Annotated in this window: 47 protein-coding genes and 1 pseudogene (1 of these 48 only partly in view); 3 read left to right on the forward strand and 45 right to left on the reverse strand. The window is 51.6% G+C overall.

Translation table 11 applies throughout. The annotated features are described in order from the left end of the window. Nucleotides 1-240: 240 nt before the first annotated feature. The 5 genes from JJQ72_RS12570 to ftsE all read right to left on the reverse strand — a co-directional run bounded on the left by JJQ72_RS12570 (nucleotide 241) and on the right by ftsE (nucleotide 6357). On the reverse strand, nucleotides 241-1617 hold the full coding sequence (locus JJQ72_RS12570; RefSeq protein WP_243896065.1) for a PDZ domain-containing protein: 1377 nt from the start codon (nucleotides 1615-1617) through the stop codon (nucleotides 241-243). A 48-nt stretch (nucleotides 1618-1665) separates the two neighbouring features. Then, nucleotides 1666-3138: a S41 family peptidase gene (locus JJQ72_RS12575; protein WP_138227220.1), complete on the reverse strand. Its 1473-nt coding sequence runs from the start codon at nucleotides 3136-3138 to the stop codon at nucleotides 1666-1668. 129 nt (nucleotides 3139-3267) lie between these two features. Continuing rightward, nucleotides 3268-4605, reverse strand: coding sequence for a murein hydrolase activator EnvC family protein (locus JJQ72_RS12580; RefSeq protein ID WP_138227221.1), 1338 nt, complete (start codon nucleotides 4603-4605; stop codon nucleotides 3268-3270). Between the two features lie 158 nt (nucleotides 4606-4763). Beyond that, a complete protein-coding gene (ftsX, locus tag JJQ72_RS12585) occupies nucleotides 4764-5681 on the reverse strand; it encodes a permease-like cell division protein FtsX (RefSeq protein WP_138227222.1) in 918 nt (305 codons plus the stop codon). Next, nucleotides 5671-6357 carry a cell division ATP-binding protein FtsE gene (ftsE, locus tag JJQ72_RS12590; RefSeq protein ID WP_138227896.1) on the reverse strand — a complete coding sequence of 229 codons (687 nt, stop codon included), beginning with the start codon at nucleotides 6355-6357 and terminating at the stop codon, nucleotides 5671-5673. Before ftsE ends, ftsX begins: the two co-directional genes overlap by 11 nt. A 210-nt stretch (nucleotides 6358-6567) precedes the next feature. On the opposite strand from ftsE, the gene JJQ72_RS12595 reads away from it, so the two are divergent. Beyond that, entirely contained in the window at nucleotides 6568-7989 is a 1422-nt protein-coding gene (locus JJQ72_RS12595; RefSeq protein WP_208203900.1) for a VanW family protein, read from the forward strand. Between the two features lie 360 nt (nucleotides 7990-8349). On the opposite strand, the gene pilO is transcribed toward JJQ72_RS12595, so the two are convergent. From pilO to JJQ72_RS12630, 7 genes are all read right to left on the reverse strand, one after another. Further along, a complete protein-coding gene (pilO, locus tag JJQ72_RS12600; RefSeq protein WP_208203901.1) occupies nucleotides 8350-8961 on the reverse strand; it encodes a type 4a pilus biogenesis protein PilO in 612 nt (203 codons plus the stop codon). Beyond that, nucleotides 8945-10525: a pilus assembly protein PilM gene (gene pilM / locus JJQ72_RS12605; RefSeq protein WP_138227226.1), complete on the reverse strand. Its 1581-nt coding sequence runs from the start codon at nucleotides 10523-10525 to the stop codon at nucleotides 8945-8947. Before pilM ends, pilO begins: the two co-directional genes overlap by 17 nt. 13 nt (nucleotides 10526-10538) lie before the next feature. Continuing rightward, entirely contained in the window at nucleotides 10539-11558 is a 1020-nt protein-coding gene (locus JJQ72_RS12610; RefSeq protein WP_347880748.1) for a prepilin peptidase, read from the reverse strand. A gap of 1222 nt (nucleotides 11559-12780) precedes the next feature. After that, the gene (locus JJQ72_RS12615; RefSeq protein WP_208203902.1) at nucleotides 12781-13248 is read right to left on the reverse strand and encodes a type II secretion system protein; all 468 of its coding nucleotides are present in this window, start codon (nucleotides 13246-13248) and stop codon (nucleotides 12781-12783) included. Nucleotides 13249-13542: 294 nt separating this feature from the next. Continuing rightward, nucleotides 13543-14748, reverse strand: coding sequence for a type II secretion system F family protein (locus JJQ72_RS12620; RefSeq protein WP_138227229.1), 1206 nt, complete (start codon nucleotides 14746-14748; stop codon nucleotides 13543-13545). Beyond that, nucleotides 14748-15806, reverse strand: coding sequence for a type IV pilus twitching motility protein PilT (locus tag JJQ72_RS12625; protein ID WP_208203903.1), 1059 nt, complete (start codon nucleotides 15804-15806; stop codon nucleotides 14748-14750). Before JJQ72_RS12625 ends, JJQ72_RS12620 begins: the two co-directional genes overlap by 1 nt. A 14-nt stretch (nucleotides 15807-15820) precedes the next feature. After that, nucleotides 15821-17485: a GspE/PulE family protein gene (locus tag JJQ72_RS12630; protein ID WP_208203904.1), complete on the reverse strand. Its 1665-nt coding sequence runs from the start codon at nucleotides 17483-17485 to the stop codon at nucleotides 15821-15823. 312 nt (nucleotides 17486-17797) lie between these two features. Between JJQ72_RS12630 and JJQ72_RS12635 the strand changes: the two genes are divergently transcribed. Next, complete coding sequence (locus JJQ72_RS12635) at nucleotides 17798-22273, forward strand: collagen-binding domain-containing protein (RefSeq protein ID WP_208203905.1); 4476 nt, start codon at nucleotides 17798-17800, stop codon at nucleotides 22271-22273. Nucleotides 22274-22524: 251 nt separating this feature from the next. On the opposite strand, the gene JJQ72_RS12640 is transcribed toward JJQ72_RS12635, so the two are convergent. Genes JJQ72_RS12640 through JJQ72_RS12650 form a run of 3 tightly spaced genes read right to left on the reverse strand, consistent with a single transcriptional unit; the run spans nucleotide 22525 to nucleotide 25452 of the window. Beyond that, a complete protein-coding gene (locus JJQ72_RS12640) occupies nucleotides 22525-24336 on the reverse strand; it encodes a hypothetical protein (RefSeq protein WP_208203906.1) in 1812 nt (603 codons plus the stop codon). Nucleotides 24337-24350: 14 nt separating this feature from the next. After that, nucleotides 24351-24896 carry a type II secretion system protein gene (locus tag JJQ72_RS12645; RefSeq protein WP_138227234.1) on the reverse strand — a complete coding sequence of 182 codons (546 nt, stop codon included), beginning with the start codon at nucleotides 24894-24896 and terminating at the stop codon, nucleotides 24351-24353. Further along, the gene (locus tag JJQ72_RS12650) at nucleotides 24880-25452 is read right to left on the reverse strand and encodes a type IV pilus modification PilV family protein (RefSeq protein WP_138227235.1); all 573 of its coding nucleotides are present in this window, start codon (nucleotides 25450-25452) and stop codon (nucleotides 24880-24882) included. Before JJQ72_RS12650 ends, JJQ72_RS12645 begins: the two co-directional genes overlap by 17 nt. 203 nt (nucleotides 25453-25655) lie before the next feature. Between JJQ72_RS12650 and JJQ72_RS12655 the strand changes: the two genes are divergently transcribed. After that, nucleotides 25656-26438, forward strand: coding sequence for an alpha/beta hydrolase (locus JJQ72_RS12655; protein WP_208203907.1), 783 nt, complete (start codon nucleotides 25656-25658; stop codon nucleotides 26436-26438). Between the two features lie 118 nt (nucleotides 26439-26556). Here the strand turns inward: JJQ72_RS12655 and argH are convergent, their stop codons facing one another. From argH to JJQ72_RS12805, 30 genes and pseudogenes are all read right to left on the reverse strand, one after another. Then, nucleotides 26557-27960, reverse strand: a complete 1404-nt coding sequence (argH, locus tag JJQ72_RS12660; protein ID WP_208203908.1) for an argininosuccinate lyase — start codon at nucleotides 27958-27960, stop codon at nucleotides 26557-26559. Nucleotides 27961-28113: 153 nt separating this feature from the next. Continuing rightward, nucleotides 28114-29346, reverse strand: a complete 1233-nt coding sequence (locus JJQ72_RS12665) for an argininosuccinate synthase (protein ID WP_138227238.1) — start codon at nucleotides 29344-29346, stop codon at nucleotides 28114-28116. A 78-nt stretch (nucleotides 29347-29424) separates the two neighbouring features. Beyond that, nucleotides 29425-30384, reverse strand: coding sequence for an ornithine carbamoyltransferase (argF, locus tag JJQ72_RS12670; RefSeq protein WP_138227239.1), 960 nt, complete (start codon nucleotides 30382-30384; stop codon nucleotides 29425-29427). Nucleotides 30385-30456: 72 nt separating this feature from the next. After that, nucleotides 30457-31683, reverse strand: coding sequence for an acetylornithine transaminase (locus JJQ72_RS12675; RefSeq protein WP_208203909.1), 1227 nt, complete (start codon nucleotides 31681-31683; stop codon nucleotides 30457-30459). A gap of 30 nt (nucleotides 31684-31713) precedes the next feature. After that, nucleotides 31714-32541 (reverse strand): acetylglutamate kinase, encoded by an 828-nt coding sequence (gene argB / locus JJQ72_RS12680; RefSeq protein WP_208203910.1) that lies wholly within the window; start codon nucleotides 32539-32541, stop codon nucleotides 31714-31716. A 62-nt stretch (nucleotides 32542-32603) separates the two neighbouring features. Then, on the reverse strand, nucleotides 32604-33830 hold the full coding sequence (gene argJ, locus JJQ72_RS12685; protein WP_208203911.1) for a bifunctional glutamate N-acetyltransferase/amino-acid acetyltransferase ArgJ: 1227 nt from the start codon (nucleotides 33828-33830) through the stop codon (nucleotides 32604-32606). 15 nt (nucleotides 33831-33845) lie between these two features. Then, complete coding sequence (argC, locus tag JJQ72_RS12690) at nucleotides 33846-34898, reverse strand: N-acetyl-gamma-glutamyl-phosphate reductase (protein WP_208203912.1); 1053 nt, start codon at nucleotides 34896-34898, stop codon at nucleotides 33846-33848. Nucleotides 34899-35238: 340 nt separating this feature from the next. Further along, on the reverse strand, nucleotides 35239-36702 hold the full coding sequence (locus tag JJQ72_RS12695; protein WP_208203913.1) for a methyl-accepting chemotaxis protein: 1464 nt from the start codon (nucleotides 36700-36702) through the stop codon (nucleotides 35239-35241). A gap of 278 nt (nucleotides 36703-36980) precedes the next feature. Next, the gene (locus tag JJQ72_RS12700) at nucleotides 36981-37865 is read right to left on the reverse strand and encodes a YitT family protein (protein WP_138227245.1); all 885 of its coding nucleotides are present in this window, start codon (nucleotides 37863-37865) and stop codon (nucleotides 36981-36983) included. 18 nt (nucleotides 37866-37883) lie between these two features. After that, a protein-coding gene (gene prfB, locus JJQ72_RS12705; RefSeq protein WP_243896073.1) for a peptide chain release factor 2 occupies nucleotides 37884-38997 on the reverse strand; the annotation gives its coding sequence in 2 pieces (ribosomal slippage) (nucleotides 37884-38924 and nucleotides 38926-38997; 1113 coding nt in all). A 216-nt stretch (nucleotides 38998-39213) separates the two neighbouring features. Further along, entirely contained in the window at nucleotides 39214-41721 is a 2508-nt protein-coding gene (gene secA / locus JJQ72_RS12710; protein ID WP_208203914.1) for a preprotein translocase subunit SecA, read from the reverse strand. Between the two features lie 449 nt (nucleotides 41722-42170). Continuing rightward, nucleotides 42171-42737, reverse strand: a complete 567-nt coding sequence (hpf, locus tag JJQ72_RS12715; RefSeq protein ID WP_138227248.1) for a ribosome hibernation-promoting factor, HPF/YfiA family — start codon at nucleotides 42735-42737, stop codon at nucleotides 42171-42173. A gap of 187 nt (nucleotides 42738-42924) precedes the next feature. Next, the gene (locus JJQ72_RS12720; protein ID WP_138227249.1) at nucleotides 42925-43122 is read right to left on the reverse strand and encodes a cold shock domain-containing protein; all 198 of its coding nucleotides are present in this window, start codon (nucleotides 43120-43122) and stop codon (nucleotides 42925-42927) included. Between the two features lie 256 nt (nucleotides 43123-43378). Further along, entirely contained in the window at nucleotides 43379-43612 is a 234-nt protein-coding gene (locus tag JJQ72_RS12725; RefSeq protein WP_347880750.1) for a hypothetical protein, read from the reverse strand. An 86-nt stretch (nucleotides 43613-43698) separates the two neighbouring features. Next, nucleotides 43699-45323 (reverse strand): annotated as a pseudogene (locus JJQ72_RS12730) (transposase). 120 nt (nucleotides 45324-45443) lie between these two features. Then, nucleotides 45444-45653, reverse strand: a complete 210-nt coding sequence (locus JJQ72_RS20545) for an NAD(P)-dependent oxidoreductase (protein ID WP_208203915.1) — start codon at nucleotides 45651-45653, stop codon at nucleotides 45444-45446. A 183-nt stretch (nucleotides 45654-45836) separates the two neighbouring features. Further along, on the reverse strand, nucleotides 45837-48743 hold the full coding sequence (locus JJQ72_RS12740) for an IPT/TIG domain-containing protein (protein WP_243896066.1): 2907 nt from the start codon (nucleotides 48741-48743) through the stop codon (nucleotides 45837-45839). Between the two features lie 30 nt (nucleotides 48744-48773). Then, the gene (locus JJQ72_RS12745) at nucleotides 48774-49133 is read right to left on the reverse strand and encodes a hypothetical protein (RefSeq protein ID WP_208203916.1); all 360 of its coding nucleotides are present in this window, start codon (nucleotides 49131-49133) and stop codon (nucleotides 48774-48776) included. After that, entirely contained in the window at nucleotides 49130-49498 is a 369-nt protein-coding gene (gene fliS / locus JJQ72_RS12750) for a flagellar export chaperone FliS (protein WP_208203917.1), read from the reverse strand. The genes JJQ72_RS12745 and fliS overlap by 4 nt, the downstream gene beginning before the upstream one ends. A gap of 7 nt (nucleotides 49499-49505) precedes the next feature. Then, nucleotides 49506-49865 (reverse strand): flagellar protein FlaG, encoded by a 360-nt coding sequence (locus tag JJQ72_RS12755; RefSeq protein WP_208203918.1) that lies wholly within the window; start codon nucleotides 49863-49865, stop codon nucleotides 49506-49508. Nucleotides 49866-49883: 18 nt separating this feature from the next. Continuing rightward, the gene (gene fliD, locus JJQ72_RS12760; RefSeq protein ID WP_208203919.1) at nucleotides 49884-51686 is read right to left on the reverse strand and encodes a flagellar filament capping protein FliD; all 1803 of its coding nucleotides are present in this window, start codon (nucleotides 51684-51686) and stop codon (nucleotides 49884-49886) included. Nucleotides 51687-51808: 122 nt separating this feature from the next. Next, nucleotides 51809-52624, reverse strand: coding sequence for a flagellin N-terminal helical domain-containing protein (locus tag JJQ72_RS12765; RefSeq protein ID WP_208203920.1), 816 nt, complete (start codon nucleotides 52622-52624; stop codon nucleotides 51809-51811). A 128-nt stretch (nucleotides 52625-52752) separates the two neighbouring features. After that, entirely contained in the window at nucleotides 52753-52974 is a 222-nt protein-coding gene (gene csrA / locus JJQ72_RS12770; protein WP_208203921.1) for a carbon storage regulator CsrA, read from the reverse strand. Further along, nucleotides 52975-53397: a flagellar assembly protein FliW gene (gene fliW / locus JJQ72_RS12775; protein ID WP_208203922.1), complete on the reverse strand. Its 423-nt coding sequence runs from the start codon at nucleotides 53395-53397 to the stop codon at nucleotides 52975-52977. A gap of 54 nt (nucleotides 53398-53451) precedes the next feature. Further along, entirely contained in the window at nucleotides 53452-54012 is a 561-nt protein-coding gene (locus JJQ72_RS12780; RefSeq protein ID WP_208203923.1) for a DUF6470 family protein, read from the reverse strand. Nucleotides 54013-54036: 24 nt separating this feature from the next. Continuing rightward, a complete protein-coding gene (gene flgL / locus JJQ72_RS12785; protein WP_208203924.1) occupies nucleotides 54037-54933 on the reverse strand; it encodes a flagellar hook-associated protein FlgL in 897 nt (298 codons plus the stop codon). Nucleotides 54934-54945: 12 nt separating this feature from the next. Then, entirely contained in the window at nucleotides 54946-56508 is a 1563-nt protein-coding gene (gene flgK / locus JJQ72_RS12790; RefSeq protein WP_208203925.1) for a flagellar hook-associated protein FlgK, read from the reverse strand. Between the two features lie 32 nt (nucleotides 56509-56540). Further along, nucleotides 56541-57041, reverse strand: coding sequence for a flagellar protein FlgN (locus JJQ72_RS12795; protein WP_208203926.1), 501 nt, complete (start codon nucleotides 57039-57041; stop codon nucleotides 56541-56543). Next, complete coding sequence (flgM, locus tag JJQ72_RS12800) at nucleotides 57038-57337, reverse strand: flagellar biosynthesis anti-sigma factor FlgM (RefSeq protein WP_208203927.1); 300 nt, start codon at nucleotides 57335-57337, stop codon at nucleotides 57038-57040. Before flgM ends, JJQ72_RS12795 begins: the two co-directional genes overlap by 4 nt. 88 nt (nucleotides 57338-57425) lie before the next feature. Further along, a protein-coding gene (locus JJQ72_RS12805) for a TIGR03826 family flagellar region protein (RefSeq protein WP_208203928.1) crosses the window boundary here: on the reverse strand, nucleotides 57426-57671 show its 3' portion. 162 nt of this gene lie beyond the right edge of the window; the window shows 246 of its 408 coding nt (coding positions 163-408); its start codon lies beyond the right edge, outside the window; it ends in the stop codon at nucleotides 57426-57428.

Below are 57671 nucleotides of genomic sequence, written 5' to 3' on the forward strand. Positions count from 1 at the left end.
CAGCCCCCCTTCAGTTCATCACCTCCCTGATCGGCGGCAGGCTGGAGGTCAGCCGGTAAACGCCCTTTACTGTCGTCACCAGACTGCCGGTGTGCAGCAAATCGGAGATTATGTAGGGAAAAATGATAAAAGTGCTGCAGCACGGAGGCCGCAGCACTTGAGAAGAAATCGTACTCAGATTGCTATTTTTTATCTCAAGAACGCATGAGTCACAAAAAATATAGGTCCTTGCCACCCTCGTTACATCTCCAGACTGTCCTTCTCCAGGCCAGCCGCGGCGGGTGAACCCTTCCCTGCTGGTGTTCGGGTCTCCGCGCCTTCCTCTTCAGCCGTCATCTTATTCTTCAAGCTCCACTTCATGCCCAGCAAACCAGCGATACTGAGCGGCTTCAGCCGTACTGCAAGCCCGGCATCCGGGTCCGGTGACAGAATGACGCCCAGCTGGTGATGCTCTCCGGCATAGATAGCCCGCTGCATGAACTTGCTCTCGCCCTCATAGTTCTGAACCTCCAGCTTGCAAAAGGCCGCATTCTGCCTCAGCGCCGCATGCAGCTGCTCCTTACTGCGAACAAGAGTCCCATTGACCTTAAGAATGGTCTCGCCCGCCAGAATTCCCAGCTCCTCCGCCGGGCTGCCCGGAAGAACCGCCAGCACCTTCAAGCCCTTCGGAGGATGCACGAACAGCGGACTGCGCTGCTGCTCCTCGTAGCGGCTGTACCAGGCGAGCCCTTCGTGCAGCAATGGCGCTGCTAACGCAGCCGCAAGCATAAGCGGCGGCCACCAATCCGCCAGCAGGCTCAGCATCAGCACGATCGAGCTGTAGATGACGAGCCGCTTTCCGCTGATCACTGCCTTCTGCTTCGGCAGCATGCTCTGCGTCATTTCTCCAAAGCCGATCAGCACCGGCAAGGCCGCGATGCCCGCACCGCTCATCCAGGCGTCTCCTCCAAAGAAGGGGGTCCATGGCAGCATCGGACCGCCGGCTGACGGAACGAGCAGAAACAGCGGCAAGGGCCAGAAGCTCTGCATCTGATAGCCCCCCACCAGCTTGCCTCGTTTGCCTTCCAGAAACAGCGGAGAGGCAAACCGTCCACCCTGCAGCATAACAAGTCCCGCTTCGGCCAGATGCAGCACAGCGGCCAGGGCCAGCAGGGATGGCACGTTCAGATTCAGCAGCGCGGTATGTACACTTCCTAGCCAGCCTTCCGGCTGCCAGCCGGGAAACCAGCCTAGTACCGACTGCACAATGCCCAGCAGCCCGGCGGCATAAGCGAAGCACAGAAACCGCACCCGGAACAGCATGAGCAGCAGACTCGCTGCCCATAGGCACAGCACCGCTGACATCGTGAGCGTAATGCCAAGAAAGGCCATCATGACTGAGACGCCAAGCCCCGCCACGAGTCCGCCCAGCATCGTCCGCAGCGTCTGGGACTGCCAGCCGTTCACCCGAACGTGAAACAGCATGCGTTCCAGCAGCACCTGTCTGCGGTACAAGATCCCGATCAGAATGACAGAAATATAATAAAAGGGTTGTGCCAGCATCATCAGACCAGCATCCAGCACCATCCAGACCCACTCCATCGCTATATCCAAAATCCGGTCACTCTCCTTTGTCATTTCTATACCTGCATCTCCAAGAAAAAAAGAAGGCTGAATTCAGCCTTCTTACTTGTTCGACGCCTGGCTTTTTATTTCCTTCACAACCTCGGCAATTCCGCGGTTCAGCTGCGTGTCATTGCCAGGATCCTGAATTTCCTCGATCAAGGCCGCTTCCAGCGCCTTTGCGGTTTGTTCATCTACAATTCCGCTGGCCTTTAGCTTGCTTGCACTCTGGAAGCTCTTGACGGCCTTCTCGGTCGCCCGGTCATAATAACCGTCCTTGCGGCCCGGTTCATATCCCACTGCCTCCAGCATAATCTGAACATTCGTTACATCTTCGCTGTTCATATCGAATTTCAGGGTCTGCTTCTTATCAAGAGGAGCTACTGCGAAATAATCCGGCTGGGATACCTGGAGATCCGGCTCAATGCCCTTCTCATGAATCCAGGAACCGTTCGGCGTCAGCCACTTGGCAATGGTTACCTTCAACAGACTGCCATCGTCAAACTGCTTGTCGAAGCTGGTCTGCACGGTTCCTTTTCCGAATGAATGCTCTCCAATCAAGACCGCTCCTGCAGACTGCTGCAAAGCCCCGGCCAGGATTTCGGATGCGCTGGCGCTGCCTTTGTTCATCAGCAGTGCTACCGGATACGGCTTCGAGCTTCCTTTGGAGAGATACTCTTCGCGCTTGCCAGCCTTGTTCTCGACCTGGACGATTAACTCGCCCTTCGGTACGAACTGTCCCGCAATGTCGATAACGACCGAGAGCACGCCCCCCGGATTGTTGCGCACATCAATGAGCAGGCCCTTCATGCCTTGACTCTCCAGCGACTTCAGCTCTTCCGCGAAACGCTCTCCCGTATTGAGGGAGAATTGGCTGATCTCAATGACGCCGACACCGTTAGCCTCCATACGCGAGGTTACCGTTTCCAGATCCACATCATCCCGGGTAATCTGGAACTCAATGCTGCTCTCGGAGCCGGGACGCTTCACCGTCAGCACCGCTTTGGAGCCTTTAGGACCCCGAATCTTGGCTACCGCTGCATTGAGGTCCAGTCCCTGGAGCGATTCGCCGTTCACCGACAGGATCACATCCTTGGCCCGAAGCCCCGCCTTCTCAGCCGGAGAGCCCTTGATTGGGGAGACCACCTCAACATAGCCGTCCACCGAGGTGACCTCTGCGCCAATGCCGCTAAAGGAGCCTTCAATGCTCTCCGAGAACTGCTCGGCCGTGACCTTCCCCATATAGTTGGAATAAGGGTCACCCAGCGCCTCCATCATGCCATTAATGGCACCGTCCAGAAGCTTGTCCCGGTCTACATCTTTATAATAGTTGCTTTCGATAATCTCTAATGCTGTGCCCAGCTTCTCGGCTTCATCCTGCTCCAGGCCATCGCTTTTCTTGCCGATACTGGCCAGCAGCCCGGTGCCGCCGCCGTCTGGCCCTGCCGCGTCCGGAAGCTGATTGAACACCATCGTCAGCACCATACCGCAGAGCATCGAGACTACGACCAACAATAACACCGATCTTTTTTTCATGTCTGTCTCACCGCCCTTGTACATTTGAGCATACCACTTTGCAGCGTCCCGGTCATCCTAATATATGTTTGACTACTCGGGAATATTTATACAATGGCTAATCTGTAACAACAATGTCAATGTTGCAGCTTAGAGATAAGGGGCTGGATTTACAGGCGAACCGTTCACTCTCACTTCAAAATGAAGATGCGGTCCTGTACTGCGGCCGGTTGAGCCGACCTCGGCAATCTTCTGACCCCGGCTTACCTGCTGGCCCTCAGACACCTTGATGCCGCCCTGGCGAATATGGGCGTAGAGCGTCCAGACACCGCCGCCATGATCGACAATAACACAGTTTCCGTACGTGCTCCACCACTCCGCCAGGATGACGGTCCCACTCTCTACCGCGCGGATGTCCGTGCCCTCTGCAGCGGCAAAATCCTGGCCTGTATGCATGGTGCCCCGCTCCCCGGTTACCGGATGGGTCCGGATACCGTAATCGGACGAAATGTACGCCCCGGATACCGGCATCGCGAACGGTCCACCGTTCCCGCTAGCCGCAGCCCGGCTGCTGCCCAGCGAGGTAGCCGCAGCTGATTTCTTCGCGGCTGCAGCCTTCGCAGCCGCCTGCTCCTTAGCCCGCGCCTCGGCGGCGGCGATCTCCCGTGCCCGTTTCTCAGCTGCAGCCTTGGCGGCTGCGGCACGGCGGGCCGCTTCCTCCGCCGCCAGCTTGTCGCGCTCCTGCTGAAGCTGAGAGCGCTTGGTGGCGAGCTGTACCAGCAGCATATCCTGCTCTTCCGAGATTTCTTCGGAAAGCTCGATTTCTTGGTCATACTTGGCAATCAGGACAAGCTTCTCTTTCTCTTTGACCGCCAGCTCACTCTTGCGGTCCTCCATCTGTGCATACAGATCCTTCGCCTTGGCGTACTGACCTTCCAATTCCTTCTTCTTGTCCAGCACATAGAGCTTGTCCTGCTTGTGCTGAACCAGGAGATCCTGATCCTGATCGACAATCGTCTTCAGGGAATCGGCACGATTCAGAAAATCGGTAAAGCTGGTCGAAGACAGCAGCACGTCCAGATAGGACACCTCGCCGTCCATATAAATCAGACGAATGCGCTGCTCCAGCAGCTTCTCGCGCGCCGCGATCCGGTCCTGGGCAGCCTGAAGCTCCTCCGCCGTGATCCGCAGGCTGGTTTCAGTCTCGTCAATTTGTACGGATATCTTCGTCAGCTGGCTGCTGACCTGCTCAATCTGGTCCATAACATATTGAAGATTCAGGGTGGTCTTGTCTTTATAATGCTGGGCTTCCTCCTTCTCGGCGGCTGCCTTGCTCTTCTGATTCCGGGCGTCCTGAACCTCCTTCTGGAGACTCTTCAGCTCGCGGTCTACATCGGCAGAGGTCTTACTTTCGGCTAATCCGGCAGAGGGCTGGAATACGACAGCAGCAAGCAGTAAAGCGGCTAATCCGGCAGCAATCTTTTTCAACGTGCACTCCCCATCCTTTTCGAAAATTGAGATTTGTATGAGTTCTGCGATTATTGGTGCGTCTACATGTTCAGCAGTTCAGCATTATAGCTTCTGGTGCGTTAGTTATGAGATGTATACATACTGAAGAAGGCGCTGCCTTCCTCCAGGTGACAAGCTTATACCTTCAGTGACTTTCGGATGGACATCGTGCTGCCAAAAATACCAATCAGCATCCCGAGAAGCACGAGCGCACCTCCCAGCAGATACCCGATTTCCTCCAGAGGAATCAGACTCCGCGACAACGTAATGTCACCCATCATCGCGGATCGCAGCTGGCTGTACCCCAGGTACAGCAGGCCGACGGTGATCAGCGAGCCGATCATGCCAATCAGCGCACCTTCCACAAAAAACGGCCAGCGGATGAACGTATTCGTCGCTCCTACGAGCTTCATGATGCCAATCTCCCGGCGCCGGGCGAGAATCGTGACCCGAATCGTGTTCGAAATCAGGAAAATAGACATCAAGGCCAGCCCCGCTACAAAAATAAACCCGATATTGCGAACGTATTTCGTAATTTCAAACAGCTTCTCCACCATGCCCTCGCCGTATTTGACGCGCATGATCGGCTTCTCCGCGTAGGTTTCATTCAAGGCCAGAATCTTGTCCGCCACCAGCGGCACAGTAGTAGGCTCTACAACATCAATGACAAAGGAATCGGGCAGCGGGTTGTTATCCCCATCCGTAAAGCCCTCCAGCAGGTCCATGCCTTCTTCTCCAAAGCCCTCCACGAGCTCCTGCATGCCTTCTTCCTTCGAAACGAAGCGAAGCTCCTTCACCTCGGGCATGATCTGGATTTCCTTCTGCAGCCGCTCCCGCTGCTCTTGACTCACATTCAAATTCAGATAGGCACTGACCTGTACGTTACTGTCAGCTTCGTCGGCCAGCGCGTTGACATTCAGCACCAGCAGGATAAATACACCCAGGATAAACAGGGACACAATGATCGAAACAATGGAAGCTACCGACATCCAGCCGTTCCGGAATACACTCTTGGCCCCTTCCCGCAAATGCCGGAGAAAGGTTCTAAAAGTCATATCCATACTCCCCTCGAAGCTGATCCCTTACAATCTGTCCCCGCTCAATGGCGATCACGCGCTTGCGCATCTTGTTCACGATATCCTTGTTGTGCGTTGCCATCACGATCGTCGTTCCCCGAAAATTAATCTCGTCCAGGAGCTGCATAATGCCCCAGGACGTTTCCGGGTCGAGGTTGCCTGTAGGCTCATCCGCCACAATGACCGCGGGGTTGTTCACGATGGCTCTTGCGATCGCAATGCGCTGCTGCTCGCCCCCGGACAAATGCGCCGGCTGCCGGTTCGCCTTCTCCTTCAAACCGACGAGGTCCAGCACCTCCATCACCCGCTTCTTCATCTGCTTGGTCGGCGTTTCAATAACCTCCATGGCAAAAGCCACATTCTCATAGGCGGTCAGCTGCGGCAGCAGCCTGAAGTCCTGGAACACGACGCCGATGTTGCGGCGCACATAGGGAATCTTGCGCTGCTTCAGCTTGCCGATGTTAAAGCCGTTTACGGAAATTTGCCCTTTCGTGGGCACTTCTTCTCTATAAATCAATTTCATGAATGTCGATTTACCTGCGCCGGACGGTCCGACGATGTACACAAACTCATTGCGGTCAATCTTTACCGAGACACCTTGCAGCGCATGGGCTCCGCTCGGGTAGGTCTTCCACACATCCTGCATTTCAATCAATTCATCACTTCCTAATTCCAATATCAGCCTTTATCATTTCGACACCGTCCTCGGAATTCCTCTAAAATGCATGAAAATTCCTCAATGCCCAAAACCATTGTAACAAATTTGTTACCTTTTGAGTACCCGAAAGTTTGGGGGCTTTGTGACATATACATGAAGACATGCCTAAGCTTTTTTGTTACACGAAGGGAAAGGGAGTTTTTGGGGATGAAAAAAATACACGTCATGATCATCGCGTCTCTCAGCCTCCTGCTGGCCGGCTGTTTGATATACGGAGCTCTCTCCATCTACGTGAACACTCCCCGGCTGCCTGCCGGCACGACGCTTTCCGGCTGGAGCGTTGGCGGCCAGCCGGACGGGGACGTGCTGAATGAGCTGGAGCGGCGCCTTGCGGCGCTGGAGCAGCTGCCGTTGTCCTTGACGGGATGGCCCCGGTCCGGCGAGGAAAAGCTGACGCTTGGAGATGCCGGCGTAACATACCGGGCCGAGGCTTTTAAAGCTGCGGTGTCGCAGCTGCAGGAGGGCACGCTGTGGGAGCGGGCCTTTAGCCGCTATACTTTTGCGCAGGCCTACAGTCTGGAGGTGCATCAGGATCTGGAGCTGCTGAAGCAGCGGCTGAACGAGTCGTGGGAGCAGGAGCAGTTCGGAAAGCCTGTTAATGCTGTCCGAACGATTACCGGCGACGAGGTACGCTACATTCCGGAGCAGTCCGTGCTCCGGATTCAATGGCCGCTGCTGGAGGCCTCTTTTGCTGCGGCGCTGCCCCGTGACTTCGCAATGCTCGATGCTGGTGGGCCGCTCTCGATAGAGCTGCCTCTGCAGCTGCAAAGCCCTGAGGTGACGGTGGCTTCGCTGCGGGCGGAGGGCATCCAACGCAAAATCATCCAGTTCTCCACCTCCCTCGGTGCCAGCGGACCAGGCCGGGTGCATAATATTACAGCAGCGGCGGCGGCCGTGGACGGGATGATCCTGAAGCCGGGTGAAGTGTTTGACTATGCGAAGGTGGTAGCTCAGGCCCGCAAGCAGCACGGCTTTCGGGAAGCACCGGTTATCATCAGCGGCAAGCTGGTGCCGGGCGTCGGCGGCGGGATCTGTCAGGTGTCCAGCACCATCTACAATGCCGTGCTCTTAACGGGCCTCGAAGTGGTGGAACGGCGCAACCACTCGCTGCCGGTCAACTATCTTCCCAAAGGCCTCGACGCGACCTACGCCGAAGGCTATATTAACTTCCGGTTCCGCAATAGCACCGGCAAGCACCTTCTGCTTCAGGCCCAGGTCGTGGACAAGGTGCTGACCGTGAAATTGTTCGGGACATTTCCGGACAATATTGTATACTCGCTGGACACAAAGCTAGTGGAGCAGATTCCGGCCCCGCGCTCCTATGTTCGGGATTCCTCCCTGCCTCCCGGACAGCAAAAGCTTCTCCAGCCGGGAAAGCCTGGCTATGTAGTAGAGACCTATCGCAGCAAGCAGGTCAACGGAAAAATAGTAGAACGCGAGCGTCTCTCCCGGGACGTCTACAAAGGCCAAAGCAGCCTCATCGGCATGAACCCGTCCCACGGCGAAATTCCGGGAACGCAGGGACAGCTTAAGGCTCCCGTGGTGGAGGATGGAGTGAGCAGTCCGTAGTTTGTGGTTTGTGGTTTGTGGTTTGAGCGGCTCGCTGCCAGCCATTTAACCTAAACAAGAGCGTTTCCCGCGGGAAACGCTCTTGTTTTTCGCATTCGTTTGCTCTGGATCCGCCACGGCGGCGCATCGAGTTCGGTTTTTCGCACTCGTTCACTCTGGACACGCCACGGCGGCGCATCGAGTTCAGTTTTTCGCATTCGTTGGCTCTGGATCCGCCACGGCGGCGCATTGAGTTCGGTTTTTCACACTCGTTTGCTCTGGACACGCCATAGCGGCGCATTGAGTTCGGTTTTTCACACTCGTTTGCTCTGGACACGCCATAGCGGCGCATTGAGTTCGGTTTTTCGCATTCGTTCCTGGTTAAGGAGTCACAGTCGCTGCCCGCTGGCTGGATTCATAGTACGCTGTGAAGACAACATTGGCGGTCAGGAGGGCATTCTCCGGCAGCTCGGACGGACCGCTGCGGCGCTGCAGGCTGAAGGAGTCCACTTTGATAATTCTTGGCATCTTCTCCAGCTGGTCCATCCAGGCGATAATCTGAGCACGCGTGCCCTCTACCTCAGCATTCATGCTGACTTCTTTAATGAAGGGATAGGCCCCTTCATTCCCTCCCAGCACGAGCTGGAGCCCGTTGGTGCCGGTAAGATTAAATTCGATGCTTTTGAGGCGGGCGCTGGAACGGATGCCGGCGGTTCTTAGCTGCAATACCAGCTGATCGGCTTCGTCCCCTTCCGGCAAAGCATCATAGGAGCTTAACAGCTCCTGATCCTGGCTGTCGGCAGCGCCCTTCAGCTCGTCTACTTTCCGCTGGAGGAGCGCTTTTTCATCAGATACCCGGGCGATTTCAGCTTCCTGCTCCTCCATCGTGTCAATTGTCGGCTGTAAGCCCAGCAAATAGAAGCCCAGCAGCACGACAAAAAGCAGCAGCACTCCCATCACAACCGGTGAGCGGTATTTATTCAGCAGTTCCACCTGCATCACTCCCTTCTGCCGGGGTTAGCGTGTTAACCGTGCCCGGCGCCAGCTGGACGCGGTATCCGGCTGTATAGTAGGTTTGTCCACCGACTACAACGGAGCTGTCTGCAATGCCTTCAGAAAGCCTTGTAATCATAGCACTCTCTGTAAACGGCAGGCGCCGCAGATTTAACAGATAGGCTGAGGCATCCTCCATTTTGGTCAGGTACACCGTCATATCCATCTCCGAACGGTAGGTATATCCGGTACTTTTGAGAATTGCACCTTCCGGCAGCACCCGAATCAGCTCCGTCAGGATTACGACCGGACTTTCCCGATGCTCCGCAATGCCCTCCAGCACCTCCAGGCGTCCATTCTGGCTCAGGCCGCTTTGCTGCAGGGCAAGCAGCTCCTGCTCTGCTGCCGCTCTCTGGTCTCTCAAGGCTTCCAGCCGGTTCTCTTGATCCCGGATTTCCCCTTGATTCAGCACAAAAAACGTAACCGTAGCCGCCAGCCCCAGCACCCACAATCCCATGAGGGAAATGGCCAGGAACGGAAACAGCATGGCTTCCCGGTCCTCCCGGGGAAGCAGATCCATCTGACCGCCATCTGCACGGCGAAGCGCAGTGCCCACCGCAATCCGGAAAGCATTATGCTCCTTGCTGCCCGTGACAGGCTGCTGGACTGCCGAGAAATCAAGCTCCCGGATCTGCAGCTCCGGCAAAGACCGGGCAAGCTCTGTATTCAGCTGCATTCTGGTTCGGTCAGGGCCTGTAATCAAAATCTCCTGAACTCTTGCTGATCCATCATGAAGGCTGTACTGATAGAAGTTCAGCATTCTGGAGATTTCTGCTGTGATTTCAGAAAGCTGCAGTGGAGACAGCGACGGCTGCCCTGGTGCTTGACCCGCCGAGGCGGCCGCACTTTCGAGCCAAGCCTCGTCCGATGAGAGATCCTGCAGATTCAGGGCTCTCATAAACACCGGATTTCCACGATGGTACATATACACGTCAAGCTGACCTTTTTCCAAATGAACAAGCATCGTTTCCTGAAATTCCTCACCGAAGCCGGCAGTGACGGCTCTTGCCAGGGCGACACCCGACATTTCAAGTCCCGATACACGCAGACCTGCCTCCTCCACCACTTGAACAAAATCGCTCATGGTCTGGCGTGGGGCAGCAAAAACGAGGATATGGGTCTGGTTCTCATCCTTGGCCGTCTCGATGTAATCGTACACCGGGGTTTCAAAAGGCAGATGCAGCCCGGTTTCCACTTCCAGCTTTACCAGCTGCTCGACCTGACGCGGATTCGTGCTGGGGATGGACATTTTGCGGATAATGAGCTGAGAAGGCGGTACGGAAAGCGAAACCTCGCTTCCTTTGAGCCGTTCCTGCTTGACGAGCCCTTTTAGCTGGTTTAGCAGCGCCGAGCGGTCTGTAATCTGATTCTCTGCAATCACACCCGAAGGCAGCGGCAGAAAAAATGTTTTGTCCATTTCCCAGGTCTTCGTCTTCAGCCGGACATAACGAATGCCGGATTGTTCAATGGACAGTCCGGCCGCTTTTTGAGAAATACCGAGCATGCGTTTGTTCCTCCTAACCGATGAGCGAGAGATACCCGCTAATGATCTGTGAGCCGTAGCCCCATGTCAGCAGTGTTCCTGCTGCAAGACAAGGTGCGAAGGGGATGGGCTGCCTGCGCCCGATGCTGCCGGCCAGCCGTAATCCACCTCCGATGAGCGTCCCCAGCAGGCATGCTGCCAAAAAAGCCAATATCACACCGGGAAATCCAATCACTCCGCCAAACAATGCGAACAGCTTGGCGTCGCCCATCCCCATGCCGCCCAGCAGTACCAGCACCAGAAGAATACCGCCGCCGGCCACCGCCCCCAGAACGTGGCTCCACCATGGCTGATCCGTTACGCTGAAGGTCATCGCCGCGAGCAGCGGCAGGAATGCTAATAGCACCTTGTTCGGTACCAGCATGCTGTGCAAATCCGAGATCGTCACGATAACCGCAAGGCTTGCCAGCAGCAGTCCCAGCATCCCTTCACCACTTAAACCAAACCGCAGGTATGTCCACACAAATAACAGTCCTGTCGCAGCTTCTCCCAGTGGGTATAGCCAGGATACCGGTACTCCGCAGTGTCGGCAACGCCCTTTGGCCAGCAGCCAGCTGAACACGGGAATCAGGTCCCGTGTACGCAGCCTTGTTCCGCAGCTCCCGCACCGCGAAGGGGGATGAATGACAGATTGCCCGGCAGGAACCCGCAGGGCAACGACATTGTAGAACGAACCCAGGGCCAGGCCCAGCAGGAACAGGTATGTAATGATCAGGGTGGGCATGGGTTGGGATGCTCCTTGGTTTGGTATGGTGTGGGCGGTTGCTTTGGTTTTGGCGCTGGTGATATTGGCGCTGTTGTTAAGGCGCTGGTGGCCTGCGGCGCAGGGTTGCTTGGCGCTGAGGGCCTTCGGCCGCTGGGGGCCGCTTCGTGTGCCGATCGCCTCCGGCCGCTGGTGGCCGCTTCGTGTGCGGATCGCTCTTCCGACCGCTGTTATCTTTGGATTTCCTGATAGAACTTGTAGATGGTGAAATCCAAAGATAAAGGCGGACACTTCGTTTCTCCAGTGCGATTCCGCCCCCTCCGCTGGGTATGCCCAGCAAGCCGCCCACCCCATTAGGTTGGGGGGTGGGGGTAGGGCCGCCTTCGCTTGGATTAGCTTCGGCAGACAGGGACAAGTCAAGCATCTAGCTAGACACCGTGACTTTGATGCTTGAGGTAGCAGGCTTGTATCTGCCTTTACTTCATCTATCTACCTCTGACGGAATATTTCTGACGGTCTACCTCTGACGGACTTTACCTGCGTTTACTTAGTCTACTTGGTCTTACTTACTTATGCTTACTATTACTTCATATAGATACCACTGCTTGATCTGCATATATCTACTCATTGCTGCCTGATCTGTGTGGATATTTTTACTTACTTTGCTTGAACTGTGTACTTTTACTAACAATGTACACTATTATTTACTCTGTATACTTCTACCTACTTTACACACTTCTACAAACTTTCGTTTACTTCTACTACTCTTGCTTACTTCTACTAAGTTCTACTTACCTCTACTAACTTCCGCTTGCCTCTGCTTACTTTTGCTTGCCTCAACTTACCTTTGTTTACTTCTGCCTAAATTATCGGACTCTAACTACTTCTAACGGTTGCTAAAGTGCCTAATTGTGCCGAATGACAGGTAAGATAATTCTAACGGTTGTGACAACACTTATATTGTGAATTAGCGCCGATTATTGCTGAAATGTCTGAAATAACTCTTGTGGCAACCGTTAGAATAGATGCTAGCTAAATATGAAAGGTTTAGCGCTTGTGGCAACCGTTAGCGCGCAAGCGGCGGCTGATCTGTGCTGAGGATCTGAGGCAATGGCAATCTGACATGCACATGTCTGCTCAGGGCATACCTTGAAAACTTAAGCTAGAGTGCTAGTCGTTGATGATTGCTGTCGCTGGAGCCTGCGGCGCTGGTGATTGCCTCGCGCCGATGGTATTTGACCGCTGGTGCCGCTTCGTGTGCCGATGGCCTCCGCCGCTGGTGGCCGCTCCGTGTGCGGATCGCTCTTACGACCGCTGTTATCTTTGGATTTCCTGATAGAACTTGTAGATGGTGAAATCCAAAGATAAAGGCGGACACTTCGTTTCTCCAGTGCGATTCCGCCCCCTCCGCTGGGTGTGCCCAGCAAGCCGCCCACCCCATTAGGTTGGGGGTGGGGGTAGGGCTACCTTCGCTTGGATTAGCTTCGTCGGACTTGGTTGCTAAATCTTTAATTTATGGAGTAGCTGGTGCTGTAGTTGTAGAATCTACTTGAAGCACTTCATCGGCAGTATATGTTCCAGCAGCGCTTCCTTGTGGTGCAGGAGTAATAGAGACACTTTGAAGTTGTCCATCAGCATCAAATGTAACTTTAGCATCGGTAATAAGCTTTTTAGTACTAGGCAAAGCAATATTGTCATCAACATAATTTTCACTCTTCAAATTAGCAAGAGACACTTCTAGGTTGTTTGCGAAATCCCCCGCCTTCTCACCAATCACATACAACCGTGCTGCGTCATACAGCTGGCGCGCGGTGGCTACGTCGGAGTCTTCCTTGGAGTTGTCGATGATGTTGCCGATGAGCGGAATGGCGATAACGGCGATGATGCCCAGGATGACGATAACGGCGAGGAGCTCGATCAGGGTGAAGCCTTTTTCGCCTTGCAGGCGAGCTTGTCTTGCTTTGAGTGCTTTGGTTAACATGTTACATTCCTCCTAAGAATGGTTCGTTTTATATCATGAAAATAAATCTGATATACGTGGTTAGTGAAACGCTAGTGAACGAAAACAAGGGTAACGCTGGAATCCGTGTTGTGCTTTAATGCTTCACACGGGCGCGAGGCCGAGCAGGCATATCTAGCACAGATAGATGCGCACTGCTGTGTACGAGATGCCTTACATGTGAGTCTAGTAGCTGCTTCTCATAAGAACTCAACACAGCCCGCCTTCACAACCGCTTACCGGTTACACAGCCTCAGAGTAGCCACACCTGTTTCGCTACAAATTACCGTACATGCTGAACATCGGGAGCATGATGGCTGCTACGATGAGGCCGACGATCCCGGCCAGAAAAGCGATGAGCAGCGGCTCCAGTAGGGATTTCAGGCGGTCGACGGTGTTCTCGACGTCCATTTCGTAGAAATCGGCGATTTTAGAGAGCATCTGGTCGAGGGCTCCGGTTTCTTCGCCGATCGCAATCATTTGGGTGACGAGCGGCGGGAATACCCAGGCCTTTTTGAGCGGCTCGGAGAGCGGCTTGCCCTGGCGCAGGGAGTCTCCCGCGCTGCGGATCGCTGCGCCGATGACGCGGTTTCCGGCAACCTCCTCAACGATGGAGAGAGACTGCAGAACCGGCACCGAGCTGGCATAAAGCGACGCAAAGGTCCGGGTAAACTGCGCGATGGAGCCTTTTTGGTTCAGCTTGCCGAAGATCGGCATTTTGAGCTTGGCGTAATCAAGCAGGTACGCCCCGCGCTCAGTCCGCTTAAACACCTGGTACAACACGATGAGCAGCAATAGTCCCAGCATCCAGTAATACCAGCGGTTCTGAATGCTTTCGCTCAGCGCCAGCACGACCTTGGTTACGGCCGGCAGCTCCGCATTCATCGACTCGAACATGGTCACAAACTGCGGCACGATGGCCCACAGGAGATACACCACGGCGGCAATCGCCATGAGACCTACCGTAATGGGATACGTCAGCGCCGACTTGATCTTCTCTGTAGTGGCATGCTGCTTCTCGTAATACAGCGCCAGCCGATCCAGCGTTCCCTCCAGATCACCGGATTCCTCTCCCGCCCGGATCATGCTGATAAACAGCCCCGGAAATACCTTCCGGTGCTCCTGCACCGCCTGGGAGAAGGCCACGCCGCGAAGCAGGCTGGTGCCGACATCCATCAGCGCTTTTCGCAGCGGCTTGCTGTCCGTCTGCTCCGCCAGAATCCGGGTAGCATCCACGATGGATACACCGGCCCGGATCAGGGTAGCAAACTGACGGCAATAAATAATAAAATGAACGGTTTTGACGGGGTTGCCGATGTAAATCTCCATGGAGAGAATGCTTTGCCGGGTCTCCACCAGGGAAAACACCGTCAGCCCCCGTCTTCTCAGCTCCTCCATGGCAGACGGCTTGTCCGCTGCGCTCAGCTTGCCCTTCAGCATCCGTCCGTTACCTGTCTTGACCTGATACTCAAATTGCTGCATCAGCTGGTCACCTCCGTGAGATAAGCTTTTGCAGCGGCAGGATGAATCTGCCCGCTTCTTAAGTAATCTTGAATCGACATGTCCAGGGTGTGCATGCCCAGAGCCCTTCCGGTCTGCATCGTGTTCCGAATCTGGTGACATTTATCACTGCGAATCAGGTTGGCCACCGCCGGCGTATTGATCAGAATCTCTGTTGCACACACTCTTCCCCGGCCCTCGGCTTTCGGAAACAGCCGCTGACTAATGACTCCCGCCAGCACCGAGGCCAGCTGGGAGCGAATCTGGTTCTGCTGCTCCGCCGGAAACACATCAATAATCCGCTCGATCGTACCCGGCGCATCGCTCGTATGCAGCGTTGACAGCACAAGATGTCCGGTTTCAGCCGCCGTGACGGCCGCGGCAATGGTTTCGGGATCGCGCATTTCACCGACCAGAATCACATCGGGATCCTGCCGCAGCGCGGCCCGAAGACCTGTCGCGAAGCTGCGCGTGTCACTTCCGATCTCCCGCTGATCAATCAGGCAGCTGCCATGTCCGTGAAGATATTCAATGGGGTCCTCCAGCGTAACGATATGCTTGCGCTCACTCTGGTTCAGCTGCTGGATCATCGCTGCCAGGGTGGACGACTTCCCGCTCCCCGTTGGACCCGTTACCAGGACCAGACCCTGAGGGCGGCCGGCGAGCGTTGACAGCAAGGACGGCAAGCCCAGCTGTCCGAGCGTCGGAACCTCTACCGGAATTGCGCGGGCAGCAATGCTGACCCTTCCCCGCTGGCGGTAAATATTGACCCGGAAGCGAACCTCTGGATTCAGCGCATACGCGAAATCATAATCGCCTCTGTCATCAAACTCGGCATAGCGGCCGCTTCCTAACAGCTCCTGCGCCATATCCTCGGCTTCCTGAATGCCGACCGGCGGTCCGCCAATCGGCCGCAGCGCGCCGTCCACTCTCAGCATGGGCGGAGACTGCACAGACACATGAAGGTCCGAGGCTCCCGCCTGGAACGTATGCTCCAGCAGCAGGCGTATGTTCCGGAATGTGGATGTTATTTCTTCCATAAGCGCCTCCCCAGCTAGTGTGAAACGGATTCCCGCATGACCTCCTGCATCGTGGTGATTCCATCCGCCACCTTCATGATGCCATCCTTCATTAAGTGAACCAGTCCGTTGGCGCGGGCCGCCTGACGCATCTCCTCAATCGTCGCGGAGCTGGCGATCAGCTCGGCAAGCCGGTCATCGACAGACATAATCTCATGAATCGCAATCCGGCCCCGGTAGCCGGTATTGTTGCAATAGCCGCAGCCGTTTCCTCTATATAATGTATCGACATGAACACCATATCGTTTTAACAGGATCAGCTCCTGCTCCGGCGGGGAGTAGCTGGTCTTGCACTCGGTACAAATTTTGCGGACGAGACGCTGGGCCACAACTCCTAGCAGGGAGGAAGCGATCAGAAAAGGCTCAATTCCCATATCCCGCAGCCGCACAACGGTGCTGATCGCATCATTCGTATGTAGTGTCGATAGCACAAGGTGGCCGGTCAATGAAGCACGTACGGCCATTTCCGCGGTTTCGCTGTCCCGAATCTCCCCTACCATGACAATATTGGGATCCTGCCGGAGAATCGAGCGCAGGCCGGCCGCAAAGGTCAGCCCGATGCCAGGACTCACATGGACCTGATTGATGCCTTCCAGCTGATATTCCACCGGATCCTCTACCGTAATAATATTCACATCTTCGTCATTCAGATGGTGCAAGGCTGAATACAGCGTTGTCGTCTTGCCGCTTCCCGTCGGTCCTGTAATGAGCAAAATACCATATGGCCGTTCGATCATGCTGCGGAACGCCTTCAGATTGTGCTCACTAAAGCCCAGACGCTCCAGCGGCTGTACGCCGGTCGTCAGATCCAGCAGCCGGAGTACGATTTTCTCCCCGTGCATGGTCGGCAGGGTGGACACGCGGATATCAATCATGCGGTAATCGAACTGCATTTTGATCCGTCCATCCTGCGGAAGCCGCCGCTCGGCAATGTTCAGTCGCGCCATAATCTTCAGTCTGGCTGTGATAAAGCCCTGCATCTGCTTCGGAATCATCCGCTCCGTCTTCAGCGTGCCGTCAATACGATAGCGGATGGAAAGATTGTTCTCGCCGGGATCAACATGAATATCGGAAGCGCGAAGCTGCACAGCCTGCTGAATCATCTGATTGACCAGCCGGACGATCGGGGAGGTCTCATCCGTAATCTCGGTCTCCTCGAACTCATCCTCACTTGGCATCTCAACCATCATCTGGCTCATGGAATCTCTCAGGCCGTAATGCCTTGCAATCGCGCGCTGCAGCTCATCCCGGGAAGAAATTGCAGGCTCGATCCGGAAGCCGGTCGTCATCCGCAAATCCTCAATGGCAAAATAATCAAGCGGGTCTGCCATCGCCACCATTAGCTTGCCGCCTTCTTTTGCAAAAGGAAGCACCTGATGGCGCTTGGCCAGACTCTCGGGAATAATTTGCGTAATATGCGAGTCAATATTGAATTTAAAAAGGTTCACGTGGGGAATGCCCAGCTGGAATTCCAGCACCTCAATCAGCTGCTGCTCTGTGATGTATCCTTGAGTGATCAGCAGGTCACCGAGCCGCTTCTTGCTCTGGCGTTGCTCCAGAAGCGCTTCCTGCAGCTGTTCCTCGGAAATGACGCCGTTCTCCACCAGCAGGTCACCGAGCCGTTTTTTTACAATGGCCATCTTATCACTCCATCCCAGGTTTGATCCGGAATTTCTGTCTTTGGAATCTACGTTTGATCGACAAAATGCTCTTGCTTCGCCAGCCCTAAACCAGGTTTCACATTATTTAGAAGATCTAATGAATCTAGTTATTAAGACTGGCAAATATTTCACGTTTTCGTATTGAATACATATGTGTTTTGACCTAAAATGATATATATCACACCTTGGTATATTTTACAATGATATGTTAGTGCATCCATGTAAGATTTTTCATATTTTCATAGTCTGACATACCTATTTATTTTATTCATTTAAGGGGCGATCCAGAGCATGAGACTCACCGTCAAACAAGGATTTTACGCAGCCGGTCTGTTCATTCTCGCATTGCTGGTCATGGTGCTGATTCGGGACTTTACCAGCAAAGCCAATGCCAACAGTGACGGCTACACGATTTCTCTGCTGGAAATCACAGATACTGGGACCTCAGACCTAAAACTGAACAAGAACGGAAGTATCCAGGTCGATACGATGAGCATGAAGCGATTTGTGTCTCTCCGTGAGGATCTCGATGGCAAGTACGATGCTATTTACATCGGTAAAGGCCTCTACAGCACCCTCCCGGTCAACGGTAGGAACCACAACACGACGACGGTGATGAATGACATCACGCCACTGAAGGCGCAGCAGATCGTAGACTTGTACATCCAGAAGGGACTGTATGTCTTCTTCTCTACCGATCCGTTCGACAGACAAAAGGTGAATGAGCGCGGAAACCTGTATCAGTATTTCAATACCTACCGCAGCGAGAGCCCGAAGCCGAATGTCGTGTTTCTGAACAGCACGCAGCTCACCGACTTTGCTGCAGAACTTAAGACCGGCAACTCCCCCTATATTGCGGGGATGAAGCAGCGCCCACAGCTGGCATTAGCCAACAAGGGCAGTCTGATCGATTACGAAGTCAATCCAGCCCATGTGTACAACACCGGCGATGAGCTGGTATTTCAGATCCAGGCCCCGAACATCAGCGATTTCAAAACCAGACCGGTTACGGCCAATCTCTACATGACGGTGGATAAATCGACCAAGATGGACAAGGAGCAGATTGTCGCTACCACGAGCCTAACCCAGGGCACGGGAGGCGAAATCCGGTACAAGCTGCCGAAGACCTACTCCGGACTGCTGTATTGGAAGCTGGAAATCGTCGATCGGCTCAATCCGAATCAGCTGAAGGATTATGAGACCGGCACGATCCGGTATCGCGGCAAAAAGACGGTCGTTAGCATTTTGCAGGTCATGCCGAATACCGACAAGAGCAGCCTCAAGAAATCAGCCGTGATGAAGCAAAGCTACCTGTCCGGCACAGACTATGAGCTGAACGTTGAGGTTAAGAGTATCAACCAGTTCAACGATTATGTGAAGAACAAGCGCAAGGAGAACGGCAGCTATGGCCTGAACGGAACATATGACATGCTGATTTTCGGCTTTGCCGATGTGTATAACACGGTCGCCCCGATCAGCGCGGAAGCGGCACAGGGCGTTGAGGAGTTTATTACGAAGACGAAGCAGAGTGCGATGTTTACGCATGATACGATCTACCGCAGCAAGACGCAAAGTGAGTGGACGAACCGTTTTCAAGCGATCACCGGACAGATCGAGCCCGAAACGAATCTCGGTCTTAGCGCACCCAACACGTCCAAAGTCGTTGTGCCGGTCAACGAAGGACTGCTGACGCAGTATCCTTTTGACCTGAGTGATTCCTCCGGCGGCAAAAAGGTGCTGGAAATTGCTACGACGCACAACCAGTACTTCACTTTGGACCTGAATGATGAGAGCGTCATTCCGTGGTATAACATTTCAGGAAGCCAGCGGGACGTGAACGACAGCTGGAACCATTACTACACCTATTCCAAGGGCAATGTCACTTACTCCGGTACCGGTCACGTGCAGACCTTCCCGGACTGGGAGCAGCGGCTGTTCGTCAATACGATGTACCGGGCCTTTACCGGTTCCAACCATGCCCCTGAGATTACAGTGCTGACGCCGGAGCACCAGAGCACCAAGCCGTCATACTTGCAGGATCTTGTCATTAGCTACACCGTGGATGACTGGGACTGGAAGGACAAGGACCTGACTACAGCCATTACTTTTAAAGGCAATGGCCAGCCGCTGGACTCGCTGAAGGTAGATAATCAGCAAATTCAGTCAGGCAAGACCTTCACTCACAGCATCAAGAATCCACTGCCAGAGGGCGGCAAGCTGGAGATTGAAATCTCCGCATGGGACAAGCAGGGCGCCATGACGACCAAGATCATTGAGGTGCAGATCGAGAAGGTCAGCATCAATCTGGAAACGTCACGCACCCTCTCCTCCAATGTGATCAACAATGAGGTCCGCCGGGGTGAAGAAGTCGGCATCACATATACCATTACGCCTAAGCCGATTCCTTACATGGACATTGAGCTTAACGAGCAGGGCAAGCAGCAGCTCATCATCTCTGACATCCGATACGAAGAGCAGTTCCCGCCAGGTCTGGACATCATTCAGCTTCCGGCAGGTGCAGAGTCCAGCGGAAGCCTGTCTGCCGGATACACGGTGAAGTATGCGCTCGGTGACATTGTATATGAGCTGAAGGAAAGCAATGGAGTGAAATCGTATGAGCCTCTGGAACGGCAGCAGATTGTGTTTGACCTGAGCATGCGCCCGACCGTCAAAGGCATTTATCTGCTCAACAATTCGCGGATTGATTACGAGGACATTCATCTTCCAGATTCTCTGAAGGAGCAGCCGGAAGAGGCTCCTCAGCCCTTTGAGGAGGACCCCGCTCCGCGATCAGCGCTAGGCATTGGTAAGGATTATACCGTGTTCGCGCTGGAGAATGTATGGATTACAAGCTCCGGATTTTCGAATGAAGGCCGGATTGCCGCTGGCGGCGATATGAACCTGAACAATTTCTCCGTAGGGGATCAGCTGGGCAATAATTCTGCCAATCGTTATACCCTCATTGCCGGCGGGAATATGACGCTGAACGGGGGCACGATTCATAATGGTAAAGGAGCTTATGGCGGTACCGCCACGGTTCCGGAGTATTTAAAGCCGAAGCTGGTTCAGGACCAGCCTGTGGATTTTGAAGCAGCTACACAAGCTGTACAGCGTATATCGCAAGCAGCAGCGGCTCTAACACCTACGGCAGCGCCGGTCATTCAATGCTGGAACAACCCGACCTGTAGTATCAACCTTACAGGAACCCGGAGTGATTTGAATGTTTTCACCCTGACGGCACAGGAGCTGGAGCGCTCCCATAACCTGGTGATCGACGCGCCTGCCGGCTCTACGGTCTTAATCAATGTCACGGGCACCTCCGCGAAGATGAGCGGGGGCCTGGAGCTTAAAGGCGTGGGCGAAGGACATGTTCTGTTCCATTTCCCGGACGCCGTATCGCTGAATACTTCTTCAATCAGTGTCAAAGGCTCGATTCTGGCTCCGCTTGCAGATTACAAGCTGCATGGGAATGTATTTGGCACAGTCGTTGTCCGGTCTATGACCGACGGAAGCGGACACCATATTCATCTTCGGCCGTTTGAAGGCGTACTGTCCGACCCTGGCGCCAGCCCGTCGAATCCTCCGAAGGAGGACCCGGCTGCTCCGCGGCCAAGAGTATCCACGGTGTTCCCGGAGCTGATCTTCCGGGCTGTCGTGAAGGTGACCGCGATTCAGATGGAGGGTACAACCATCCTGAGCGGTACAGAGCATAAGCTGACGCCGGTAGTACTGCCGGAGGATGCCGACCAGAAGCAGCTGACCTGGTCCTCCAACCGCACGGACATTGTTACTGTGAACAGCGAGGGTCTGGTGACCGGCCTGAAGGCAGGCACCGCAAGAGTTACAGCGGCAGCCACTGACGGAAGCGGCATCCGGAAGGCGGTAGAGATTCGCGTAATTAACCGCGATCTCAGCATTTCCGGCCCAGACACGGCATTTACCCGGGAGACCTTCCCGCTGGAAGCAACCTATGTTACCGCCAATGAGACGGTAACCGGCTATGTCTGGAGTGTAAAGCCGGTGAACGGGCAGAACCTGTCTGATATGGTCCGGCTGGTCACGAACCCGCAGGATCCAAGCCTGGTTGAGGTAGTCCCTCTCCGAAAGGGCGAGGTCACGATCATGGTTACAGTGCTGACGAACCGGTTCCCGCAGGGAGCGGCGACGGCCGAGCATACGGTTACCATTCAACAGCGCCTGGATGCCATTTATATTAACGGTCCAGCCAGTATTCCGGTAGGTGCTGAGGCTACCCTCGTCCTGCTGACAGAACCATATGACGCCGACGAGACCGGCTTCCAGTGGACATTGGAAGGTGACGGCGGCAGCTACGCCAAACTGACGCCTTCCGCAGATGGCTCAACAGTCACCGTCACAGGCCTCAGACCGAATGAAGCCATTACCATTCGAGCTTCCACCGGCTGGGATCAGGATAATCTGACCGCACTTCATCAGCTGAAGATCGTACCGGTGCTGGAAGGTCTGTATTTGACGGATGCTGTCCTGAATCAAGGCGGGACGCTAAATATGTATGACAGCAACCTACGTACTCGTCCGGCTGACTTCCCGAGAACGCTCCTGCAGGGCTATCTACGCTGGGAAAGTGACAATCCGGATGTGGCCACCGTTGATGCTTCTAACGGTATGGTCTCCGGCAAGAAGAAGGGCGTCGCCAAGATTACAGTAACCTACTCTTTTGAAGGCAGAACGCTCACCGCAACGGGAACCGTAAAGGTTAACGGAACCGTCAGCGGCGATCGTTACTAGGCAGTAACTAGCGCTGATCGCAGCGTGTCATACTGCATAAGCCAAAGGGCCTTGCCCAGGATTCTTAATGAACCCTGGGCAAGGCCCTTTTCATGCTTGGGACAGGCTGCGAGCATTACGCTGCGAATGCCTGAGCTTGTGATGACCATGAGAAGCTGCCGGGAACCTGACAGAAAAAAAAGCGATGCCCCAGCATCCCGGGGCATCGATTTCTGTTATCTCATTCCTGATTGCATAGCCGGACCTATTCTTTACTTCAGTCTCAAGTTACCTGCCTTTACGCTAATCTGGTTGACTCGCGGCAGGCCATCGGCTTGCTTCAGATAAACCTCACTGTCATACTCGGCCTGGAAGCGGATCAGTTCGCTGGATAGATCCACGTCAATATCTCCGCTGCCCGCCGTAGCACGTCCCCGGATCGCGTTTACCGTGAGGTCGCCCTTCGCGAAAAACCCGCCCTTGAGCGAAAAGATCGAGCCCACTCCGTACAGCTCCGCCGAAGCATCTGTATAGAAGAACGCGTTCAACGGACGAACTGTATCCTGAAACGCGTCATGACGGTTCACAAGGATCGGTCCCTCGGACATAATCACACCCAGCCCGCTGATGGACGCGTCTTCCACCAAGGTGGATGTCTCGTTCTGCGCCGCTCCCAGTACAAAAATGGTAGAATCCAGCTCCACATTGCCGCGTATTTCTAACCTGCCTGTAATGAGCATGTTGGCAGCAATCCGCAGCGGCTGATCGCTGAAGTTATCGATCTTAACATTGCCGTCCACGACATACCAGGCATTTGCACCTCCGGCTTCAATGCCCGTGAGCTCGACACCGTCGAAGACCACATCGCCCTCATACACCAGTGAACGCGCTGGTCGGGTAAAGCGCTGGATGCCCTCCCGGTACGTACTCCATTGCTCTATACTCTCTCTCATACGCTGAGCCTCTTCCTCACTCAGTCCTTCGGCGTCCGGGTCTGACCCTTCCGGATACTCCGGCACTTCCGGCTTAAGCGGAAGCTGCTCCGGGGCATCATAAAATGCCGGCTGCTGCTTAAGCAGCTCTGTCAGGCCTCCATTCAGGCGACCACGGACATTTTGCCGGAGAATGTCGCCGCCGGCTGGAGCCCCGATCGACTCCACCACTTTATCAATAAAGGATTCCCGAACATTGATTTGTACGAACTTCCGCTGATTCTTGATCAGGATCTGATCCAGAGGAATGACACCAGTCCAGGTAACCCCTTCCCGGTCCAGCTCCGCCGCTGTCCATGTCCGGCCGTTGCGGGTATATTCCATCCCATCCAGAGATTGAACATGGGCCTCACCCTGCAGCTCAAAGGGAGAAGACGCCATTCTCTTTAACTGCGACGACTGATACAAATACTCTGCCTGATCATTAATGTACAGGCCTTTACCTGCATAAATATTGCCCCGGATCTGCGGTGAGCCATTCAGAATAACATTGCCTTCCGAGCCCAGCGTATATTTCAGGAAATCCGGATAAGTATCGAACGTGATCTCCTGCACCAGCTCCCGCTTGACGCCGTTCACCATCGCCTCTGCCGTCAGATTTACGACATAGCTGGACGGCTGACCCGCCGCAGAGACCCGTTCATAGGAAATATCCAGAATCCGCCCGTCGGCACGAGTCAGCTCCGTGCTGGCCGGAAGCTGCTCTGTGCCCTGCCGCAGGGTTTGAAGATAGGTATCAATATCCTGCTCCAGATCTCCCTTAGCTTCGTTAATACTGTTCTTAACGATGCCCTCCAGCTCTGCCGTCATGTAAGCAATCGTTTCTTCTAAGGTTTTCTCTGCCAGATGGAGGCTCTGAACCTCATTCTTGCGCGTCTCGGTCCGCTGGGCACCCCCAACGGTCGCACTGAGCACCGTGACGCCCAGAAGCGTGAACAGCAGTGCAATGAACATGACCAGCACCAGAGCCGAGCCGCGCTCATCAGCGAGCTTGATCTCCCTGTGCAGGCTGCACAAATCACCCTGCTGCGGTATCTTTGTCCGGCTCATGTCTGCGTTTCGGAGCAGCGGCTTCTTCTTGGGATCCGACATATGTCCAAGGCCTCCTAAAATCCAAATTTACTTTCCAGCTCTAATCCGCCTTCATCACCCTTCACCGTACGGCTCAGATTCAAGCGGATGTTAATCAGCCCGCTGGCACAAGTAGCCTCGGTTCCACAGATCCGCCCGTCAGCAGACGTGGCCTCAATGACCGAGCCGCTTAAGTCCGCCTGGATGTCGTAAGGATTAGCAGCGTCACTTACCGACAGGGGATCAACCTGTCCTATGCTCAAGCTCCCGCCTGCGATCTCAATCCGGCGCTGCTGTAAAGTACTGCCCTCTCCTTTTTGAAGAAGAATACCGCTGCGGTCCTGAATATCTACAATCGTGTCCGGCGCAAAGGTGTACAGCTCCGTCATGACAGCCGACATAATGATGTCGCCTTCTTCGCGCAGCGAGTTCTCAAGGGAGATCCGGTTGTACTGGTTGAAGCCCATGATCGTGACGGTTGAAATGAGCCCCGCTACGAGGGAAAATACAGCAATGGCAGCAATGAGCTCAATGACGGTGAAGCCATGCTGGCGCCGCCACAGGTCAACGAATTTTCTCATCCGATATGTATCCCTCCACAATGGTTTCTACCATACTGCCCTTCGGTCCACCCGGTCCTGTCACCTTCACCTGCAGCGGCAGCAGATACTGAGACATCTGGACCTTCCGTTCCTCTGTACTTTCCTCGGTACCTGGCACCTTGCCCTGCTTCATCTCTTCATGCAGCTCTTCCTGATACATAATTTCCAGCTCATACTGGATATTATTGACGACCGGATTCAGCACCTCTGGCAGCACCTCGGGGTTCAGGAACACACCGGTGTAGGCGCATTGCTGCGTACTGCTGCAGCGGCTTCCCTGGATGGAAGGCGCCAAGCCGCTCTGCTGCTCCTGCAGGAGCAAGTCCTTAATACTTGCAAAATTCTGCTTCTCCATATAAAAAAGCGCGTTCCTCGCCAGATTGACCATCACGGTCCGGTTCTGGTTGGACTTCGAGTAGGATAACGCATTCGTAAAATATGACGTTAGTACCAGAGAGATGATCGACAAGATGACGATCGCAGCCAGTACCTCAAGCAGGCTAAAGCCCTGCTCCTTCTGAAACGCCTTCTTCATCAAGCCTCCGCTCCCTTCACCGCGCTTTCATATTTGCACCGTTCATGATCTATTATTCCTACCTATTATATTCCTTGATTTGGCAGGGGGCAAGAAGAAACCTGTCTGATATCAGGAGGTTTATAGACCAGATGCCTCCTTCGATACGCATATGCTATGATCATAGCAGGATCACTTAACACAGCACATAAAGGAGTGTTTATATGGCACTGATGCAATGTCATTTTTTCTCTGAAACGCTGGGACTAAGCACCTCCATGCATGCCATTATTCCTCAAAATACGACCACCGGACAGATCGGCATGGAGAGCCGGGCTGCTTCCCGGCGCCATCCTGTGCTTTTTCTGCTGCATGGACTATCCGATGACGACTCCATCTGGCTTCGCCGCACCTCCATTGAGCGCTACGCCGCTTCCTTGGGTCTTGCTGTGATCATGCCGCAGGTGCACCGCAGCTTCTATACGGATATGGAGTATGGCGGCAAGTACTGGACGTTTATCAGTGAGGAGCTGCCGGCACTTGCCCGCTCCTTCTTTCCGCTGTCGGAACGCCGTGAGGACACCTTCGTCGCCGGCCTGTCGATGGGCGGCTACGGTGCCTTCAAGCTGGGTCTGCGCAGACCGGATCTGTTCGCGGCCGCCGCCAGCCTCTCTGGCGCGCTCGATATTTCCGGGCACTTTGTGAGTGAGGGCATTGAGGAGGATCGGAGGCTCATCTGGGGTGAGCGCCCCGTAGCCGGCAGTGACGATGATCTGCTGGCGCTGCTTCAATCGTTAGAGTCCACCGAGGGGCCTAAGCCGAAGCTGTATCAATACTGCGGCACCGAGGATTTCCTCTACCAGAATAACCTTACGTTTCTGGCAGCCTGCCGCCAAACCTCGCTGGAGCTGACCTATGAGGAAGGGCCCGGCGGACACGATTGGGGGCTCTGGGATCAGTACATCCAGAACGTGCTGAACTGGCTGCCCCTATCTCAGCCATCCTGAGCATGATTTGCGCGCGCGGCGGGGCAGATCGGGTGTCACGACCTCTTGAACCGCCAAAAGGCCGCTTCCCAGGATCACTAAATCCGAAGGAAACGGCCTTTTATCGTTATCCGAACTATCAGGAATGCTGCTCAATCCACTCGGCAGCTTTTGCAAGAGTCGCCTCGGCGCGGCCGATCGCGGCCTCAACCTGTACCGATGCGGTCCCTCCGTACACGTTCCGCGCATCCACCACCGTCTCCGGCTGAAGCACCTCGTAAATGCTGTCATCAAACAGCGGCGAGAACTGCTGGAACTCTTCCAGCTTCAGGTCCAGCAGGAACTTGTCGTTCTGAATGCAGTACAGCACCGTTTTGCCGATAACCTCATGCGCCTGGCGGAAAGGCAGACCTTTGCCAACCAGGAAGTCAGCAATGTCGGTCGCGTTGGAGAAGTCGGTGTTGACGGCTTCGCGCATGCGGCCCTTGTTCACCTTCATGGTCGCAATCATCGGAGCGAACAGCTGCAGCGCTCCCTCCAGCGTAGCCACGGTATCAAACATGCCTTCCTTGTCCTCCTGCATATCCTTGTTGTACGCAAGAGGCAGGGATTTCAGCACCGTAAGCAGCCCCATCAGGTTGCCGTAAACCCGGCCGGTCTTGCCCCGCACCAATTCAGGCACGTCCGGGTTCTTCTTCTGCGGCATGATGCTGCTGCCGGTACAAAACGCATCATCCAGCTCCACGAAGTTAAACTCCGTGCTGCTCCACAGCACCAGCTCCTCGCTGAGACGGGATAAATGCATCATAATCATGGAGGCGCCGGACAGGAATTCCAGAATGAAATCCCGGTCACTAACGGCATCCAGGCTGTTCTCATACACCCCGTCAAACCCGAGCTGCTCGGCTACAAAGTGGCGGTCAATCGGGAACGTCGTGCCTGCCAGCGCTCCTGCGCCCAGCGGAAGAATATTAATCCGCTTGTAGCTGTCGATCAGGCGGTCGATATCACGCTGAAACATGGATACGTAAGCCATCAGATGATGGGCGAACAGGATGGGCTGCGCCCGCTGAAGATGAGTATAGCCTGGGATGATCGTATCGAGATTGCTCTTGGCCTGTCCAATCAGCGCCGTTTGCAGCTCGTACAGCATCCCTGTCAAAGCAACGACCCGGTTGCGCAAGTACAAATGCATGTCGGTCGCCACCTGGTCATTCCGGCTGCGTCCCGTATGCAGCTTCCCGCCGACGGCTCCTACCTCCTGGATCAGGTTCTTCTCAATATTCATGTGAATGTCCTCATCCGACACCGAGAACTCCACTTCACCCTTGCGGATCTTCTCCAGCACCTTGTTCAGGCCTGCCTTAATACTTTCTACATCCTCTTGCGGCACAATCCCGCATCGGCCGAGCATAGTGACATGAGCCAGACTGCCCTGAATGTCCTCCTCCGCCAGCTGCTGATCAAACCCGATGGATGCGGTATACTGCTCCACCAGGGCATTCGTCTGCTTCGTAAAACGGCCTCCCCATAACTTGCTCACACTGCTGCCCCTCTCTCGTTAAGGCAGAGGGCCGTCTCCAGCGCCCGCCTTCTCCTCTCAGGCCAGCCTGAGAAAAGAAGAGGTTCTTGCTTGAAACGGCCTTCGCCTGGTTTTGGTTATATTGCTGCTGCCGGTCACGCCGGATGGCAGGCTTTAGTTGTTCTGGCTAACGCCGGATGCGACCTTCAAGCGCAGTGCGTTCAAGCGGATAAAGCCAGTCGCATCGCCTTGGTCATAGGCCTGTGTCGGATCGGCTTCCATGGTAGCGATATCCGGGTTGTACAGGCTTACCGGGCTCTTGACGCCCGCAGAAATCACATTGCCTTTATACAGCTTCACGCGCACGGTGCCGCTGACGTTCTTCTGACTCTCCGTCACCAGCGCCTGCAGTGCTTCACGCTCCGGTGCGAACCAGAAGCCATTGTACACCAGGGTGCTGTAGCGGGTAATCAGGCTGTCGCGCAGGTTCATGACCTCACGGTCCATCGTGATAGACTCGATCTTGCGGTGAGCCGTGAACAGAATGCTGCCGCCCGGAGTCTCATAGACGCCGCGGCTCTTCATGCCTACAAAGCGGTTCTCTACCATGTCTACGCGGCCAATGCCATGCTTGCCGCCGAGCTCGTTCAGCTTCTCCATCACCTGCAGCGGGTTCATGGATTCTCCGTTGAGCGCTACGCAGTTACCTTGCTCAAACTCCAGCTCCAGATATTCCGCTTGATCCGGCGCATCCTCCGGCGACACACTGAGCAGGTACATATCCTTGCTCTCGTCCGCGCTGGCGTCGAACCAAGGATCCTCCAGCACGCCACTTTCGTAGCTGATATGCAGCAGATTGCGGTCCATCGAATACGATTTCGCTGCGGATGCCGTTACCGGAATGCCATGCTCCTCCGCATAAGCGATCATCTCGGCGCGGCCCGGGAACTGATTGCGGAACTCCTCCAGACGCCAAGGTGCAATCACCTCGATATCCGGTGCCAGTCCGGCCACACCCAGCTCAAAGCGCACCTGGTCATTGCCTTTGCCGGTAGCGCCATGGGCAATAGCAGTTGCGCCTTCAGCGCGCGCAATATCCACCATCCGCTTCGCGATCAGCGGACGGGCAATGCTTGTGCCCAGCAGGTATTGTCCTTCATAAAGAGCCCCGGACTGAAACATCGGATAGATGAAATCCTGAGCAAATTCCTCGCGCAGATCGTCGATGTACACTTTAGAAGCTCCCGTAGCGAGCGCTTTTTCCTCCAGGCCGTCGAGCTCTTCCTTTTGCCCGATGTCTGCCGTAAAGGCGATAATTTCTGCATCATAGGTTTCTTTCAGCCATTTCAAAATAATGGAGGTATCCAGCCCGCCAGAGTAGGCGAGCACAATTTTAGGTTTTGCCATGAATTTAACGTCCTCTCTTGCCGGGCGCAGATGTTATGCCTGTCATACCCGGATTTCTATAGGTTGGTTTCGCGGGAATTAATCCGCCATCAGCGCGGCCATCAATGCTTTTTGTGCATGCAGACGGTTCTCCGCCTGGTCAAAAATCACCGAGTTGCCGCCGTCAATTACGCCCTCGCTAACCTCTTCGCCGCGGTGCGCCGGCAGGCAGTGCAGGAACAGATAGTCCGGCTTCGCCGCCTTGACCAGCTCCTCATTCACCTGATAGTCGGCAAAAGCCGCCTCACGCTGCTTCTGCTCCTCTTCAAAGCCCATGCTGGCCCAAACATCCGTATAGATGACATCCGCATCCTGCGCCGCTTCCAGGGGATGATGAGTGATCGTAATTTGTCCTCCGGTTTCCTGCGCGATGCTCTTGCTCAGTTCCACAATACGCTCATCCGGCGCATACCCTTCAGGGCTCGCAACAGCGACATGCATGCCCATCTTGGCACCGCCGATCAGCAGCGAGTGGGCCATGTTGTTGCCATCGCCGATATACGTCATTTTGAGACCAGCGAGCTTGCCCTTGTGCTCCAGAATCGTCTGCAGATCTGCCAGCACCTGACAAGGGTGAGCGGCATCGCTCAAGCCGTTGATGACCGGAATGGAGGCGTAGCGCGCCAGATTGACCACATTGTCATGACCGAAGGTCCGGATCATGATGCCGTCCAGATAACGGGACATCACCTGCGCCGTATCGCTGATCGGCTCACCGCGTCCCAGCTGGATGTCATTCTTGCTGAGGAACAAGGCGTGTCCGCCCAGCTGGAACATGCCAGCTTCAAACGAAACCCGTGTCCGTGTGGACGATTTCTCAAAAATCAATCCGATCGTCTTTCCCTTCAGCGGCTCAAACACTTCACCGTTCTTCTGCTTGCGCTTCAGCTCGATGGCGAAATCCAGTAAATACTGAATTTCCTCCGGGGTATAGTCGTCGAGCTCGATCATATCGCGCCCTTTTAACGTCATGGGCTGTACCTGTCCGTTCACGCTCATGCAGCTGCCTCCTTCTCTGCTTCCTTTAGCTTTATAGTCTATTGTAACATGACATGCCCCAGGCTGCCCCTGTTACAAGGATTTTACCGCGGTGTGCTCTTGAATCAGCTCTGCTAAGAGGCTGACCGCCTGATCAATCTCTTCCTTGCTTACAAGCAGATTAGGCAGCAGGCGGATCACATTCGGTCCTGCCGTTACGAACAGCAGGCCCCGGCGCTGACCTTCCAGCACAATCTCTCCTACTGCGTCCGCACATTCAATCCCGATCAGCAGCCCCTTGCCGCGAATATCTGTAACAAAAGAGTGTCCGCCCAGCTCCTCATGAAGCCGCGCTACGAGATATTGTCCGCTTTCAGCTGCGCGCTGCGGCACGTTCTCCTCCACCATCGTCTCGAGGGTAGCCTGCACCACCGCCATGGACATCGGCGTTCCGCCGAAGGTTGAGCCGTGGCTGCCGGCAGCAAAAGCTTCACGCAAATATCCTTTGCCCAGCATGGCACCGACCGGGAAGCCCGAGCCCAGGCCCTTGGCCGAGGTAAAAATATCAGGCTGCAGTCCGTAATGCTCATGCGCGAACAGCTTGCCCGTACGCCCCATGCCCGTCTGCACCTCATCGACGATGAGCAGCAGGCCGTGCTTCTGGCAAAGCTCCTGAATGGCTTTAATGAAAGCCGGATCAACCGGATACACGCCGCCCTCCGCCTGAACCATCTCAATCATGATGGCAGCAGTGGAGGAGGTGATGGCGCTCTCGAGCGCTTTTACATCATGCAAAGGAACCGTCTTGAAGCCGGCTGGCAGCGGAAGGAAGCCTTCCTTCACCTTGTCCTGTCCGGTTGCGGTCAGGGTGGCGAGGGTTCTGCCATGGAAGGACTGGGTAAAGGTGATGATCTCGAAACGCCCGTTGCCCAGCACCTTTTGATGATACCGGCGTGCCAGCTTGATGGCCGCTTCGTTCGCCTCGGCTCCGCTGTTGCAGAAGAACACCGCGTCTGCACAGGTATGCTGCGTCAGCAGCGCTGCCGCCTTCTCCTGTCCCGGAATGTGGAACAGGTTCGACACATGCCACAGCTCATCGAGCTGAGCCTTCAGCTTCTCCTTCACCTGCTTCGGAGCATGGCCGAGGTTTGTGACCGCCAGGCCGCACATAAAGTCGAGATATTTATTCCCTTGATCATCCCACAGCCAGCTTCCTTCACCCTTGACCAGGCTGATCGGGTATCTTGCATACGTCGGAAAAAGCGGGCTTAATCCCACCTCTCCTTGCTGTGCTGCTTGTGGCTGCTGTTCCTTGGCCATGCTTGTCACGCTCCTTATCCCATCTTGGTTTTATTTAGGCTGAACGATACGCGTACCGATCTCTTCGCCGGACAATACCCGGCTCAAAATTCCCGGCACACTGCCGTCCACAATGACGACCTCTTGAACCTGACCGTGAATGCAGCTGACCGCTGCCTTCACCTTCGGAATCATGCCGCCGTATATTTCGCCAGATGCAATCATCTCATCAATCTCCTGAACCGTAACCGCCGGGAGTACGGCCTTGCCGCTGCCGCTGTCCTTCATGATTCCAGGGACATCCGTCACGACAATCATTCGGGCTGCTCCGAGAAAAGAGGCGACGGCCCCTGCGGCTGTGTCGGCGTTAATGTTATACCGCTGTCCGGACTCATCCACCCCGATTGGGGCAATGACCGGCATATAGCCCAGGTCCAGAATACCGGAGATGATGTTGGACCGGACCTCGGTAACCTCACCGACAAATCCGACCTCCGCGCTGTTGTCTACCGGCCTTGCCTGAATGAGGCCGCCGTCCGAGCCTGACAGTCCCAGCGCCCTGCCGCCTGCCGCCTGTATGCGCCGCACAATCTGCTTGTTAATGCTTCCGGCCAGCACCATTTCAACCACGTCCAGAACGTCCTCCGTCGTTCTGCGCAGTCCGTTGACGAACTCTGTCTCAATGCCGAGCCGCTCCAGGTTCCCCGAGATGGCAGGACCCCCGCCATGCACGATGACCGGCTGGTTCCCCTGCTCCTGCAGCAACCTTAAGTCCTCAAAAAAATTGTCCGGAAGCGCAGCCAGCGTACTGCCGCCGCACTTCATGACAAAGCTTGCCGGCTGGCGCTGCGGGGCCCCGCTTCCTGTAATGCTATCCATGTGCTGTCCTCCCTTGCCTGTGATGCAGGTGAATGGTCATAAATTCTGATGTTTATGGTGGATTAGGTGCGGTAAGCCGCGTTAATTCGTACATAATCATAAGTCAAATCGCAGCCCCAAGCGACGGCTGAGCCGCTGCCGGTATGCAGATGGACATCAATGTGAATGGTATCGCCCTGCAAATAAGCAAGGGCGGCCTCTTCGTCAAAAGGAAGCGGCCTGGACTGCTCCAGCACGGCAATCGGGCCGATGGCAATGTCCACCGTCTCCGGATTGACCGGACGTCCGGCCCGGCCGACTGCCGCAATAATGCGTCCCCAGTTGGCATCGGCGCCGAACATGGCGGATTTCACCAGACTGGATCCGATGATCGTCTTCGCAATGGCCTGGGCGTCGCTGTCGCATTCCGCGCCGGCAACACGCACCTCGATCAGGCGGTTTGCTCCTTCACCGTCGCGGGCGATGGCTTTCGCCAGCACCTGACAGACGTAGCCGAAGCCCGCCGCGAAAGCTTCCCAATCCGGGTGCTGCGGCGTCAACGTGTCGTTGTCCGCAAGGCCGCTCGCCATGGCAACCAGCATGTCGTTCGTGCTTGTATCTCCATCGACGGTAATCATATTAAAGGTCAGATCCGTGGTGCTGCGCAGCAGCTGCTGCAGCGCATCGGGCGAAATTGTGGCATCGGTCGTCATGAAGCCCAGCATGGTGGCCATGTTGGGATGAATCATACCCGATCCCTTCGCGGCACCGGCAATCGTTACGGTTTTTCCGCCGACCTGAACAGCGACGCAGGCTTCTTTTTTGACCAGATCCGTTGTCAGAATCGCCTGGCTGAACGCCTCTGCGCCTTCGGCCGCAGGATGGATCTGCTCCGGCAGGGCTGCGATGCCGCTCTCGACACGATCCATTTTGAGCAGCTCTCCGATGACTCCGGTCGAGGCTACAGCGACATCCTCCTCCGCCAGATCAAACCGGGCTGCCGTCAAAGCGCGCATGCGGTATGCATCCTCTTCCCCCTGCTTGCCTGTGCAGGCGTTGGCATTCCCGCTGTTTACAATTACCGCGCGCAGACTTCCATTCACAAGGCTTTCCCGCGTTACCTTCAGCGGTGCCGCCTGAAAGGCATTCGTCGTATACACTGCCGCCGATACGGCCGGCACGTCGCAGAGCACCAGCCCCAGATCGTTGCGCTCGGTTTTTTTCAATCCGCAATGCAGGCCGCCAGCCCGAAACCCCTGTGGCGTAACTATGCTTCCGTCCTCAACTACCGTGTACAGCTTCTCTCCCATATGCGCGCCTCTGCCTTACGGATACACCGGTGTAAACGCAAGACCGAGGCTTTCCTCCCATCCCATCATCAGATTCAGGTTCTGGATCGCCTGGCCTGCCGCGCCCTTCACCACATTATCAATTACCGATATGACTGTGACTCTTCCGGTTCTTTCATCCACTGCAAAGCCGATATCGCAAAAATTGGAGCCGCTCACTTCCTTCGTCGAAGGCCAAATGCCCTGACTGCGAACACGGACGAACGGGCGGTCCTTGTAGTACTCCCGGTACAGCTGTATAAAATCCTCTTCCGAGTAATGACCCCGCAGCGGTGCGTACATCGTGCTCATGATGCCCCTCGTCATCGGGACCAGATGGGTGGTGAACGTCACCGTTACCTCCTGTCCGGATTCCTGGGAGAGTACCTGCTCGATCTCCGGAATATGCTGATGCTTATTCACCTTATACGCCTTGAAGTTCTCGTTGATTTCCGCATAATGGGTCGTCAGGCTCGTGCCGCGGCCCGCACCCGACACTCCCGACTTGGCATCAATAATGATGCCGGAGTGATCAATCCAGCCTGCCTTCAGCGCCGGGATCAGGCCCAGCAGCGTGGCGGTAGGGTAGCAGCCGGGGTTTGAGATGAAATCCACCTCCCGCACCTGCTCGCCATAAATTTCGCAAAGACCGTAGACCGCTGATGCAAGCACGTCAGCATCGGGAGCGTCATGCTTATACCACTTTTCGTATGCTGCGCCGTCTTTGAGCCGGAAGTCGCCGGACAGGTCGACCACCTTAAGGCCCGCCTCCAGCAGCTGAGGCACCAGCTTTGCGCTGACTCCTGACGGCGTAGCTGTAAACACCAGGTCCGCCCTCTCTGCCATCTCTGCCGGGTCTACACCGTCCAGGTTGCGCTTGATTATATTCGTCAAATGCGGAAAGCCGTCCGAGATCGGCACCCCGGAACTGGACGAGGAGATCACCGAGGTGATCTCCACGTTCGGATGGTGCTGAAGAAGCCGGATCAGCTCCACGCCCCCGTATCCGGTTGAACCGACAATTGCGACTCTGATATGCTGCTCTGCCATCTTGAATTCATCCTCTCCCGTTGACACCTGTATCGTACAGCGGCTTGCTGACACGAAGGTGCCTATACTTTATCCGTCTCATAAATATGTATTATTATACGACTGTATTCATATTAATACAACCGGGAAGTTGCTGGCATGATGCTCCACCTGCGTACATCTCTGCCTAGCATTCGTGTATGAATCCCCCAGCCATTATGTTCCATTATAGACCCTATTCGCCCTGAGATTAAAGAGGTTCTCTAAAATTCGCTCTCCCGGCAGCAGAATTTCTGCCTCACCTTGGACTCCATAAAAAAAGCAGCGCAGAGGGCCTCCCTCCACACTGCTGCGGCGATGCTTACTTGATCATTTCTTGAGCCTGCTGTGCGGCCTGGCTCATGCCTTCTGCGATCGTCTCGCTGTCCTGGGTGAGCGTCTCGATCGAGGCACTCATCTGCTCCAGGCTGGCTGAGGTCTCTTCAATAATGGAGGCCAGCTCTCCGGTCGCAGATTCAATCTCGGCCGACTGCCCCATCACTTGCCGGGATAACTCGGTGAAATGAACCAGATTCTCGTCCAGATGAGCCAGCGTCCGTGACGCTTTATCGAGATAGGCAGACACCTCCTGGGAGGCCTCCAGATTCCGGGCAATATTCCGGCCGCTGTCGTTCATTCGCTCCATCGTATTAGCACTGCCTTGATTGAGCCTCATCAGATTGGCGGTAATTTGCTCCGTCGTCCGGGAAGTCAGCTCTGACAGCTTGCGGATTTCTCCCGCCACCACAGCGAAGCCGCTTCCTGCATCACCGGCTCTCGCGGCCTCGATAGAAGCGTTCAAGGCCAGCAGCTGGGTCTGCTGGGTAATGTTACGGATGGAGTCGGTTAATTCATTCGTTTCATCCAGTACATTCGCCACATCCTCAAACGAGGTATTCATCTCTTGGATATTAAGGTTCAAGCGGCTCAGGTCTGAGGCCAGCTGGTCCATTTTGCTTCGGCCTTCCTTCGCTTCTTCATTAATCTCAGCCGACTCGCTTTTCAGCTGAATCGAGGTATCCCATAGACTCTGCATTCCCTGCTTCGTTTCAGCCGCGTGCTGGGCAATATCGGAAATCTGCTGCGACTGACTCTGGCCGCCCCGGGACATTTCATCGACCGCAGACGCCATCTCGCGCTGGGCTGTCTTGTGCTGCTGAATCCGCTCATTCATTCCCTGAATGCTCACCGTAATCTTCGTTACAGCATTCTCCAGCTCACTCTTCTCCCTTGAACGCGCTGCCGCCTCTTCAGACGTACGGGCAAGCAGCTCTGATATTTGCTTGAACTGGCCGTCCGAGATACGAATGATGACGATCATCATCATGCCCATCAGGAGATACAACAAGATCGCGAAGGTGTACAGCTGCACGATGCCTTCCTCTGACGACAAGATGGAATTCATAACCATATTGATCAAGCCCGCTATAAATCCGGTCAGAAACCATTTCAGCCGAAGCTGCATCGCCGAGAATACCAATAAGAAATAAATGATCAGAATGACGGCGATTGAGGAGCCATCCATCCAGTTTCCGATTGCCGTGAAGATGTACGCCAGAATAATAGCGGTGAGCGGAAAGGCGTACGGTTTCTTCAGCGCATAACTGCATATCAAATAAGACAGCACGATGCAAGCTAGTGCAACACCATAGACAACGGCCAAGCGTCTGCCTCCAGACAGCAGGTACAAGGAGGTTACCGCAATCAGTGTGATTCCCATGGCAATCACCATCATTCTGTTCTTACTAGATGTATCCTTTAGCTTCATTTGCTCTATGACATCCATCTTGACTGACTCCCTCTTTCTCTTTTGTAAACTAAAATGTGTATTAACTTTATATATCGACAGTGCTTGCAGAAATGAATAGGGGAATCTACAAAAATATTCCGCCTCTTCCGCACCCTATCTCCTTTTGAAGATGAAGTTATGTAAGCGTTCTACTTATGGGATGCTAAAAAAGCTTTCCCCCTCGCCCAGCGGCAACACGTCCACAGGCAGGGAGAAAGCGGTGAAATGCCGGGCTGGAACTTGGCGCCAGCCTCTGTGCATGCCCGAAAATTATTTTATTTCATTTTGAACCCTTCGCCCAGCACCTCATGCGCGTTGCTGATAATGACAAACGCCTGCGGATCAACCGCTTGAACGACGGTCTTCAGCCTTGGAATTTCATTCTGTCCTACAACGACCATTAGCACCGTGCGATGCTCCCCTGTATATCCGCCCTCGGCGGTCAGCTTGGTCAAGCCGCGGTCCAGATCCTCCAGAATGGCTCGTGTGATGGAGTCGGTGTGGTCGGAGATGATATAAGCCACTTTGGTGAAGTTAAAGCCCATCTCCACCGTGTCGATGACCTTTCCGGTCACATAAAGTCCGATCAGGGCATACAGCGCCTGCTCCAGAGACAGCACCCAGGCCGCGGATAGAATGACAATGCCGTCCAGCAGCACGACACTGAAGGAGAAGCTAAGCCCCGTATACTTCTGCACGAGCTGAGCAAGAATTGTCAGTCCGCCGGTGGAGCCCCGACCCCGATAGACGAGTCCCAGGCCGATTCCGACCCCGATCCCGCCGTAGATCGCTGCCAGCAGCGGATTTCCCGTAGGCGCCGCCCAGTCCTGCGTCAGGTAGACGAACAGAGGCAGAATGATGCTGCCTAGCAGGGAACGCAGGCCATACTCCCGACCCAGCAGCAAAAAGCCGAGCAGGAACAGCGGAATATTCATGCCCCACTGCGTATACGCCGGCTGAATCCCCAGCCATTCCTGAGCCAGGATAGACAGTCCTGCTACCCCACCCGATGCAATGCCGTTCGGCAGAAAAAACAAATTGAACGACAGGGCCATCATCAATGACCCTGCCGTCATAAAAATCAGGTCCGCCGCCCGGCGAACCGGTCCGTTCACCGGAATCCACGGCTCTCGCCGGCGGCGGCGGTGAGAAGATGACATCAGAGATTGTTCGCTCCTTTACTTCACGTCCTGCTTGATCTGACTGCGTAAATACCCGTCAATAAACAGATTCAGATCGCCGTCCATGACGGCGCCTACATTGCCCGTCTCTACCTGGGTGCGATGATCCTTAACCATGCTGTACGGATGGAAGACATAAGAACGGATCTGGCTGCCCCACGCAATATCCGACTGCTCGCCGCGGATCTCAGCCAGATGCTGCTGCTGCTCTTCGATTTTGCGCTCATACAGCTTGGAGCGAAGCATCGTCATCGCCCGCTCGCGGTTCTTGATCTGGGAGCGCTCGTTCTGACAGGTGACGACTACACCCGTCGGAATGTGCGTAATCCTTACGGCCGAGTCTGTGGTGTTAATATGCTGTCCACCAGCGCCGCTCGCCCGGTACGTATCAATCTTGAGATCCTCGGTGCGAATCTCCACTTCCACATCGTCCGTAATCTCCGGAACCACGTCACAGGAGACAAAGGATGTATGGCGACGACCCGAGGAGTCGAACGGCGAGATCCGGACGAGACGGTGCACGCCTTTTTCCGCCTTCAGGTAGCCGTAAGCATTGAAGCCCTTGATCAGCAGCGTCACACTCTTGATGCCCGCTTCATCTCCGGGCAGATAGTCCAGCGTCTCCACCTTGAAGCCGCTCTTCTCCGCCCAGCGGGTGTACATGCGAAGCAGCATCTGGCCCCAGTCCTGTGACTCTGTACCGCCGGCGCCGGGATGCAGCTCCAGAATCGCGTTCATTTTGTCATAAGGCTGGTTCAACAGCAGCTGCAGCTCGAACTCTTCCAGGCGCTTGACAAGCTCCTCTACGGACTGCCCTAGCTCGCCGACAAGCTCATCGTCGCCCTCTTCATCAGCCAGCTCGATCATGACGACCATGTCGTCGTAATCCTGCTGCAGCTTCTCGTATTTATCGACCGAGGATTTCACCGCGTTCATCTCCGCGATAACCCCCTGCGCTTTCTCATTATCGTCCCAGAAATCGGGCGCGGCCATTTTCTCTTCAAAGTTCTCAATCAATTCCTGCTTGAGATCTAAGTCAAAGAGACCCCCTAAGGTTGGTAAGTTTCTTGCTGATTTCGCGAAGGTCTTGCTTGATGCTTGGATCGATCATCATATCTCGTCCTTTCTTGGTTAGCACTTCTCTTTATTATACCCTGACCGCCAGGAAAAACGTTCCTCAAACGCTAAACATCACGGTGCACATAAACTCCCTCAAGCAGCGGGCAGGAACAGCACCGGACCTAACGGTCAGAGTGATGCTCCATAGCTCGTACTCAAGGGAGTTTGGGAAAAGGACTGCACTCACGGCAGCCCGATATTTATACAATTATGCGTTCAGCCCATGGCAGTTCTTATACTTCTTGCCGCTGCCGCATGGACAAGGCTCATTCCGCCCTGCTTCGTCCTTAACTTGTACCGGACGCTTCTGGGCAGGCTCGCCGTTTGTGGACACCTTGCTCTCCTCCACAACCGCTTGACGCTCCTGATTGGACTGGATCTGTGCCTTCATAATGTAGGTAGAAACCTCTTCCTGGATCGTAGCAATCATGGTGTTGAACATTTCAAAGCCTTCGAACTGGTATTCGCGAAGCGGATCTGTACCGCCATAGGCGCGAAGATGAATACCTTGACGCAACTGGTCCATCGCATCAATATGGTCCATCCACTTGCTGTCCACAGCCCGCAGCACGATGACCTTCTCGAACTCACGGACAAGCTCGGTACCGATGGATTCCTCACGCTCGGCATATTTCTTCATCACACGCTCGAAGAGATATTCGGAAATCTCGTTCATTTCCTTGCCCCACAGCTCGTCCCGGGTTACGGCGCCTTCTTCCAGCAGCTTGCTGTTAACGTATTCCGCAACCTCCTCCAGCTCCCAGTTCTCTGGAATGTCATCCGCACAGTGTGCCTCAACGACCCGGTCGATCACCGGCTTGATCATGTCCAGCACGATCTGCTTAATGTCTCCGGACTCCAGAATTTCACGGCGCTGCTTGTAGATAATCTCGCGCTGCTGGTTCATCACATCATCATACTGCAGAACGACCTTCCGCAGGTCAAAGTTATTGCCCTCAACGCGCTTCTGCGCGGACTCGACCGCCCGGGTAATCATGCGGCTCTCAATCGGCTGATCTTCCTCGAAGCCGAGACGCTCCATCATATTCAGCACGTTATCCGTACCGAAGCGCTTCATAAGCTCATCGCCCAGCGACAGGTAGAACTGGGTGGAGCCGGGATCGCCTTGACGTCCGGCACGACCGCGAAGCTGATTATCAATCCGGCGGGATTCATGGCGCTCGGTGCCGATAATGTGCAGACCGCCAATATCCTGTACGCCTTCACCCAGCAGGATGTCCGTACCGCGGCCCGCCATGTTGGTGGCAATCGTCACCGCTCCCGGCTGTCCCGCACGGGAGATAATCTCTGCTTCCTCCGCATGGTATTTCGCGTTCAGCACCTTATGCTTGACGCCCTTGCGCTTCAGCATGTCTGACAGGCGCTCGGAGTTCTCGATGGATACCGTACCGACAAGGATCGGCTGATTGTTCTTGTGGCGCTCCACAATCTCTTCCACAACCGCCTTGAACTTGCCGTCTACACTCTTGTAGACCACATCCGGCTTGTCCACGCGCTGGTTCGGACGATTCGTCGGCACCTGCAGCACTTCCAGGCCATAGATTTTCTTGAATTCCTCTTCCTCTGTCTTCGCCGTACCGGTCATGCCGGCCAGCTTGCGGTACATCCGGAAGTAGTTCTGGAACGTAATCGTAGCGAGCGTCATGCTTTCGTTCTGGACCTCGATGCCTTCCTTCGCCTCGATCGCCTGGTGCAGCCCGTCGCTGTAGCGGCGGCCGGCCATCAGGCGGCCTGTGAACTCATCGACGATCACGACTTCATCTTCTGTCACGACATAATCTACATCGCGGCGCATAATGACGTTAGCTTTCAGCGCTTGTACAATATGATGATTCAACGTCACATGGTTGTGATCGTACAGGTTATCAATGCCGAAGGCGCGCTCCGCCTTGGCGACCCCTTTTTCGGTGAGAGATACAGCCTTGACCTTGATATCGACCGTGAAGTCCTCTTCTGCCTCCAGGCGCTTAACGAAACGGTCTGCGGCATAATAGAGCTCTGTCGATTTCTGGGCCTGGCCAGAAATGATGAGCGGCGTCCGGGCTTCATCGACGAGAATGGAGTCCACCTCATCAATGATGCAGAAATGAAGAGGACGCTGAACCATCTGTTCCTTATACAGGACCATGTTGTCGCGCAGGTAATCGAAGCCGAACTCATTGTTCGTGCCGTACGTAATGTCGCAGGCATACGCCTCCTGCTTCTGGGTATGCTCCATCCCGCTCAAGTTGACTCCAACTGTCATGCCCAGGTAGTTGTAAATCTGCGCCATCTCTTCGCTGTCCCGTGTTGCCAGATAATCGTTGACGGTAACCACGTGAACACCTTTGCCACTCAGCGCGTTCAAATAGACCGGAAGGGTGCCGACCAGCGTCTTGCCCTCACCCGTCTTCATCTCGGCAATGCGGCCTTCGTGAAGAGCCATGCCTCCGAGAAGCTGTACATTATAATGGCGTTTGCCCAGGGTTCGTCTGGACGCTTCGCGCACGGTCGCAAAGGCTTCCGGCAGCAGCTCGTCCAGTGCAGCTCCCTTCTCCAAGCGCTCGCGAAACTCTACCGTCTTGGCTTGTAGCTGCTCGTCCGAGAGTGCCTGAAACTCAGGCTCCATATTATTAATCACATCGACTGTTTTCATCAGACGCTTGACATCACGCTCGTTGGTGTCGCCGAAGATCTTCTTGACAAGTCCTAGCATGGTTTACCCCTTTCGTGCAAAACGAATATAATCAAACCGATTTCATACTCACGATCAAAGGGCTGTCTGGATGAAATCGATCAGTTGAAGCTCAATATCCTCAATAAATAGTGATAATCCTGCCATGCAGGGACCAGCCCTCTTCCGCAGGATAAACGTTATATGAATTGTAACAGTTTGTAAGAGATGCCGCAACACAAAGAGAGACTTCCGGGCTCACATTAAAGAGCCCTGCCGCGATCCAGCGGCAGGGCTCCCCTTACATTTACGTTGCATGTTTCATCATTGTCCTGTACCGAGCAGCGCCCCATCCTGGATGGTTTAACCGGTCGTCACGAAAATGAGCCTTTTCAGGTAAGATCAAGGTCATTCAGCGCAAGATTCGGTCCTGCGTTACACCTGCCAGAGGATCTCAGGATAAGAATCCCGCTTCCTGCAGCCGCTGACTGCTAGTCCCGCTCAATGAGGCCGTACTTACCGTCATCCCGCTTGTACACGACATTCACTTGCTGTGATTCAATATTAGTAAAGACAAAGAAATCATGGCCAATCATGTTCATCTGCAAGATCGCTTCCTCCACGTCCATCGGCTTCATCGTAAACCGCTTGGTACGCACCACTTCCAGATCATCATCATCGGTTTCTTCCGGCTGATCCAGCGCAACCACACCGGCTGCCGAGCCATTCTCCACGAAGAGCGTCTTCAGACTGCCCTCTTGGCGGAACTTGCGGTTCAGCTTGGTCTTGTGCTTACGGATCTGACGTTCCAGCTTGTCCACTACCGCGTCAATGGAAGCATACATATCGTCGCTTCGGTCCTCTGCACGGAGCATTACGCCCGGCAAGGGAATGGTCACCTCCACGGTGTGCAATCCCCGGATCACGTTCAACGTGACATAACCTTCCGAGGTGGGGGGTGCATCGAAATACTTTTCGAGTCTGCTGAGCTTCTTGTCAACATAGTCCTTCAAGGCGTCGGTCACTTCAATTTGTTGTCCTCGAATACTGAATTGCATAGGGCACTCCTCCTTTGCTCCTTCATTATAGCACTTTGTTATGGGGATGTAAAAAGAAGCTTTTTGTCACCACCATAGTCACCATAAGTCCATAAAAAAGACCCCGGATTCTCCAGGGTCTTCTCGCTACGAATCTTTAATTGTTAACCATCGAACCATTATATGTAGGTCGGCCAAGCCGAGATGATTATAATTTGATTACGTTAGCTGCTTGCGGTCCACGCGCGCCTTCAACGATTTCAAACTCCACGTCTTGTCCTTCTTCGAGGGTCTTGAAACCTTCGGTTTGGATTGCGGAGAAATGTACGAATACGTCGCCGCCTTCTTCTGTCTCAATGAAGCCATAACCCTTCTCAGCGTTGAACCATTTAACTTTACCTTGCATGCACTAACATTCCCTTCATCATCAAATAAAGTGTGGCACCCTGTCCACATTTTCGACTATACCACCGGGTCACTTGCGTTGTCAACGCAGCGGCAATTGAAGCAGAAATCGAAAATGAAAAGGCTGTCATGGAGTTTTTACCCGCTTTGGAAGGGGGTGAAACAGGGGACTAGTAGACCGCATCATATTTATTTATTTGCAGCTCACATATCTCTCTGAGATCCTCAGGCTTAGGATAGGAAGCTGTGCACATGCATCATGATTCACTCGTACGGACAGCTCGAATCGCCTCTTCGATCACCCAATGCGCCGGCGTTTGCCCCAGCAATCCCTTTCGTACATTTTCCACAGCCAGCTGCGCCATTCTCTTGCGTTTACGGATTGAGGCACTAATAATGTGGGAAAGAGCCACGACATTACTGAGCGTTAATAACGGGTGATTGAGGGAGACGGTCTCGTGCTCGAACACATCGAGCCCTGCTCCACAGATCGTGCCGTTCGGAAGCGCGTGATATAAGGCTTCTTCATCAGAATGCCACCGAGATCCGTATTAATTAGGGCTTGCTGAACGATTCTTTATCCAGCCTTCAGAGCTAGGCGTCCACGAGACTGCATCGTGAAAATGAGGAAAAAAAGAACGCGGAGCCTACGTTCCAAGTTCATCACCAGAAGCTGTAGCGTAATCACCGATTCACTTGTCTTTGCAAGGCGTGCGCGAATACAGCCAAGCCCATACTTGCGCTTGCCTTCTCCAAACTTGCCTTCAATCGCGTTTCGTTCGCCGGTGTCCTGTTTGAGAACTTGCTTTTCTTCGCTTGTCGGTCCATTTTTCGGCTTGCGCCCCAATGCTGGTCCACGGAGTCGGATTCCATGTTGCTTGCAGAAGCTCCGTTTTTCCCGCGTGCGATAGATTTGATCGGCTTGGACGACAGCCGGATAGAATCCCATACGCTTGCGGTACTTCTCGATCACGTCAATAAGCGTCGTGCTCTCGTTGAAGTTATCCCAAGACAGCCGATCCAGGAACGCATAGCCTTTGGTCATGCTTACTGCGATCTTGGCTCCGAACTCGACGCGTGCCTTGGCTTTCCCTCGTACAATCGGCCGGATATGCGGCTGATGAATGCTGACGATCCGATCTTCCATCTGGTGAGAACGTGCATTGTACATGTGTAACTGCTGACGGTAAAGTTCATGAATGACCAGCAAGTCTCGGTAGGCTTTGCGGCTAAGCAGCGTGAGCTCCTGCAACTCGGCTTGTTCGGCGATGATGGCAAGGTTCTGTCCAACGTAACCGAGCTGAAGTCTGATGGCTCTGCGAATCACTTTCGGTCCCGACCTGCGTTGCTTGGAGACGGCAAGAAATGGTTTGCGCGCCTTTTCCCGGTACGTACGTGGTTTCGCCGTTTGTCCGATGAACGGTTCATGCAACGTATCGATGATCGCTTCGAGCTTCTCCCGCGCTTCATTCAGCAGGTTCAGATCTGTGGGATATGATACATCCGCTGGCGCGCAAGTGGCATCTACCAGTATGGTCCCTTGATTTTGCAAAGCTGTCGCTTCTGATGCTGTCGATACCAGATGCGCTTCAGAAACAGACGTTGTCGCTTCAGGACTCTCTGGCATTGCGGCCGTCTGGGGTGGTCCTGCTTTTGACGATTCATCCGACGCCTCCACAAACATCGTTTGCTGTTCGTCTTGAACGGCAGGGACTTCCTTCTTTGAGCGCTTTACTTTTCCTTGACCACCGCCGCTTGCGTCATTGCTGTCATCATCGTCTTTTGTTTCCTGCGCGCCCGTGGAGGCGACGAGCTCGTTCAGTTCAGCCAGCACTTCCGTCAAGCGCTTTCGGAAATGCGTCATCATGGAATGATGGAACGGCTGCTTCATCGCGAATCCGGGCAGAGCGATGAAGTATTGCATATAGGGATTTTCACGAATCGATTCCATGGTTTCTCTGTCCGTCAACTGCATACGCTCTTGAATGATTAATGCACCAAGCCCCATCCGCAAACGGATCGTTTGTTGACCGCGGAGCGTGTCTTTGAAAAACTGTCCGTACTTTTTCTCGGCTTCCGCCCAAGGCACCAATCGCGCCAACTGAACCCGGCGATTTTTTTCGTTCAGTTTCCCTCCGAAAGGAGAAAGAAATCGCCTGGCATGATCCATTGATTTTCGAGATACGCGGTCGGTTTGAACACTTCCATCACTCCATCTGCAAAGTTTTTGCTGTACTTTCGATGCATTCCTTTGCATATGAATTCGACACAAAGCACCAAAAGCCCTTGTTGTTATGCGGTTTTTAGCGATTTTATGAGCGTTCAGCAAGCCCTAATTACAATCGCTGTAGACTCCATCATTCCAAGCTCCTGTTCGCCGTTCAAATGATGCGTTTCGTGGGTATAAGGATCTAGGATACACACGTAATCCGTTTGCTCCAGCAGTGCATTCAACTCCGCATATTCCACGCCCGCCCCTCGCAGCTGATCCTCTAGTACGGCGCGCGGTACAGGCCTGTCCTGATCGAACACATCTCAATTTCACATACAGCTCGCAGCGGAGCAATAACCGTTTGTCCAGAACGATGGCGGTTTTCTTGTCTCCCTCATTGCAACCGCTCCCAAAGAAAGATTAAAATTCTTATATCCACATCTTCCATCTCAGAAAAAAAATGAAGCAGGGATCCTTTAAAGGGTCCTTGCTTCATCACTCACTCAATTATAAGTGTAACTTAACGTATTGCTTCCTGTACCCTGATTGTTGAACACTTGCACTTGTACCGTTTCACCAGCAACACCTGGGGGGATTTTTACTTGAATGAAGCTCCCATAATTCCCAGTTACGGTCCCTTTCGTAGATCCAAAATAAATTGTTGTATTTGGAGTGAAGTTCCTGCCATAAATATAGTTCGTTCCACCTCCTGCAGCTTTGCCACTAGTATAGGTCATACTTGTAAGAACTGGAGCTGGAGCTAGAACTGGAGCCTCATACATTAGATTTGCCGTAGTAGTTTGGCCGTTAGCCAAGGTCAATACCACAGAAACCTCTCCAACATTCGGTAAAATCGGAGCGATGAAGCTAAAAGTTTTGTCGTTTGTATAAGAGGAGATCGGGACGTTTACCCCGCCAACTGTTACAGTCATTGTTCTTTCGAAGTACTCTCCACTTACATATACTGTTCCCCCTTTATTGTTGACCACTTTATTTGGGGTCAAACCAGTAATCTTAGGTTGAACAGGAACGTATGTATAACCTTGAGGTAAAGTACCCATCCCGCCATCTGTATTAGTAACAACAATGTCAACAGCACCAACAACTGAAGAAGCAGGTACAATAATAGATGCACTACTGGAATTAGTGATTTGGCTTACTCTACCTCTAACTCCACCAAAATCAATTGTCATTCCTGATTTGAAATTGCTTCCTTGAATATAGGCTACTTCTCCACCAATAACATTACCCGTATTAGGAGTAATAGACGTGATCATGATTGGATCAGGAATCGGTGTAAAGTAATTAAATGCCGATGCCAAGGTTGCTGATTGCCCATCAGGTAAAATCACACTTACATCAACAAGTCCGTCAGCACTGCCAGCAGGAGCAGTTACCATTAATGATGTTCCGGCGGTGTTCAATATGACGGTTGCCTCATGGGTCCCAAAAAATACTTTAGTCCCGTTAACTAAATTAGATCCATTAATATATACTGATGTGCCACCTGCCAGCACCCCTTCTTTTGGTGTAATTGAAGCGATGGAAGGCGGGTTTAATTTAGGAGGTTCTTCATAAGTAAATGCTTGCGTTAATACTGCTTCCTGTCCATCCGGATTAACTAACTTTACATCCACAGTTTCTGCGACACTATTTGATGGAGACTTTACTTGAATCTGTTGATGATTGTAATATGTCAGCCCGGTAACCTCATTAGAACCAAAGAAAATCTTCACTTGGGGAGAGATGAGCTTACCGCTAATGTATACGGTGGTCTCACCAGTAGTAGGTCCTTTACTCGGAGTTATTGAAGTGACTTCAAGCTTTGGAACTATCTTTTCCTGATAGATGTATCCGTTCGAGACAACGGTTTGAGTGCCGTCTGGATTGACAAGCTTTACATCCACGGGTCCAGAGTTCTCTGCTAATGGGGCAGTTACTGTTAAGTATGTTGCCGATAAGTTGATATTGACCTTAGCAGCCTTGTCGCCAAAGTAAACCTGAATCCCTTTCATAAAGTAATTGCCGTCAATAACTATAGTATTCCCACCCTCGAATGGTCCTGTATTCGGAGTTATTGAAGTAACAATTGGCTCTGTTTGATATTTATATTCACCTGTTGCCGATTGTTTGTCCGGATTAGCTACACTAATAACAGCTGTTCCCTGGGCCCCTGAAGGAACAGTGACTTGTAATGTTCCAGAATCCACATAATTTACAGCTGCTGCTTTTCCGCCAATAGTAACTGTTGCACCATCAACAAAGTTTTGTCCGATTATAGTTATAGTATTTCCACCATTCGGGTGTCCAAAAGCGGGGTCTACGGACGTGACCACCGGCGCAGGGAGTTTAACTTGTAAATTAGCATTAGGGATACTTTTTGTACGGATTGCTCCGGCGTAATCCTTATATGTTATCTGAGAACCTGAAGCAGCAACATTAAAATTACCTGTTTTTGTTTTGTCTGTAGGACGAATTTTGTAAGTGAAGACTAAGTTTTTATCCTTGAGTTCTTTAAAATTCCATGTTAATACGTTGCCATCGACAACTGGTTTAGGTATGTTATTCTCGTAAGAACCTGGAACAATCTCAAATTGAGACGCAATTTTATCTGTAACCGTCAGATCATATGCACTTGCAATGCCAATTTCCTGAACTATAGCGGCATATATATCCGATAAGCCCTGTGAGCCAAGCACAAAATGGTGGTGGCTTGAGGTTGTTGCCATTTCCTTGAGAAGCAGATTAGGTTTACTTGTGTCTGGATTATCCGTAGAACTTAATAATGCAATTGTGTAAAAAACAATGCCTTGTTCTTTTGCTTCATTTGCTTTTTGAAGGGCATACTCATAGGCATTGCCGGAAGGTTCCGTAGCATCTCCGTCGGTCAATATTACAATGACTGGTTGGGCTTCATCCCTAACATTTTGTAATTCCAACATAGCTTTGTCGATTGCTGCCCCGGTGCCGGTTCCTCCGTTTGAATTAATTCCAGAAATGTAATTTTTCGCAGTCAATGCATCTGTCCCTAACGGAAACAGTCCTACATTACTCTGCGAGCTAAAATCAACAATTCCGACTCGATGAATGTTTAAGTTCATTAAATCAATGAATCCTTTTGCTGCTTCTCTTGCATTTGCCATCTTATTTTCGGATGTCATACTTCCAGACTTATCTATAACTAGAATAACATCATTAGGTTTAACGATATTCACAGGAGGTGTTCCTTGAATGTTAAGTGATACTTCCGCCTCCCCTTCAGTTATAATTGAAGTCGGATTTACAGTACGATTCACATTCACATAATCAGCGGCTGCCGCGTTTGCTTTCGGGACATATCCCTCTCCGGTGAACATCAATAAAAAGAAAATCATTAAAATTGATATTTGTTTGAGTTTGTCCATATTCATGCCTCGCTCTCCATTAAGAATATTGTAGTTCTATTTGTTCTTGTCGATATAGGCACCATGCTCAAATGAGCTCTTCTCTCCATATAGTTCCCGCGCTTTTCTGGCTGCCCCAATCTTGTTCATTTCTGCGGAGGCTTGCTCTTTTTCTAGCAGCAATTTCTTCGAAAGCTCCATTTCCTTCTTATAACATTCGCGGAAAAGTGATTCTACATTTTCAGGCCACCGAGTAATTTGCTGGAAACCTTTATACAGCTCTATCTGTTCTGACACTTTTGTACGTCTTACCTGCAAATCTTCCAATTGTTCAATATAGTACTCGTCTTCTGCAGATAGGGAAAGCAAATCCTCAGTCAATTGATCAAGTTGAATGACTAGATCTACTAAATTCATGCTTTAACCACTTTCAAAGCTTCATTCCAGGTATCTCTTAATTCAGTGACCAGTTGAATGCTTTCTAACAAAGGTTCATGATTCGACTTAACATTTGCTTTAATGATAAGTTCTTTAATATAGACATAGAGACTCGATAAGGATTGAGAAATCTCATATTTCATATCCAGTGTAATCAATAGCTCATCGATAATATTTGTAGCTTTAATTAAGTAGTTGTTTTTTTGCTCGTAATCCCCCGCTTCCATATTTTTTAGTGCCAGCTTTAAAAATTTAACACACCCGTTGTAAAGCATCAGCGTAAGTTCACCTGGGGTGGCTGTAGTGACTTGAGTATTAAAATAGGTATTAAGTGCCTGATTCATAAGTTAATTACCTCTTTTCATCAATAATAGCCCCACTCGCCAACTGTTGTAGTTTTTCCACGAGCTCAATAATTTTCTCTGATGGAAACTCTCTAATCACTAGATTTGTATCCTTGTTTATCACTTTAACAATCAAGTCTCCCGTGCTATCATGAACCTTATACTCAAATTTTTGAGGGGCTCCCTCAAGCACTTTGTTCACTTTATTAATAGCGTCCAAAACGGCACGCTCAGAAACAGATAATGGACCATATTTTTGTTTCTGAGATAATTCCAAATACTCGCCACCAACCATCGTATATGAAGGTTCTTCGCTGCTCTGCTTAATGCTTGATGACGATAGTAACGGGCTACTTAATACATCCATGTTACTACCCTCCATCCGTTACTGAAATTGTTGAGCCAACCAAGACAACTGGCTGTTACTGCTTTGAAGCGCCTTTTCCATTGCAGAGAACCTTTTATAGTACTGATCTTCTTTTTTGGTCAATCGGCTATCCCAATCAAGGATATCCGCTTGCAGGTCTGAGTATTGTTTGCCCAGATCGGTTGAAGCATCCAGTATGGCTCCACCGGATCTTCCCGCTTTCCTGGATATCTCAGAAACAGTATTATTCAATGAATTATATAGTCGATGCGCGATACCCTCGGAAGACTCGTTGTTTGAGTAATTTGTGAATAATCCTATCACCGCATCCGGATCTTCTTCTACTGCTTTTCTCAGTTTTTGTTCATCAATGACAATTTTACCGGCATCCTTAGGATTATATCCGCCTTTAACAAACTTACTGGTTGTTAGTCCAATCTCATATAAGGAATTATATTCACCTGGAACTCCATCAACAGACGTTATTAACATACTGCTTAGATTAGACTTTACTCCACTGAGAATAGAGTCCCCATATAGAAGTCCTGTTTTTACTTTTTCTTCCCATAATTTGATTTCAGTTTCACTAAGTTCTTTTTTCTCTTCAGAAAGTAAAGGCTCATAACCTCTGGCCTTTTTTTCTGTGAGCTTGGTGTTAACCACCTCTACAACTTCATTAAATTGCTTGACAAAATCTTTTATTTTGTTAACTATTCCTTCAACATCACGATCAGCCTTAACCGTTACTGGGGCTGTGGTTTTATCAAGCAGAGTATAAGAGAGACCGTCAATTGTAAATGTATTTGAATCTCTGAAGGAGGAAACACCGTCAATTTTAATAGCTGCATCCGTTCCAGTCTTCACTTCCAGGTCGACCCCTATTGCATTCAAGAAATTTCCTGTCCCATTCTCCAACTTGATCTGAGAAGCAACACCTGTCGTTTTTGAAGTAAATGTAACCCGATCCGATACCCCATCGTAGGTCATATTTACTCCCGCAGCTGATTGATTGACTTTACTCATTATTTCTTGAATACTACTAGTTTCTGAAAATGTAATGTCTACGCCATTAATTTTGAAGCTGCCGGCTCCTGACGAAAAGGTCAGCGGAGTATTAAATTTGTCAGCGATATCTACAAACGGAGTCGTTAAGTCTATTTTGGAGGATTGTTTTCCACTATACCCTATTGCGGCAAGTCCACCGTTACCTTCGTTTACAGTAATCACAGGCAAAGAACCGCCTGTTCCGACAGCATCCAGTTGCAGCGCACTGCCCGTAATGGAGGCTGTAATGCGGTTAGGACCAAAGACTTGATCCATCTTGCTTTGAAGTTGATTCATTAATTGTGTAGGATCATAGGTTCCAGCATCTAAAGTAATATTTCGGGTTGTACCGTTTAAGGATATACTTAAAGTATCATTTACTCCTGTAGTAATGTCTGTTGACGGTGACAGTGCCGATCCCGTTAATCCTACTTTCGATATACTGGCCAGACTTGATTTTACGGCATTCGAAGCCAACTCATCAACTTCAATCGTATGAGAAACGCTTTGTGTTGCACTTCCGGTAACTGTAACCTTTGAGTCATCCGTCGATGTAAATTTTGACCCAGCCAGGCTACTGCTCAAGCGAAAATTTTGCATGGTATCTCGAAAGGAACTGAGCTTTAGGTTAACCTCCCGATATGCATTCATCTTATAATCCAGCAAATCGCGTTTTTTAACGACTTTGTTATAAGGGATTTTTTCGGCGTTCATTAGTTGCTTGATAATAGAATCGATATCCATGCCAGAAGCCATCCCAGTGATTCTCATTGGCATCTTGATTGTCGCTCCTTCCAATTTCCTATATATAAATATCGTAAGAATATAATTTATTTTTTATACTGTTATAAAAAAAACCCGCCATTATGCAGCGGGCTTTTTGGGGAAGTATGAAAATCTTAACGAAGTAACTGCAGAACACCTTGTGGAGCTTGGTTAGCTTGGGCCAGCATTGCAGTAGAAGCTTGTTGCAGAATGTTGAATTTCGTGTACTTCATCATTTCTGATGCCATATCGGTATCGCGCACACGAGATTCAGCGGCTTGAAGGTTCTCAGCAGTTGCGGCTGTGTTATTGTGAATATGCTCCAATTGGTTCTGATAAGCACCGAGCGTTGCGCGAGCAGTATTCACTGTATCAATAGCCGTGTCAACCAATGCAAGTTCTGCTTGAGCATCAGTAGCAGTACCTACACCAGCTAAAGCAAGATTGGTAGCACTAACATTAATAGCAGACAAATCGATCGTTACTTTATCGCCGCTATTTGCGCCATATTGGATATCAGTTGTCGCCGAGCCTGTACCATCAATCAGCTTCTGGCCATTAAAAGTAGTCTTTGTAGCAATGTCTGTAATAGCAGCTTTCAATTGTTGATACTCTTGGTTCATAGCTGTGTAATCGTTGGTAGTGTAAGTCGAGTTACTTGCTTGTGTTGCCAGTTCCTTCATGCGGCCCAGCATGTCAGAAATTTCCGTCATTGCTCCTTCAGCCGTTTGAACCATGGAGATACCGTCTTGAACGTTACGCATACCTTGGTTCAACGATTTGATTTGTGCACGCATTTTCTCGGAAATTGCAAGACCTGCAGCATCGTCAGCAGCGCGGTTAATACGGTAACCGGAAGACAATTTCTCACTGGACTTGCCTTGTTGAGTGTTGTTGAACACCAGGTTGCGATGAGAGTTCATTGCGTTAAGATTGTGGTTAATAATCATTTTAATCTTCCTCCTTGAGTTTGAAAAAATTCACATCCTTGTGAAGTAGGCATTTTGCCTTACAAACTATATATCGACACACGAAGAAGAAAGATTAATAGCGTATCCAACAATTTCAAACTATTTTTTTATTTTTTTATCTTTTTTAACACACTCGGATCTTGAAGTGCTGATATCGCTTGGAGATTACTAGCTTCAACTTCTTCGACCAATTCCTTTCTCAGTATTTCGACATGTACGGGGGCACGAATTCCGATTTTCACACTTTCTCCCACTACAGACGAAATGTAGATCTCTATATCATTATTTATTAGGATGGATTCTCCACGCTTTCTTGAAAGTACCAGCATCTATTCAACTGCCTCCCCTTCAGATCCCAGGTTATCAAATAACAAGTTGTTTGGACGATAAATGGTCTGTTGAATGACTTGCTGCAATCCGGCTTGCTCCTTAATATTGATGATTAAAGGAGCTGCGAGATTTATTGTAGAAGCATTTAGCGGTTCCCTGATCGTTACAATACATAATATTAATGTATCTTCCGGATTTTCGATTTTTAACTTGTCTTTCAAATGATCATCAAGATTTAGCAAATAGTCTTTATACCAGTCAAATGGAGAGGTTACTATAAAGGAGATTTCCGGCTTTTCCAGACTTCGTAAATGGACAAACACCGTTTGATCGATTGTTTCCAGCTTATATTCATTCAACTCACTGAACCCAAGGATGCTCCCTTGTAAATTCAACGTCATCCCATTAATATTTTTTATCACTTTATCGCCTCCTATTAAGAAGGAACTACGGCATATGGCCATAGTTCCTTTCTTTCATACATATATATTATAGTGGCTGACCCACATATTCAAACTGTTCTTTTGCTGTAAATAGACCTCAACTTTACCCGGTTCATAAGAACTCTGAACTTTTTGAGGAGTGTATTGAATCTCAACCACGTGGGGATCCCAGTCCACCTCGGCCTGGCCAGGGTGGTAACGGAGATCAACATTCATGGTAGATGCATCGCCGACATAATCTAGACTAGATTCTTCTTGTACACGATTCCTCATCATATCTGCAATTGTGGTCTTTTTAAATTGAGCGAGTTGATTTCCCTCCTCAACAATACGAGAAACGTTCAACAAGAATTCTTGATGCATTTGACCTGATATAAGACTAAGCCATTCTTGGTGATTCCCCTTACCTAAAGCCATCCATGCTTTTGAACTGTCAACTTCCAATTGCCCTTTTCTAGAATTTATACTTATTGTAGAGGGATTACTTTGGACCTCCAGTTGCCCATGTGGAGAATTCAGGTTTAAGACTGCATTCTTAGTCTCAATCCCAATTGAACCATAAGTTTGACGAATAGAAAGACGAAGTAAATTCATACTAAGCACCTTCTAACTTTAGAGTTAACGCAGATAGTCTAGAAGGCTAATTTGCATTATTTTTGCACTTGTTGCTAAAGAAGCTTGGTACACACTTTCGTCTTGCTTCAATTTCATAATTGTTTCTGCATAATCCGCATCTTCAACTTTTGATTGCATGGCAGTAAGGTTCATTTCCAAGTCAACCAGTCGATTGCTGATGAGACTCACTCTATTTGTTTTGGCACCAATTTGTGAACGTGCTTCATTTATCTTTGTAAGTCTAGTAGACATGTTTTCTAGTTCAGCTTGAGCTGCTGCCTTGTCATCTATACTCAATGCTGTTTGAATTCTCTGCATGACTCCAAATAAATTATCCGGGTCTGTAGGCAGACCATACACGTCCTGCCCCGAAACATTAACATCTATAGAAGCTCCTTCGGTAAATTTATACGTAATACCGAATGCATCAGTCCCCTGAGTAGATGCTAATGTTACATCATATGGGGCTTGATCCGTTAACTGGCCATTAAATATAAATTTATCGTTAAATTTACTATTGCCTAAAGACACTAGCTGATCATAGATCTGCTCTAATTCAGTGCTAATAGCAATTGACGCTTCTGGAGGATTGGTACCGTTAACCGATTGTACTAACAACTGATTAGCCCTCTTAGAAATATCATTAATTTGACTAATTACTGTATCCGTATATTCCAGCCATGAAAGTGCCGTGTCTGCATTTTTCTGATATTGATCATTAAATGACAACTCACTTCGGTACCTTAATGAATAGGTTATTCCGACGGGATCATCAGAAGGCTTATTTAACTTCATGCCTGTAGAAAGCACATTCATATTGCCGTCCATTCTTACTAGATTTGTATTAATATTACGCATCATCTGCATATTCATCATACCAGGTGTAACACGTAAAGCCATGAATATCCCTCCTTATCTACCTACAACACCCATACTGTTAATAATTTTGTCCAGGTTTTGATCAAGCGTAGTCATTAATCTCGAAGCAGCTCCGTATGAATGCTGCAATTTAATTAGGTTTGACATTTCTTCATCCAGAGAGACTGCGCTCACCGATTGTCTTCTGGAATCCACCTGGTCCACTAGCAGCTGATTATTTTTTTGTTGTCTTAAGGCTTCTCGGCTTTCTACACCCATCTGACCCATAACAGCACGGTAATAATCATCTAATGTCCCGGTCTGCATTCCGTTGTTACTTGCTATAGGGTTGAATGTAAAAGAACGCTCTCTTAATTGTGACATCAATAGGGCAAGAGTATTATTACCCTTAACTACCTCATCCCCAGAAACATTCATATTTACACGTAATGATGAAGCTATTTTGTTAGGATCTTGAACGATTGAGCTATCAACACTAAAGGAGGCAGCAGTGATTGGCCCTGTGTCTTTAGAAGTAAAGAATTCACCCGCTGCTTGAGCAGGAGAAGTAAATAGATATCCGAGTTTGTGGAGACCATTTAAACCTTGTACAGTTACTATTGTATCTGCAGTTAATGTTCTTGTTGCTCCGCTATAGATTACACCATTTAATACAGTACCCTCAGGAAGCACAGAACCTGCTGGAATTGAAATATCCACATCGCCATTTGCGATGGTATTCGCCAACTCATTCAGTTGATCTAGATAATCGTTAACAATTGAATCCCTCGATTTTATGACGCCGAACAGTTCACCACTGTTTAAGGTGCTAGCACTATAAGCTGTCTCTAATTGAGCAGCATTGACAGGGACAGGAACGTTTCCAGCGACTAGCTCAAGTCCGCCTACAGTAACTCGGTAACCCGCTTCTTCGTCTACCACAGTTACATTAGCTATTCGGGATAATTCATCAATGATGAGATCACGTTGATCTCTAAGATCATTGGCGTTATCGCGAAAGCCCTCAATCCTGTTTATTTCGTAATTAAGCTGTGCAACTTGTGTCGTCAGCGTATTAATATGTTGTGCGTTTACATTGATCCCCTGCGTTAGATCGAGCTGCATATCTGTGATTTTTTTACTAGTTTCATTGAATGCATCGGCCATCGCTAGAGCATTTTCTCTAACAATCTTCCTGGAAGTTACATTTTCCGGATCCTTACTGAATTCTGACCACGATTTCCAGAAGTTATCTATGACTGTGGTTAACCCCGAGTCCGAAGGCTCATTAAAAATAGTCTCTAATTTAGATAAAGTCTCGGCTTGCACTTCCCATTCGCCAAGCGAGCGGTTCGCGTTCCAATATTGCTGATCCAAGAACTGATCTCTCACTCGTTTGATGTAATTAACTTCAACACCTGTACCAAGTTGACCAGGGGCTACTGAATTTTGCATGCCTGGCATAGAAAGCGGACGTGAAGCAACCAAACCCACAACTTGCCTTGAATAACCTGCAGTGCTAGCATTCGCTATGTTGTGGCCCGTGGTATTCATACCTGCCATCTGAGCAAAGAGGCTCCGCTTTGCCGTTTCAATCCCATGAAATGTAGATACCATAATTTCACTCCTTAATCCTTAATATGTGCGTACTACGCTTTGGCATCAAAAAAACTATTTTTGTTCGATATTGATGGGGGGATATCTGTAGGTTTTTTGTAGATCAACTCGTTATCCACGCCCACGATTATATTTAATGAAAAGTCTATGAAGTGCAGTGACTGCTCCAGTAATTGGGTTGTCAACTCATTCTCTCTCTTCAATACTAGAGCATTGTTCAACAAGCTATCGCGAACCTGCATAAGCTCTTCCTTTTCGTTAGAATCAAATACAAGTCTCACTAGCTCAGTTACACTCAGATTCAACTGCGACCGAATTCCTTTATCTTGCAGGAAAGAATTCACTTCCTCAATACGCTGTTGCTCCAGTTCACTCATTTGCCTTAACAGCCGGTTTTCTTTTGACATCAGCTGAGTCAAATTAGTCGAATTATTATCAATGATTGCCCTTTGCTTCTCTTTACCTACTGCTATCATTTCCAGATGGACGTCATTTAGCTTCTTCATTGCTGCAGTGACATTCCCTACACTCATTTTGAATCACCCGAACGGTTGAAGCCCTTAAAGTATGGCGCGAGCTTTTCTGCCAGACGATCTGCAGGCACCTCGTAGGTACCGCTTGAGACAGCATCCTTCAGCTTCTGAATCTTATCTGCCCGGGCAGGATCCTGAACTTTATGGATCTGGGCACTCAGCTCGAGTGCTTCGGATGAAATAGACAATTCATCTTTACGACTTTTCTTCTTTTCAATGCTATGCATATCTCGTGATTCTATATTTCGTTGATAGGACTGAATGTTGTTCACACGCCCGCTTTCGTTAATCTTCATTTCAAATCACCTCTTTTAATATAAAAAAGACCGATAAGCTTTACTAAGTTTATCGGTCACATATGAATCATAGTTAATAGTGCAAAGGTTAGTATTTACGGTCCCGGTCTACAGCAAAATAAGTGTCTTTATCTGTTCCTTGTCCCGTTTTGCGGGTATCATCGGCCGCTGCCTGTCTGAGTTCACGGGTCAGCCTGCTTCGACAAGAATCGCACATATTGCTCTCCTGAATCAAATTTCCGCAAACCTCACATGGATATGCCATATTTGGGGCATCGGCAATGGAAATCCGACCTTCCCGAATGAATTTAGTAATTTGACGAAGAGAAACTTC

Origin of the sequence: Paenibacillus sp. F411 (genome assembly GCF_017582705.1) — a bacterium.
In the GTDB taxonomy this organism is placed as follows: Bacteria; Bacillota; Bacilli; order Paenibacillales; family Paenibacillaceae; genus Paenibacillus_AQ; species Paenibacillus_AQ algicola.

What these genes read in the sequence shown, in the direction of transcription:
- JJQ72_RS12570 (WP_243896065.1), bottom strand. Translation starts at nt 1,617, where the DNA reads ATGACAAAGGAGAGTGACCGGATTTTGGATATAGCGATGGAGTGGGTC.
- JJQ72_RS12575 (WP_138227220.1), bottom strand. Translation starts at nt 3,138, where the DNA reads ATGAAAAAAAGATCGGTGTTATTGTTGGTCGTAGTCTCGATGCTCTGC.
- ftsX (WP_138227222.1), bottom strand. Translation starts at nt 5,681, where the DNA reads ATGACTTTTAGAACCTTTCTCCGGCATTTGCGGGAAGGGGCCAAGAGT.
- JJQ72_RS12595 (WP_208203900.1), top strand. Translation starts at nt 6,568, where the DNA reads ATGAAAAAAATACACGTCATGATCATCGCGTCTCTCAGCCTCCTGCTG.
- pilM (WP_138227226.1), bottom strand. Translation starts at nt 10,525, where the DNA reads ATGCTCGGTATTTCTCAAAAAGCGGCCGGACTGTCCATTGAACAATCC.
- JJQ72_RS12615 (WP_208203902.1), bottom strand. Translation starts at nt 13,248, where the DNA reads ATGTTAACCAAAGCACTCAAAGCAAGACAAGCTCGCCTGCAAGGCGAA.
- JJQ72_RS12620 (WP_138227229.1), bottom strand. Translation starts at nt 14,748, where the DNA reads ATGCAGCAATTTGAGTATCAGGTCAAGACAGGTAACGGACGGATGCTG.
- JJQ72_RS12625 (WP_208203903.1), bottom strand. Translation starts at nt 15,806, where the DNA reads ATGGAAGAAATAACATCCACATTCCGGAACATACGCCTGCTGCTGGAG.
- JJQ72_RS12630 (WP_208203904.1), bottom strand. Translation starts at nt 17,485, where the DNA reads ATGGCCATTGTAAAAAAACGGCTCGGTGACCTGCTGGTGGAGAACGGC.
- JJQ72_RS12635 (WP_208203905.1), top strand. Translation starts at nt 17,798, where the DNA reads ATGAGACTCACCGTCAAACAAGGATTTTACGCAGCCGGTCTGTTCATT.
- JJQ72_RS12640 (WP_208203906.1), bottom strand. Translation starts at nt 24,336, where the DNA reads ATGTCGGATCCCAAGAAGAAGCCGCTGCTCCGAAACGCAGACATGAGC.
- JJQ72_RS12645 (WP_138227234.1), bottom strand. Translation starts at nt 24,896, where the DNA reads ATGAGAAAATTCGTTGACCTGTGGCGGCGCCAGCATGGCTTCACCGTC.
- JJQ72_RS12650 (WP_138227235.1), bottom strand. Translation starts at nt 25,452, where the DNA reads ATGAAGAAGGCGTTTCAGAAGGAGCAGGGCTTTAGCCTGCTTGAGGTA.
- JJQ72_RS12655 (WP_208203907.1), top strand. Translation starts at nt 25,656, where the DNA reads ATGGCACTGATGCAATGTCATTTTTTCTCTGAAACGCTGGGACTAAGC.
- JJQ72_RS12665 (WP_138227238.1), bottom strand. Translation starts at nt 29,346, where the DNA reads ATGGCAAAACCTAAAATTGTGCTCGCCTACTCTGGCGGGCTGGATACC.
- argF (WP_138227239.1), bottom strand. Translation starts at nt 30,384, where the DNA reads ATGAGCGTGAACGGACAGGTACAGCCCATGACGTTAAAAGGGCGCGAT.
- JJQ72_RS12675 (WP_208203909.1), bottom strand. Translation starts at nt 31,683, where the DNA reads ATGGCCAAGGAACAGCAGCCACAAGCAGCACAGCAAGGAGAGGTGGGA.
- argB (WP_208203910.1), bottom strand. Translation starts at nt 32,541, where the DNA reads ATGGATAGCATTACAGGAAGCGGGGCCCCGCAGCGCCAGCCGGCAAGC.
- argJ (WP_208203911.1), bottom strand. Translation starts at nt 33,830, where the DNA reads ATGGGAGAGAAGCTGTACACGGTAGTTGAGGACGGAAGCATAGTTACG.
- argC (WP_208203912.1), bottom strand. Translation starts at nt 34,898, where the DNA reads ATGGCAGAGCAGCATATCAGAGTCGCAATTGTCGGTTCAACCGGATAC.
- JJQ72_RS12695 (WP_208203913.1), bottom strand. Translation starts at nt 36,702, where the DNA reads ATGGATGTCATAGAGCAAATGAAGCTAAAGGATACATCTAGTAAGAAC.
- JJQ72_RS12700 (WP_138227245.1), bottom strand. Translation starts at nt 37,865, where the DNA reads ATGTCATCTTCTCACCGCCGCCGCCGGCGAGAGCCGTGGATTCCGGTG.
- secA (WP_208203914.1), bottom strand. Translation starts at nt 41,721, where the DNA reads ATGCTAGGACTTGTCAAGAAGATCTTCGGCGACACCAACGAGCGTGAT.
- hpf (WP_138227248.1), bottom strand. Translation starts at nt 42,737, where the DNA reads ATGCAATTCAGTATTCGAGGACAACAAATTGAAGTGACCGACGCCTTG.
- JJQ72_RS12720 (WP_138227249.1), bottom strand. Translation starts at nt 43,122, where the DNA reads ATGCAAGGTAAAGTTAAATGGTTCAACGCTGAGAAGGGTTATGGCTTC.
- JJQ72_RS12740 (WP_243896066.1), bottom strand. Translation starts at nt 48,743, where the DNA reads ATGAATATGGACAAACTCAAACAAATATCAATTTTAATGATTTTCTTT.
- JJQ72_RS12745 (WP_208203916.1), bottom strand. Translation starts at nt 49,133, where the DNA reads ATGAATTTAGTAGATCTAGTCATTCAACTTGATCAATTGACTGAGGAT.
- fliS (WP_208203917.1), bottom strand. Translation starts at nt 49,498, where the DNA reads ATGAATCAGGCACTTAATACCTATTTTAATACTCAAGTCACTACAGCC.
- JJQ72_RS12755 (WP_208203918.1), bottom strand. Translation starts at nt 49,865, where the DNA reads ATGGATGTATTAAGTAGCCCGTTACTATCGTCATCAAGCATTAAGCAG.
- fliD (WP_208203919.1), bottom strand. Translation starts at nt 51,686, where the DNA reads ATGCCAATGAGAATCACTGGGATGGCTTCTGGCATGGATATCGATTCT.
- JJQ72_RS12765 (WP_208203920.1), bottom strand. Translation starts at nt 52,624, where the DNA reads ATGATTATTAACCACAATCTTAACGCAATGAACTCTCATCGCAACCTG.
- csrA (WP_208203921.1), bottom strand. Translation starts at nt 52,974, where the DNA reads ATGCTGGTACTTTCAAGAAAGCGTGGAGAATCCATCCTAATAAATAAT.
- JJQ72_RS12780 (WP_208203923.1), bottom strand. Translation starts at nt 54,012, where the DNA reads ATGAATTTACTTCGTCTTTCTATTCGTCAAACTTATGGTTCAATTGGG.
- flgL (WP_208203924.1), bottom strand. Translation starts at nt 54,933, where the DNA reads ATGGCTTTACGTGTTACACCTGGTATGATGAATATGCAGATGATGCGT.
- flgK (WP_208203925.1), bottom strand. Translation starts at nt 56,508, where the DNA reads ATGGTATCTACATTTCATGGGATTGAAACGGCAAAGCGGAGCCTCTTT.
- JJQ72_RS12795 (WP_208203926.1), bottom strand. Translation starts at nt 57,041, where the DNA reads ATGAGTGTAGGGAATGTCACTGCAGCAATGAAGAAGCTAAATGACGTC.
- flgM (WP_208203927.1), bottom strand. Translation starts at nt 57,337, where the DNA reads ATGAAGATTAACGAAAGCGGGCGTGTGAACAACATTCAGTCCTATCAA.